The organism is Arthrobacter sp. Ld5 (assembly GCF_051172775.1).
In the GTDB taxonomy this organism is placed as follows: Bacteria; Actinomycetota; Actinomycetes; order Actinomycetales; family Micrococcaceae; genus Arthrobacter_D.
The window spans coordinates 168,070-225,016 of record NZ_JBPKBO010000014.1 but is presented as its reverse complement, the minus strand read 5'-3'; the positions used below and the strand labels follow the sequence as shown (position 1 = coordinate 225,016).

General features: G+C 69.0%; 53 protein-coding genes and 1 tRNA gene (2 of these 54 running past the window's edge). 38 read left to right on the top strand and 16 right to left on the bottom strand.

Features of this window, described 5'->3' with window-relative positions; genetic code table 11:
- Positions 1–775 carry the 5' portion of a thymidylate synthase gene (locus tag ACSGDB_RS05390; RefSeq protein ID WP_434993565.1) on the bottom strand. It extends 5 nt beyond the left edge of the window, so 775 of the gene's 780 nt are visible here — the first part of the coding sequence; its start codon is at positions 773–775; the stop codon falls past the left edge of the window.
- Positions 776–957: 182 nt separating this feature from the next.
- Here ACSGDB_RS05390 and ACSGDB_RS05385 point away from each other — a divergent pair, with 182 nt between their 5' ends.
- Together ACSGDB_RS05385 and ACSGDB_RS05380 are read left to right on the top strand one after the other, a co-directional pair.
- A complete protein-coding gene (locus ACSGDB_RS05385; protein ID WP_434993564.1) occupies positions 958–4,872 on the top strand; it encodes a Pls/PosA family non-ribosomal peptide synthetase in 3,915 nt (1,304 codons plus the stop codon).
- Positions 4,869–6,236, top strand: coding sequence for a M1 family metallopeptidase (locus ACSGDB_RS05380; RefSeq protein WP_434993415.1), 1,368 nt, complete (start codon positions 4,869–4,871; stop codon positions 6,234–6,236). Before ACSGDB_RS05385 ends, ACSGDB_RS05380 begins: the two co-directional genes overlap by 4 nt.
- Positions 6,237–6,455: 219 nt before the next feature.
- On the opposite strand, the gene ACSGDB_RS05375 is transcribed toward ACSGDB_RS05380, so the two are convergent.
- The 5 genes from ACSGDB_RS05375 to ACSGDB_RS05355 all read right to left on the bottom strand — a co-directional run bounded on the left by ACSGDB_RS05375 (position 6,456) and on the right by ACSGDB_RS05355 (position 12,601).
- Positions 6,456–7,301, bottom strand: a complete 846-nt coding sequence (locus ACSGDB_RS05375) for a 4'-phosphopantetheinyl transferase family protein (protein ID WP_434993414.1) — start codon at positions 7,299–7,301, stop codon at positions 6,456–6,458.
- A gap of 159 nt (positions 7,302–7,460) precedes the next feature.
- Positions 7,461–8,426, bottom strand: a complete 966-nt coding sequence (locus ACSGDB_RS05370) for an NUDIX hydrolase (RefSeq protein ID WP_434993412.1) — start codon at positions 8,424–8,426, stop codon at positions 7,461–7,463.
- Complete coding sequence (locus ACSGDB_RS05365; protein WP_434993411.1) at positions 8,426–10,648, bottom strand: RNA degradosome polyphosphate kinase; 2,223 nt, start codon at positions 10,646–10,648, stop codon at positions 8,426–8,428. Before ACSGDB_RS05365 ends, ACSGDB_RS05370 begins: the two co-directional genes overlap by 1 nt.
- A 74-nt stretch (positions 10,649–10,722) precedes the next feature.
- Positions 10,723–11,694, bottom strand: coding sequence for a mycothiol synthase (gene mshD / locus ACSGDB_RS05360; protein WP_434993409.1), 972 nt, complete (start codon positions 11,692–11,694; stop codon positions 10,723–10,725).
- Between the two features lie 199 nt (positions 11,695–11,893).
- Complete coding sequence (locus ACSGDB_RS05355; protein WP_434993407.1) at positions 11,894–12,601, bottom strand: winged helix-turn-helix transcriptional regulator; 708 nt, start codon at positions 12,599–12,601, stop codon at positions 11,894–11,896.
- A gap of 181 nt (positions 12,602–12,782) precedes the next feature.
- On the opposite strand from ACSGDB_RS05355, the gene ACSGDB_RS05350 reads away from it, so the two are divergent.
- The 4 genes from ACSGDB_RS05350 (at position 12,783) to ACSGDB_RS05335 (ending at position 15,951) form a co-directional block, all read left to right on the top strand.
- The gene (locus ACSGDB_RS05350) at positions 12,783–13,535 is read left to right on the top strand and encodes a hypothetical protein (protein ID WP_434993405.1); all 753 of its coding nucleotides are present in this window, start codon (positions 12,783–12,785) and stop codon (positions 13,533–13,535) included.
- Between the two features lie 246 nt (positions 13,536–13,781).
- Positions 13,782–14,381: an FABP family protein gene (locus ACSGDB_RS05345; protein WP_434993403.1), complete on the top strand. Its 600-nt coding sequence runs from the start codon at positions 13,782–13,784 to the stop codon at positions 14,379–14,381.
- A gap of 62 nt (positions 14,382–14,443) precedes the next feature.
- A complete protein-coding gene (locus ACSGDB_RS05340; RefSeq protein ID WP_434993402.1) occupies positions 14,444–15,535 on the top strand; it encodes a YgfZ/GcvT domain-containing protein in 1,092 nt (363 codons plus the stop codon).
- Positions 15,532–15,951 (top strand): ankyrin repeat domain-containing protein, encoded by a 420-nt coding sequence (locus ACSGDB_RS05335; protein WP_434993401.1) that lies wholly within the window; start codon positions 15,532–15,534, stop codon positions 15,949–15,951. The genes ACSGDB_RS05340 and ACSGDB_RS05335 overlap by 4 nt, the downstream gene beginning before the upstream one ends.
- An 83-nt stretch (positions 15,952–16,034) precedes the next feature.
- On the opposite strand, the gene ACSGDB_RS05330 is transcribed toward ACSGDB_RS05335, so the two are convergent.
- Together ACSGDB_RS05330 and ACSGDB_RS05325 are read right to left on the bottom strand one after the other, a co-directional pair.
- A complete protein-coding gene (locus ACSGDB_RS05330; RefSeq protein WP_434993400.1) occupies positions 16,035–16,745 on the bottom strand; it encodes a GNAT family N-acetyltransferase in 711 nt (236 codons plus the stop codon).
- Positions 16,746–16,749: 4 nt separating this feature from the next.
- Positions 16,750–17,775: a 6-phosphofructokinase gene (locus ACSGDB_RS05325; protein WP_434993398.1), complete on the bottom strand. Its 1,026-nt coding sequence runs from the start codon at positions 17,773–17,775 to the stop codon at positions 16,750–16,752.
- A gap of 220 nt (positions 17,776–17,995) precedes the next feature.
- On the opposite strand from ACSGDB_RS05325, the gene ACSGDB_RS05320 reads away from it, so the two are divergent.
- Positions 17,996–18,862 (top strand): UbiA family prenyltransferase, encoded by an 867-nt coding sequence (locus tag ACSGDB_RS05320; RefSeq protein ID WP_434993397.1) that lies wholly within the window; start codon positions 17,996–17,998, stop codon positions 18,860–18,862.
- Complete coding sequence (locus ACSGDB_RS05315; protein WP_434993396.1) at positions 18,859–20,286, top strand: phytoene desaturase family protein; 1,428 nt, start codon at positions 18,859–18,861, stop codon at positions 20,284–20,286. The genes ACSGDB_RS05320 and ACSGDB_RS05315 overlap by 4 nt, the downstream gene beginning before the upstream one ends.
- Before the next feature lie 86 nt (positions 20,287–20,372).
- On the opposite strand, the gene ACSGDB_RS05310 is transcribed toward ACSGDB_RS05315, so the two are convergent.
- The 4 genes from ACSGDB_RS05310 to ACSGDB_RS05295 all read right to left on the bottom strand — a co-directional run bounded on the left by ACSGDB_RS05310 (position 20,373) and on the right by ACSGDB_RS05295 (position 23,541).
- Complete coding sequence (locus ACSGDB_RS05310) at positions 20,373–21,185, bottom strand: carotenoid biosynthesis protein (RefSeq protein ID WP_434993394.1); 813 nt, start codon at positions 21,183–21,185, stop codon at positions 20,373–20,375.
- Positions 21,186–21,287: 102 nt separating this feature from the next.
- Positions 21,288–21,530 (bottom strand): PspC domain-containing protein, encoded by a 243-nt coding sequence (locus ACSGDB_RS05305; RefSeq protein WP_434993393.1) that lies wholly within the window; start codon positions 21,528–21,530, stop codon positions 21,288–21,290.
- Between the two features lie 47 nt (positions 21,531–21,577).
- Positions 21,578–21,835 carry a hypothetical protein gene (locus ACSGDB_RS05300; protein ID WP_434993391.1) on the bottom strand — a complete coding sequence of 86 codons (258 nt, stop codon included), beginning with the start codon at positions 21,833–21,835 and terminating at the stop codon, positions 21,578–21,580.
- Positions 21,832–23,541, bottom strand: a complete 1,710-nt coding sequence (locus ACSGDB_RS05295; protein ID WP_434993390.1) for a PspC domain-containing protein — start codon at positions 23,539–23,541, stop codon at positions 21,832–21,834. The genes ACSGDB_RS05300 and ACSGDB_RS05295 overlap by 4 nt, the downstream gene beginning before the upstream one ends.
- Positions 23,542–23,665: 124 nt before the next feature.
- Between ACSGDB_RS05295 and ACSGDB_RS05290 the strand changes: the two genes are divergently transcribed.
- Complete coding sequence (locus ACSGDB_RS05290) at positions 23,666–24,904, top strand: ATP-binding protein (protein ID WP_434993388.1); 1,239 nt, start codon at positions 23,666–23,668, stop codon at positions 24,902–24,904.
- 199 nt (positions 24,905–25,103) lie between these two features.
- Complete coding sequence (locus tag ACSGDB_RS05285) at positions 25,104–25,775, top strand: LuxR C-terminal-related transcriptional regulator (RefSeq protein WP_434993563.1); 672 nt, start codon at positions 25,104–25,106, stop codon at positions 25,773–25,775.
- A 36-nt stretch (positions 25,776–25,811) separates the two neighbouring features.
- Here ACSGDB_RS05285 and ACSGDB_RS05280 read toward each other — a convergent pair whose 3' ends face one another.
- Positions 25,812–27,062 carry a pyridoxal phosphate-dependent aminotransferase gene (locus ACSGDB_RS05280; RefSeq protein WP_434993386.1) on the bottom strand — a complete coding sequence of 417 codons (1,251 nt, stop codon included), beginning with the start codon at positions 27,060–27,062 and terminating at the stop codon, positions 25,812–25,814.
- 276 nt (positions 27,063–27,338) lie between these two features.
- On the opposite strand from ACSGDB_RS05280, the gene ACSGDB_RS05275 reads away from it, so the two are divergent.
- From ACSGDB_RS05275 to rplL, 7 genes are all read left to right on the top strand, one after another.
- Positions 27,339–27,411: transfer RNA gene (locus ACSGDB_RS05275), tRNA-Trp, on the top strand.
- 153 nt (positions 27,412–27,564) lie between these two features.
- Positions 27,565–27,822 (top strand): preprotein translocase subunit SecE, encoded by a 258-nt coding sequence (secE, locus tag ACSGDB_RS05270; protein WP_434993385.1) that lies wholly within the window; start codon positions 27,565–27,567, stop codon positions 27,820–27,822.
- A 95-nt stretch (positions 27,823–27,917) separates the two neighbouring features.
- Positions 27,918–28,808: a transcription termination/antitermination protein NusG gene (gene nusG / locus ACSGDB_RS05265; RefSeq protein WP_434993383.1), complete on the top strand. Its 891-nt coding sequence runs from the start codon at positions 27,918–27,920 to the stop codon at positions 28,806–28,808.
- A 120-nt stretch (positions 28,809–28,928) separates the two neighbouring features.
- Positions 28,929–29,360, top strand: a complete 432-nt coding sequence (rplK, locus tag ACSGDB_RS05260) for a 50S ribosomal protein L11 (RefSeq protein ID WP_043440576.1) — start codon at positions 28,929–28,931, stop codon at positions 29,358–29,360.
- A 146-nt stretch (positions 29,361–29,506) separates the two neighbouring features.
- Positions 29,507–30,211, top strand: a complete 705-nt coding sequence (gene rplA, locus ACSGDB_RS05255; protein ID WP_434993382.1) for a 50S ribosomal protein L1 — start codon at positions 29,507–29,509, stop codon at positions 30,209–30,211.
- Between the two features lie 393 nt (positions 30,212–30,604).
- Positions 30,605–31,207 (top strand): 50S ribosomal protein L10, encoded by a 603-nt coding sequence (gene rplJ / locus ACSGDB_RS05250; protein ID WP_434993381.1) that lies wholly within the window; start codon positions 30,605–30,607, stop codon positions 31,205–31,207.
- 57 nt (positions 31,208–31,264) lie between these two features.
- The gene (gene rplL, locus ACSGDB_RS05245; RefSeq protein WP_434993380.1) at positions 31,265–31,642 is read left to right on the top strand and encodes a 50S ribosomal protein L7/L12; all 378 of its coding nucleotides are present in this window, start codon (positions 31,265–31,267) and stop codon (positions 31,640–31,642) included.
- 97 nt (positions 31,643–31,739) lie between these two features.
- On the opposite strand, the gene ACSGDB_RS05240 is transcribed toward rplL, so the two are convergent.
- Positions 31,740–32,939: an acetyl-CoA C-acetyltransferase gene (locus tag ACSGDB_RS05240; RefSeq protein WP_434993378.1), complete on the bottom strand. Its 1,200-nt coding sequence runs from the start codon at positions 32,937–32,939 to the stop codon at positions 31,740–31,742.
- A gap of 73 nt (positions 32,940–33,012) precedes the next feature.
- Positions 33,013–33,609 (bottom strand): isopentenyl-diphosphate Delta-isomerase, encoded by a 597-nt coding sequence (idi, locus tag ACSGDB_RS05235; protein ID WP_434993377.1) that lies wholly within the window; start codon positions 33,607–33,609, stop codon positions 33,013–33,015.
- A gap of 121 nt (positions 33,610–33,730) precedes the next feature.
- On the opposite strand from idi, the gene ACSGDB_RS05230 reads away from it, so the two are divergent.
- The 9 genes from ACSGDB_RS05230 (at position 33,731) to tuf (ending at position 50,054) form a co-directional block, all read left to right on the top strand.
- A complete protein-coding gene (locus ACSGDB_RS05230) occupies positions 33,731–34,798 on the top strand; it encodes a polyprenyl synthetase family protein (RefSeq protein ID WP_434993376.1) in 1,068 nt (355 codons plus the stop codon).
- On the top strand, positions 34,799–35,698 hold the full coding sequence (locus tag ACSGDB_RS05225) for a phytoene/squalene synthase family protein (protein ID WP_434993375.1): 900 nt from the start codon (positions 34,799–34,801) through the stop codon (positions 35,696–35,698).
- The gene (gene crtI / locus ACSGDB_RS05220; protein WP_434993374.1) at positions 35,695–37,317 is read left to right on the top strand and encodes a phytoene desaturase family protein; all 1,623 of its coding nucleotides are present in this window, start codon (positions 35,695–35,697) and stop codon (positions 37,315–37,317) included. Before ACSGDB_RS05225 ends, crtI begins: the two co-directional genes overlap by 4 nt.
- Positions 37,318–37,644: 327 nt before the next feature.
- Positions 37,645–41,154 carry a DNA-directed RNA polymerase subunit beta gene (gene rpoB, locus ACSGDB_RS05215; RefSeq protein WP_434993373.1) on the top strand — a complete coding sequence of 1,170 codons (3,510 nt, stop codon included), beginning with the start codon at positions 37,645–37,647 and terminating at the stop codon, positions 41,152–41,154.
- Between the two features lie 208 nt (positions 41,155–41,362).
- Entirely contained in the window at positions 41,363–45,256 is a 3,894-nt protein-coding gene (locus tag ACSGDB_RS05210; RefSeq protein ID WP_434993372.1) for a DNA-directed RNA polymerase subunit beta', read from the top strand.
- Positions 45,257–45,611: 355 nt separating this feature from the next.
- The gene (gene rpsL / locus ACSGDB_RS05205) at positions 45,612–45,986 is read left to right on the top strand and encodes a 30S ribosomal protein S12 (protein WP_043440593.1); all 375 of its coding nucleotides are present in this window, start codon (positions 45,612–45,614) and stop codon (positions 45,984–45,986) included.
- Position 45,987: 1 nt separating this feature from the next.
- Positions 45,988–46,458 carry a 30S ribosomal protein S7 gene (rpsG, locus tag ACSGDB_RS05200; protein ID WP_043440595.1) on the top strand — a complete coding sequence of 157 codons (471 nt, stop codon included), beginning with the start codon at positions 45,988–45,990 and terminating at the stop codon, positions 46,456–46,458.
- 87 nt (positions 46,459–46,545) lie between these two features.
- Positions 46,546–48,660 carry an elongation factor G gene (gene fusA, locus ACSGDB_RS05195; RefSeq protein WP_434993371.1) on the top strand — a complete coding sequence of 705 codons (2,115 nt, stop codon included), beginning with the start codon at positions 46,546–46,548 and terminating at the stop codon, positions 48,658–48,660.
- 203 nt (positions 48,661–48,863) lie between these two features.
- Complete coding sequence (gene tuf, locus ACSGDB_RS05190) at positions 48,864–50,054, top strand: elongation factor Tu (RefSeq protein WP_434993370.1); 1,191 nt, start codon at positions 48,864–48,866, stop codon at positions 50,052–50,054.
- Positions 50,055–50,169: 115 nt separating this feature from the next.
- On the opposite strand, the gene ACSGDB_RS05185 is transcribed toward tuf, so the two are convergent.
- On the bottom strand, positions 50,170–50,553 hold the full coding sequence (locus tag ACSGDB_RS05185; RefSeq protein ID WP_434993369.1) for a VOC family protein: 384 nt from the start codon (positions 50,551–50,553) through the stop codon (positions 50,170–50,172).
- Positions 50,554–51,029: 476 nt separating this feature from the next.
- Here ACSGDB_RS05185 and rpsJ point away from each other — a divergent pair, with 476 nt between their 5' ends.
- From rpsJ to rplN, 12 genes are all read left to right on the top strand, one after another.
- Positions 51,030–51,338 (top strand): 30S ribosomal protein S10, encoded by a 309-nt coding sequence (gene rpsJ, locus ACSGDB_RS05180; RefSeq protein ID WP_026531952.1) that lies wholly within the window; start codon positions 51,030–51,032, stop codon positions 51,336–51,338.
- 16 nt (positions 51,339–51,354) lie between these two features.
- Positions 51,355–52,011 (top strand): 50S ribosomal protein L3, encoded by a 657-nt coding sequence (gene rplC, locus ACSGDB_RS05175; protein WP_104121369.1) that lies wholly within the window; start codon positions 51,355–51,357, stop codon positions 52,009–52,011.
- Positions 52,012–52,015: 4 nt separating this feature from the next.
- Complete coding sequence (gene rplD, locus ACSGDB_RS05170; protein WP_434993368.1) at positions 52,016–52,639, top strand: 50S ribosomal protein L4; 624 nt, start codon at positions 52,016–52,018, stop codon at positions 52,637–52,639.
- The gene (gene rplW / locus ACSGDB_RS05165) at positions 52,636–52,941 is read left to right on the top strand and encodes a 50S ribosomal protein L23 (protein ID WP_026531955.1); all 306 of its coding nucleotides are present in this window, start codon (positions 52,636–52,638) and stop codon (positions 52,939–52,941) included. The genes rplD and rplW overlap by 4 nt, the downstream gene beginning before the upstream one ends.
- Before the next feature lie 31 nt (positions 52,942–52,972).
- Positions 52,973–53,812 (top strand): 50S ribosomal protein L2, encoded by an 840-nt coding sequence (gene rplB / locus ACSGDB_RS05160; protein WP_104050959.1) that lies wholly within the window; start codon positions 52,973–52,975, stop codon positions 53,810–53,812.
- Between the two features lie 12 nt (positions 53,813–53,824).
- Entirely contained in the window at positions 53,825–54,106 is a 282-nt protein-coding gene (gene rpsS, locus ACSGDB_RS05155) for a 30S ribosomal protein S19 (RefSeq protein ID WP_026549122.1), read from the top strand.
- A 30-nt stretch (positions 54,107–54,136) separates the two neighbouring features.
- A complete protein-coding gene (gene rplV / locus ACSGDB_RS05150; RefSeq protein WP_104121366.1) occupies positions 54,137–54,502 on the top strand; it encodes a 50S ribosomal protein L22 in 366 nt (121 codons plus the stop codon).
- Positions 54,503–55,336 (top strand): 30S ribosomal protein S3, encoded by an 834-nt coding sequence (gene rpsC, locus ACSGDB_RS05145; protein ID WP_434993367.1) that lies wholly within the window; start codon positions 54,503–54,505, stop codon positions 55,334–55,336.
- Entirely contained in the window at positions 55,337–55,753 is a 417-nt protein-coding gene (gene rplP / locus ACSGDB_RS05140; protein ID WP_043440626.1) for a 50S ribosomal protein L16, read from the top strand. It abuts the gene before it with no gap.
- A gap of 2 nt (positions 55,754–55,755) precedes the next feature.
- Entirely contained in the window at positions 55,756–56,100 is a 345-nt protein-coding gene (gene rpmC / locus ACSGDB_RS05135) for a 50S ribosomal protein L29 (protein ID WP_199278708.1), read from the top strand.
- Positions 56,097–56,408, top strand: a complete 312-nt coding sequence (gene rpsQ, locus ACSGDB_RS05130; RefSeq protein ID WP_434993366.1) for a 30S ribosomal protein S17 — start codon at positions 56,097–56,099, stop codon at positions 56,406–56,408. Before rpmC ends, rpsQ begins: the two co-directional genes overlap by 4 nt.
- A gap of 342 nt (positions 56,409–56,750) precedes the next feature.
- Positions 56,751–56,947 carry the 5' portion of a 50S ribosomal protein L14 gene (rplN, locus tag ACSGDB_RS05125; RefSeq protein ID WP_026549116.1) on the top strand. It continues 172 nt past the right edge of the window, so 197 of the gene's 369 nt are visible here — the first part of the coding sequence; the start codon lies at positions 56,751–56,753; its stop codon lies beyond the right edge, outside the window.

Genomic DNA, 56,947 nt, shown 5'->3' with positions numbered 1-56,947 from the left:
CCGCCACCGGTGCCTTGATGGTGGGGTGGTGCCGGTAGTCGATCACGTCGAAGTCCTCCAGGGCGTAGTCGAAGATGGTGTCCGGTTTCCGGTTCAGCTCGACGCGGGGGTACGGGTAGGGTTCCCGCGACAGTTGCTCGGCGACCTGCTCCACGTGATTGTCGTACACGTGGACGTCCCCGCCGGTCCAGATGAACTCGCCGGGTTCGAGGCCCGTCTGCTGGGCGACCATCAGCGTCAGCAGTGCGTAGGAGGCGATGTTGAACGGAACCCCGAGGAACGTGTCCGCGGACCGTTGGTAAAGCTGGCAGGAGAGCCGGCCCGGGCCACCGTCCACGCCCGGGGTCACATAGAACTGGAAGAACACATGGCACGGCGGCAGCGCCATGCTGTGCAGCTCGGAGACGTTCCAGGCCGAGACCAGATGGCGGCGGGAGTCGGGGTTCGTCCGGAGCGCCTCGACCACCTGGGCGATCTGGTCGATGTGGCCGCCGTCGGGCGTGGGCCACGACCGCCACTGGACACCGTAGACGGGGCCGAGCTCGCCGTCCTCGTCCGCCCACTCGTTCCAGATGGACACGCCGCGCTCCTGCAGCCAGCGCACGTTGGAGTCGCCGCGGAGGAACCACAGCAGCTCCAGCGCCACGGACTTGAAGTGCACACGCTTGGTGGTGACGAGCGGGAAGGACTCGCTGAGATCGAAACGCAGCTGCCGGCCGAACACGCTCCGGGTGCCGGTGCCCGTCCTGTCGCTCTTGGCCGCGCCGTTCGCCATGACGTCGCGCAGCAGGTCCTCGTAGGGGGTGGGGATGGGAGTGCTCACCCGGCCAGTCTAGGACGAACCCACCGCCCCGGACGGCTGCGACCGCCGCGGGTAGACTACCCCCGGGCCGTGCAGGCGACGGCGTCGCCGCTCACCTGCTGTTCACTTCGCACCGGAAGAATCCAGCCGTGACCATCCCCTCGCCCCAGACCAGCGCCGCACCCGCCGCCGCGCGGTTCACGGCGTCCGGCCGGGCGCCGGCGCCCCGCACGCTCCTCGACATCCTGCGGGCCACGGCCGGCGAACACCCCAGCGCGTCGGCGCTCGACGACGGCACCCGGGACCTCAGCTACACGGAGCTGGTGACCGCTGCCGAGCAGTTCGCCGCCACCCTGCGCGCCGTCGGCGTGGGCCGTGGCGACACCGTCGGGGTGCGCCTTCCCTCGGGCACCAACGAGCTGTACATCGCCATCCTCGGCGTCCTCGCGGCGGGAGCGGCCTACGTGCCGGTCGACGCCGACGACCCGGACGAACGCGCCCGTGTCGTGTTCGCGGAAGCCCGTGTCGGCGTCGTCGTCGGACACGGCCTGTCGGTGGTCGCCGGGCCGGGCGCACGCCGGGGACTCCCGGGTGACCCCACACCGGACGACGACGCCTGGATCATCTTCACCTCGGGGTCCACGGGCACACCGAAGGGCGTCGCCGTCTCCCACCGCTCCGCGGCCGCGTTCGTCGACGCGGAGGCGCGCCTGTTCCTGCAGGACGAACCACTCGGGCCCGCCGACCGCGTGCTCGCCGGCCTGTCCGTCGCCTTCGACGCCTCCTGCGAGGAGATGTGGCTGGCCTGGCGGCACGGCGCGTGCCTCGTGCCCGCGCCCCGCGCCCTCGTCCGGACGGGCGTCGACCTCGGTCCCTGGCTGATCACCCGCGGCATCACCGCCGTGTCCACCGTGCCCACGCTGGCGGCGCTGTGGCCGGCCGACTCGCTCGAGAACGTCCGCCTCCTCATCTTCGGCGGGGAGGCCTGCCCGCCGGACCTCGCGCAGCGCCTGGCCGTCGACGACCGCGAGGTCTGGAACACCTACGGGCCCACCGAGGCGACCGTCGTCGCCTGCGCCGCACGCCTGGGTGGGGAGGGCCCCATACGCATCGGACTGCCCCTGGACGGCTGGGATCTCGCCGTCGTCGACGAGTCCGGCACACCGGTCCCGGAGGGCGGCACCGGGGAGCTCATCATCGGGGGAGTGGGACTGGCCCGTTACCTGGATCCGGCCAAGGACGCCGAGAAGTACGCACCGATGCCCACGCTCGGCTGGCGGCGCGCGTACCGGTCGGGCGACCTGGTGCAGCTGCAGTCGGCCGGGCTGGTCTTCATGGGCCGGGCCGATGACCAGGTGAAGCTCGGCGGGCGCCGCATCGAGCTCGGTGAGGTGGATGCGGCCCTTCAGGCTTTGCCCGGGATCGCCGGTGCCGCCGCCGCCGTCCGGACGACGCCGTCGGGCAACCAGCTCCTCGTCGGCTACCTCGTCCCGGCCGACGGCGACCCCGACCTCCCGGCCCTGCGCGCGCTGCTCGCCGGGGAACTGCCCGCAGCGCTCGTCCCGCTGCTGACCGTGACCGACGCCCTGCCCACGAAGACCAGCGGGAAGGTGGACCGGAACGCCCTGCCCTGGCCGCTCTCCGGCATCGACGACCCGGGCGGCCCCGGCACCCTGGAGGACCTCGACCCCCGCGTCCGGTGGATCGCGGACCAGTGGGCCGCCGTCCTCGGCACCGTACCCGTCGACGAGGACGCCGACTTCTTCCTGCACGGCGGCGGATCCCTCGCGGCCGCCCGTCTCGTGTCGCTGATCCGCACCCGCTACCCGGTGGTCACCGTCGCCGACATCTACGCCCATCCTCGGCTCGGGGCGCTCGCCGCCTTCGCGGCAGGAACAGGCGACGGCGGCGAGCAGGCCGCCGCGCCCGAACGCGCCGTCCTGCGCACGGCGCGCAGGTCACAGGTCTTCCAGACCATCATGGGCATCCCGCTGCAGTTCCTCGCGGGCATGCGCTGGCTCACGTACGCGATGATCGCCGGCAACCTCCTCACCGGGCTCGGGGTCCTCACCTCGGACACCACCCTCCCGTGGTGGTGGGTGGCGCTGTCCTGGCTCGTGTTCGTCAGCCCGTTCGGCCGCATGGGTCTGTCCGTCCTCGCGGCCCGCCTCCTGCTGTCCGGCGTGGAGCCCGGTGTCTATCCGCGGTCGGGCAGGGTGCACCTGCGGCTCTGGCTGGCCGAGCAGATCTCGGACAGCGTCGGGGCGGTGAGCCTCGCGAGCGCACCCTGGGTGCAGTTCTACGCGCGGGCGCTGGGTGCGCGCATCGGGTCCGACGTCGACCTCCACTCCGTCCCGCCGGTGACGGGCCTGCTCACCCTCGGAGCCGGCGCGTCCGTGGAACCGGAGGTGGACCTCTCGGGCTGGTGGATCGACGGCGATCGCATCCACATCGGGGGGATCACCGTGGGTGCGGGAGCGGTGGTCGGTGCACGCAGCACGCTGATGCCGGGTGCAAGCATCGGGGACGGCGCAGAGGTGGCGCCCGGATCGGCGGTGCAGGGCGTCGTCCGGCCCGGACAGCTCGTCTCGGGTTCGCCCGCCACCCGCGCGGGCAGGGCCAGGCAGGACTGGCCGGATGCCCCGCCGACCCGCTCACGGCTGCGTTCCCGTCTGTCCTTCCTGGCATTCGCCGCCGCCTCGGGCGCACTCGCCCTCATCCCGTACGCGGCCGCCGTCGTCGCCGTGCTCCCCGTGGTGGCCGCCCTGGACGGCGCCCCGTCCCTGTCCTCGGCGTGGCCGTCCCTCGTGGGACCGGTGGCGCTCGCCGCCGTCCTCTGGCTCGTCGTCACCGCTGCGCTCGTCCTCGCCACGATCCGGCTGCTGGGCATCGGGCTGCGGGAGGGCCACTATCCCGCGCGCAGCCGGATCGGCTGGCAGATCTGGGCCACCGAGCGCACCCTCGACATGGCGCGGGATCTCCTGTTCCCGCTCTATGCGAGCCTGTTCACCCCCGTGTGGCTGCGGCTCCTCGGAGCACGGGTGGGGCGGAACGTCGAGGCCTCCACCGTGCTCCTCATCCCGAGGATGACCACGATCGGCGAGGGCGCCTTCCTCGCGGACGACACCATGGTGGCCTCCTACGAGCTCGGTGGCGGGTACCTGCGCATCGCCCCTGCGAAGATCGGCCGGCGTGCCTTCCTCGGGAACTCGGGCATGACGTCGGCGGGACGGCGCGTACCGAAGAACTCGCTCGTCGCGGTGCTGTCGGCCACGCCGCCGAAGGCCAAGGCCGGCAGCTCCTGGCTCGGCAGCCCGCCCTCCCGCCTGCGCCGGCTCGCCGTCACAGCGGATCAGAGCCGCACGTTCCGGCCTCCCGCGCGCCTGAAGGCGGCGCGTGCGTTCTGGGAGCTGTGTCGTGTGGTGCCGGTCATCCTCACCGGGATGATCGCCGCCGCGGCCCTCATGGCCTTCGACGCGCTCGCGCTGTGGGGTGGCTACCTCGTGGCGGCCCTGCTGAGCGGCGTCGTGTTCACGGTGCTGGGCGCCGTCGCCGCCGCGAGCGCCGTCGTCGCGAAGTGGCTGCTGGTCGGCCGGATCACGGCGGGGGAGCACCCGCTCTGGAGCTCCTTCATCTGGCGCAACGAGGTGGTGGACACGTTCATCGAGAGCGTCAGCGCCCCGTGGTTCGCGCGGGCCGCCAGCGGGACGCCGTCGCTGGTCTGGTGGCTGCGGGCGCTGGGCTCGAAGATCGGGGAGGGGGTGTGGTGCGAGAGCTACTGGCTGCCCGAAGCGGACCTGGTCAGCCTCGGCCCCGGATCCACTGTCAACCGCGGGTGCGTCGTGCAGACCCATCTCTTCCATGACAGGATCATGAGCATGGACACCGTGGAGCTCGCCGCCGGAGCAACCCTCGGCCCGCACAGTGTGATCCTGCCTGCAGCCCGGATCGACCGGAGCGGCACCGTGGGACCGGCGTCGCTCGTGATGCGCGGCGAGACCGTCCCCGCCGGCACCTACTGGATGGGAAACCCGGTCAGCTCCTGGGCGGGTCCGGGAGACGGTGCGTGAGCACCAGTTCCGAGAGCTTTTCACCTGACCCGTACACCCCGACCAACGGCAGCACCTCCTACCGGGTCGACCACTACGACCTCTCCCTCGACTATCGGCTCTCGACCAACCGGCTGACCGGTCGGGCCGTCCTGGCCGTCACCGCGCGCCGGGGACTCCACCATGTCGAACTCGACCTCCGGGGCCTCCGGACCACCCGGATCACCTCCGACACCGTCCGCATCCGGTCCTTCAAGGACCGTGCGGGCAAGCTCGTCATCGGATTCCGCGACCCGGTGCCGGCCGGTGCCACGTTCCGGCTGGACATCCGGTACGAGGGCAACCCCCGACCACTCACCGGGATCTGGGGCGAGATCGGGTGGGAGGAACTGACCGACGGCGCCCTCGTGGCCGGGCAGCCCACCGGGGCGCCGTCGTGGTTCCCGTGCAACGACCACCCCTCCCAGAAGGCGGCCTACCGCATCGCGGTGACCACCGATGCCGGTTACCGCGCCGTCTGCAACGGCGTCCTCGTCTCGCGGGTCGACCGCTCCAGCCGGACCACCTGGACCTACGAGCAGGCCGAACCGATGGCCACCTACCTCGCGACGGTGCAGATCGGTCGGTACGCGCTTGTGGCGCTGAACGACCCGGCGGAGCCCGTCGTCGGCCTGCCAGCCCTGGGAGCGCAGCGACCCGCGGGCACTCCCGTCCCGCTGTACGCCGCCGTGCCCCCGTCCCTCGCTCCCGCTGCCAAGGCGTCGCTGGGCCGCCAGCACCAGATGATGTCCGTGTTCGAAGAGTGCTTCGGGCCCTACCCCTACCCGCAGTACCTCGTGGTCGTCGCCGATGACGACCTCGAGATACCCCTCGAAGCGCAGACGCTCTCCATCATCGGGCGCAACCACCTCGACCGGGGCTGGGACGCGCAGCGGCTCATCGCCCATGAGCTCGCGCACCAGTGGTTCGGCAATTCCGTCACGGCCGCGCGCTGGCAGGACATCTGGCTGCACGAGGGCTTCGCCTGCTACGCCGAATGGATCTGGTCCGAGGCCAGCGGGGCGACGACGGCGGACGCCCACGCACGGTCCACGCACCAGCGCCTCAGCCGGGCACCCCAGGACCTCGTCCTCGCCGACCCCGGCGCCGTCGACATGTTCGACGACCGCGTCTACAAGCGCGGCGCCCTCACGCTCCATGCGCTCCGGAAGACCGCGGGCGACGACGCCTTCTTCGCACTGCTGCGCTCCTGGTCCGCGGAGCACCGCCACGGGACCGCCACCACGGCGGACTTCATCGCGTTCGCGGTGCGGACGCTTCCCGGCGCCGGTGTCGGGGACCTCCTGGTGCCATGGCTGCTCTCGAGGCCGCTGCCCGCCCTGTGACGGGCGTCCGGTGCCCGGGCCACGGACCTGGGCGGTCCGCTACCCGCCCTGTGCCGGGGGCGGGCCCGTGGCGGAGCTATGGACCTGGGCGGTCCGCTACCCGCCCTGTGCAGGTCCTGCGACGCTGGCCGACCGGTGCCCGGGCTGCGGATCCGCACCGTCCGGCCCCGGACGTGCTGGCGGCTTCGCCGGACTGGTCGCCGGAAGCCGATCCGGTCCTCAGGGGTCGACGGCGACGGCAGCCACGAGGCCCAGCGGCTCCAGCGCCTCGCCGCCGATCGAGGTGAGGTCGGTCACCCTTCGCTCCTGCAGCACCTGGACCGCGTCCGGACCGCGATCGGTGAAGCCCGTGCCCGACGCCTTCACGAGGGCTTCCTTGCGAGTCCACAGGCGCGCGCGGAGCGCCTTCCGGTCATCGGACCCGAGCCCATCGACCATGGTCCGCTCCCCGGGAGTCAGGGCGACGTCGTCGAAACCCTCGAAGTCCACCGCGGCGACTGCAGCGAGGTCCACGCCGAGCCCGGGTCGAGACGGTGACCGGGCGGTATGCGATGACGGTGTCCGGGCTCTCCGGGGCGTCCGGACTGCCCCGGAGAGCCCGGAGAGCCCGGAGAGCCCGGAGAGCCCGGCTGTCCCGGCTGGCCCTGAGGACCAGGCCGTCGTTGACGCTCCGAGCGCTCCGAGCAGCACGAAGCCGTCGGCGCGGGACAGGCTGAGGGCCAGCGGCACGCGTTCGCCGTCGAGCAGGTACGTCGGCCGGCCGTGATCCGGTACCCCGGTCGGTCCGCAGGCCGGGCATTCGAAGCAGGAAACAGGACGGCCTGCCCGGATTCCCAGCACGTCGGCGACGAGGCACCGCAGCAGGTATCGTCCCGCAATGAAGGAGGCGGCTTGCGCGGCATCGGCGGTCAGGCCCGCCCGTGCCCGTTCGACGTCGTCGAGGACCCGGAGCATGGCGGTAATGGACGGGAGGTCGGACGCCGGCCCGGTCCGCTGCAGGCGGAGGACGGTGCCCGGCGGTCCCGACGACGTACCGGGAGCCGGGGGCCCGGGAGGGGGTTTCACAGCACCATCGTCTCCGACACAGGACCTCGGGGCCATCCCGCCCGGGACTCAGGAGCGGAATCGAGGGATCGACGGTAGGCGCCCCGGGTGAACGGGGCGTGGACGCGAGCGATCGCTCTCCTGCCACGGACTGGACTGATCAGGGGCCGGGCCCTGTGGTCAGTCGTCGTAGGCGCGGAACTGTTCCATGGACACGATGCGCCCCTGGTTGGCGCTGCTCACCTGGCACACCACCGCCTCGCCCGGCGCGAGATGCGGGTCGTCGACGGGCAGGAGCTCGTGCAGGTGATCCGGCATGTGGCCGCGCAGCACCGAGAGGACGAGCGGGAGCACCGGGCGGTGGGTGCAGATCGCCACGGGCCTGCGCTTGTCCAGCAGTCGCTCGATCACGGCCCGCGTGCGTGCAGGCTTCCTCACGGCGTCATGCTCCGTCAGGGCGTCGACGAGTTTGAGCTTCGCACTGCGCTGGTTGACGTACGGCGAGATCGTCTGGACACACCGCACCCAGGGGCTGCTCACCACCCGCTCGGGCGTCCACGCCTGGAGCAGGCGGCTCACGGCGGTGGCCTGCCGCCGGCCGGTGGCTGCGAGGGGCCGCTCGCCCTCCGCCCTGCTCCAGGAGGAACGCGGCTTGGCCTTCGCATGGCGGACCACGATCAGGGGCCAGGTCTGGAGGTTCTTGGCGCGGTGCGCCTCGATGAGCGCGTCGAGGGGGACGACGTCGGTCGGGTTGCTCAGCGCGGTGCGCGCCTCCTCGGGTGACACCCAGCGCGCTTCGTCGACCTCACTGCCGTCCGGCACCGGGGTGGCCCGTTCGGTCCTCGCCGCCCAGTAGTGCACGGTCTTGTCGCCGGAGTTCACCAGGTAGGTGATCGTCGCCAGCGGGACGCCGAGGCTCACGCGCAGCCCCACTTCCTCGAAGGTCTCGCGGACGGCGCATTCGGGCGTCGTCTCGCCCGGATCGAGCTTGCCCTTCGGCCAGGACCAGTCGTGGTACCGGGGGCGGTGAATGATGAGGACCTCGAGCGAGCCCTTCTCGATCCGCCAGCACAGGGTTCCGGCAGCGACGACGGCAGGGCTGCCGGTCGCCGTGGTGGTCGCGGCCGACTTGGTGGATGGAGCCATCAGCGGCGGGACACTGCCCGCTGGCGGGCACGGGAGGCGAGCAGGGACGACTGGATGTCCTCGAGCAGCACGCCGTCGGCGTCCTTGTGGTGACGGGTCCAGCAGCCGGTCTCGTCGAGGTGCCAGCTGGAGACCGAGGGATCCATGTACCGGTCCATCAGGTTCATCAGGTAGGAGATGTCCTCCGCCGAACTCAGCTGCACGAGGGCTTCCACCCGGCGGTCGAGGTTGCGGTGCATCATGTCCGCCGACCCGATGAACACCGCAGGCGTCCCGCCGTTGGCGAAGGCGAAGACACGCGAATGTTCGAGGAACCGGCCGAGCACGGAGCGGACCGTCACGTTGTCGCTCAGCCCGGGGACTCCGGGACGCACGGAGCAGATGCCACGCACGATCACGTCCACCTGGACGCCCGCCTGCGAGGCGCGGTAGAGCGAGTCGATGATCGCTTCGTCGACCATCGAGTTCACCTTGATGACCACGCGTGCTGCGAGCCCCGCCTGCTTGTTCGCGATCTCCCGTTCGATGCGATCGATCAGGCCCGAGCGGACCGACCGGGGCGCCACGAGGAGGCGCTTGAAGGTGGACTTCGGGGCGTATCCGGACAGCTGGTTGAACAGGCGCGACAGGTCCTCGCCCACCTGCTCGTTGGAGGTGAGCAGGCCGAGGTCCTCGTAGTACCGGGCGGTCCGCGGATGGTAGTTGCCGGTGCCGATGTGGCAGTAGCGCCGGAGGCCGTCGATCTCCTGCCGCACCACGAGCGAGAGCTTGCAGTGGGTCTTGAGCCCCACGATGCCGTACACCACGTGCACGCCGGCCTGCTCCAGCTTGCGGGCCCAGGAGATGTTCGCCTGCTCGTCGAAGCGTGCCTTGATCTCCACGAGCGCCAGCACCTGCTTGCCGGCTTCGGCGGCGTCGATCAGGGCGTCGACGATGGGGGAGTCGCCCGACGTCCGGTACAGCGTCTGCTTGATGGCCTGGACCTTCGGGTCCGCGGCCGCCTGCTCCAGGAACGCCTGCACGGAGGTGGAGAAGGAGTCGTACGGGTGATGCAGCAGGATGTCCCGCCGACGCATCGCCGCGAAGACGTTCGCCGCCTTCGACGTCTCGCTCTCGTTGAGGTACCGGCTCGTGTGCGGGACGTGCTTGGGGAAGTGCAGGTCCCCGCGGTCGATGCCGGCGATCACGCTGAGGCCGCGCAGGTCCAGGGGGGCCGGGAGATTGAAGACCTCGTCCTCCTCCACGCCGAGCTCGCGCGAGAGCAGCGCCCTGATGCTCGGATTGATGTCCGTCGTGACCTCGAGGCGGACGGGCGGCCCGAACCGGCGGCGCAGCAGTTCCTTTTCGAGGGCCTGCAGCAGGTTCTCGGCGTCATCCTCCTCCACCTCGAGGTCCTCGTTGCGCGTGACGCGGAAGAGGTGATGCTCGAGCACCTCCATGCCGGGGAAGAGCTGGTCCAGGTGGACGGCGATCACTTCCTCGAGCGGGATGAAGCGCGCGATGCGTCCTGCGACGTTGCCCGCACGCGGTCCGTCCACCGACATGAGGCGCGGCAGCTGGTCGGGAACCTTCACACGGGCGAAGAGCTCCTTCTGGCTGACGGGGTTGCGGACCACGACCGCGAGGTTGAGGGACAGCCCCGAGATGTAGGGGAACGGGTGGGCGGGGTCGACGGCGAGCGGCGTGAGGATCGGGAAGACCTTCTCGGCGAAGACCGTGTGCAGTTCGGCGCGTGCGGCGTCGTCCAGTTCCTCCCACGTGGTGAGGTGGATCTGCTCCCGCGCGAGGGCGGGCCGGATGTGCTCGGCGAACACGGCCGCGTGGCGCTGCTGCAGCTGGTAGCCGTCATGCATGATCTTCTCGAGCTGCTCGATGGGGCTGAGGCCCGCCGCGGAGGGAACCGCCAGCCCCGTCGCGATCCGGCGCTTGAGGCCGGCCACCCGCACCATGAAGAATTCGTCGAGGTTGGACGCGAAGATCGACAGGAAGCCGACCCGCTCCAGGAGGAAGAGCTCCGGGTCCTCCGCGAGTTCGAGGACGCGCGCATTGAAGTCGAGCCAGCTGATCTCGCGGTCGAGGAAACGGTCCGCTCCGATGTCACCGGACGGCAGGAGGCTGGGAGCGAACTCCGGGATGTCGATGCGGTCCTGGGTGGCCCGGGCCGGAGCCGTCTCGGATGACCCGTACAGAGACGCACCCCGGCGTTTGGTTCGTGAATCCATTGCGTCTCCTGCAGCGTGGTGGTCATGGTGGCGGGAACCCCGCTCCGATCGGCCCGGGACGCCTCGAATCAACCTTACAAGGTGGGTTGCGTCACCTTGGCCGCGTACATGACGTCGACATCCCAGCGCGTGAAGCCCAGCCTGCGGTAGAGCGCGACGGCGGCCGTGTTGTCGGCGTCGACATAGAGCATGATGGCCTGCAGCCCCCGGCCGTGGAGGTGTTCGACGCCGGCGATCGTCAGCGCCTTGCCGAGACCCATGCCCTGCGACTCCGGCGTCACGCCGACCACGTACACCTCGCCGATCGCCGGGTGTCCCCCGGTCGCGGGATGGACCTTCGTCCAGTGGAAGCCGAGCAGCGCGTCGTCGCTCTCTCGCACGGCCAGCAGGAAGCCCTCGGCGTCGAACCAGTCCTCGGCCATCCGCGCCTCGAGGTCCGCGCGCGTCGTCGCGCCCTGTTCGGGGTGGTGCGCGAAGGCCGCCGCGTTGGCCGCGAGCCACGCCGCTTCGTCCTGCCCGCGGACGAACGGCCGCACGACGACGCCGTCGGGCAGTCGGAGCGGGGGGACGGTCTCGGTGACGGCCGCGCGGGTCAGGCGCATCCGCCAGAGTTCCCGTACGGGGGCGTAGCCGAAGCGTTCCGCCAGGTCCGCTGCCGCGGAGTGGTTGCCGTGGGACCAGCCGCGGAGGCCGGTGATCCCCTCGGCGAGGACCGCCTCGATCAGGGCCGTCCCGGCGCCCTCCCCGCGGCAGTCCGGCCGGACGACGAGTTCGAGGACCGCGCCGTCCTCGGATCCGCGCGTGACGACGGCGACCCCCGCGAGTTCGCTGTCGGGAGCTTCGGAGGTGCGCGCCGTGAAGACGAGCAGGCGGTCGCCGGCATCGTGGGCACGGAGGGTGAGGAGGGTCTGCTCGGACAGCGGCGGGTTGCCGTCCGCCTCGGCGGCGGACGCGGCGAGGCTGCGTATCTCCTCGACGACGTCCGTGGGCGGGCCACCGGCGATCCTGCCGACGGTCCAGGTGGGGGCGTGCTGAGCGGCGGTCATGAACCCAGCCTAGTCCTGCGACCGCCGCACGGTTTGGTGCTCGCCCGCCGGGTGCGGTAGTGTCGGGAACTGCTCGAGGGGGATGCGCCAGTGGGGCGCCCGCGATACGTTCGACCCGTATGTCCTCCACTTCGGCCCGGCCCGCCGGGACCACCGAAAGCCCCTTCCACCCGCGGGTGGAAGGGGCTTTCGCGTGGGGTCAGGCGTCCTGGTCGACCGACGACCGGTCCTCGGGCAGGCGGGTCAGTGTGAAGCGGTACCCGACGTTCCGGACGGTGCCGATCAGCTGCTCGTGGTCGGCGCCGAGTTTCGCCCGCAGCCGCCGTACATGGACGTCAACGGTGCGCGTGCCCCCGTAGTAGTCGTACCCCCACACCTCGTGCAGGAGCTGGTCGCGGGTGAACACCCGGCCGGGGTGCTGCGCGAGGTACTTCAGGAGCTCGAACTCCTTGTACGTCAGGTTCAGGGGCTCGCCGCCCACGCGCGCCGTGTAGCTGGCCTCGTCGATCACCACGCCGGACGCGTGGATCTCGGTACTCGCCTCCTGGCCCGCCGCCGCCGACCGGGCGATCACCAGTCGCAGCCGTGCCTCCACCTCCGCGGGACCCGCCGAGTCGAGCACGACGTCGTCCGCCAGCCAGTTCGCGGCGACCGCCGCCATGCCGCCCTCCGTGAGCACGAGGACGAGGGGCGCGCTTAGGCCGGTGGCCTTCAGCAGCTGGGTGAGGGACCGCGCACCGACGAGGTCCTTGCGCGCGTCGACGAGGACGACGTCGCAGGGTTCCGTCTCGAGGAGCGCCGTGGGTTCCGCCGCGAGGATGTGCACCTTGTGGTTGAGCAGTTCCAGGGCCGGCAGGATGTCGACGGACGAGCCGGTGGTATTGGTGAGCATCAGGATGTGCGGCATGGGTCCTCCACGGGTAGGGGGGTGCGCATCATCGGGCAGGGGCGCCGTCCTCCCGGGCTGGGAGGAGGGGACGTCCGAAATTTGGTCAAGTATAGCCGCCGCCTGTGACGAGCCACACGCGCGACGGCGCCCGGGGGTGCGCTTTTCGGCGCACCAGCACGGGTAGGGCAGTATTGCTGGGGTGAAGAGGACGAGTGTGGCCGCAGCGGCCGGAGCCGCGGCCATCGCGACCGGTGCGATCGTCGCGTCCTCCTACATCTCCGTAACGGCGGTCGCCGTGGCCGTCGGCGTCCTGTGCCTCCTGGCCGCCATCGGCTGGCCCCGCATCCTCCGCGTACCGGCCCGGAAGAGCCTGTCCGCGGCGATCGGCCTCGCCGCACTGCTCGCCGTCGTCCTCGCCGCCACCGTGCCCGGGCCGCTCCACCTGACCTGGTTCCCGGTCTCCGTGGCGCTCGGCGTCGGCGCGGTCTTCATGATCCAGCTCCTGCGCGGGACCGGTCAGAGCCTCCGGCTCGAATCGACCCTCGGGGCGAGCTCCGGCGTGGTGGTCGTGGGCATGGGCGCGGGCTGGGTCGCCACGGACCGGCTGGCTGTCAACGCCGCCGATTCCGGCATGACGCTCGTGACCGGCGTGAGCATCCTCATCGCGATCGCCGTGTGCCTGCTGCCCCTGCCGGACCGCCTCGTCGCCCCCGCCGCCGTCGTGCTCGCCGCACTCGCGGGACCGCTCGGTGCGCTGCTCTTCACCGATGTGCCGGCACTCGCCGCAGCGGCCGTGGGGATCGCCTGCGGTGCCGTGATCGCCGGCACGCGGAGGCTGCTCGTCGCCCGGGAGGCGCCGATCGACCGCATCGCTGCCATCGCCGCCGGCATCACGCCCGTCCTCGCCATCGGCGCCGTCGTGTACTTCCTCGACACGCTGTTCCTGGCCTGAGCCGGGCCGCCGGGCGCCATCGGCCCCCGGTGGGACAGGTCGAGGCAGGCCTGGGCGGATGCCCGCTGCGGGCGTTCCTCGGCCGTCCGTACCGGGCGTTAGGATGGGGGCATGTCCATCCTTGCCCTTGAAATCTTCTTCATCTCGCTGCTGGTCGTCGCCGGTCTCGGCATGGCCGGTTTCGCCGCCCTCGTCATCACGCGCCTGTACAAGGGCCAGAAGTAGCCGACCGACCCCGGAGGTCCCATGTCGATCGACCTGCCCACCGACCTGACACCCGAGCTCGTCCCACTGTCGTGGCTCCTCGGAACCTGGGAGGGGACGGGAATGCTCGGTGAGGGGACCGCCGAGTCGGAGCGTTTCTCCCAGCGCGTCGTCTTCTCGCAGAACGGTCTCCCGTACCTGCAGTACAGCGCCGAGTCGTGGCTCATCGACGAGCAGGGCGCGCAGCTGCGCCCGCTGTCCGCCGAGACCGGATTCTGGGCCCTCGACCGGAAACTGAACGACTCCGACGTGGGGCCCGGCCTGAGCCCCGCGGACATCGTCCCGGCCCTCAAGACCGCCGATGAGGTGGAGCAGTTCCGCAACGACTCCGGCGGCTTCGACATCACGGCCACCGTGGTGCATCCCGGCGGCATCGCCGAGCTCTACTACGGCAGCATCAAGGGCCCGCAGATCCAGCTCAGCACCGACCTCGTGATGCGCGGCCAGCATTCGAAGGAGTACGCGGCGGCTACCCGGCTGTTCGGCCTCGTGGACGGCAACCTCTACTGGCGCTGGGACGTCGCCGCCCAGGGCAACTCCCTCGAGGCGCACGCATCCGCGATCCTCACCAAGGTCTCTTGACGCGTCAGGAGCATCCTCACGAGCAACACCCGGAACAGACCCGCCCGGAAGGCGTTGTACCAATGACCCCACGAAGCCCACTCCTGGGCCGACCCGGCGCCGTCGAGGGCGGCGGTGCCGACGCCGGCGTCGCATCCCACTACGGTGACCCGTTCCGCGAGCAGCGCATCCTGGCCGCGGGGGAGGCCGTCGTCGACCTGTCCCAGCGCGGGGTCGTCACCGTCTCCGGCCCCGACCGCCTGAGCTGGCTGAACACGCTCTCCTCCCAGCTGCTCCTCGACCTCCGGCCGGGCCGGAGCTCCGAGACACTGCTCCTGACCGTCCAGGGCCGCATCGAGTACGCGGCCCACGTCGTCGACGACGGTGCCACGACGTGGCTCATCACCGAGGGGGGAGAGGCGGCACCGCTGGCCGCCTGGCTGGACCGCATGAAGTTCATGCTCCGCGTCGAGGTCACCGACGCCACGCAGGACTGGGCCGTACTCGGAACGACGAAGGCCCTGCCCGCACCGCCCGCCCACGCCGTCGTGTGGGAGGACCCCTGGCCCGCCGTCGCGCCCGGCGGATACTCCTACGCGGTCGTCGACGAGAACGCCCACCCGGGCCGGGAGCGGCCCTGGTTCGAGTACCTCGTGCCGCGCGCGGACCTCGAGGAGGCCGTCGCCGCCACGGGACTCGCGCTGTCCGGTTCGCTCGCCGCCGAGGCGCTGCGCATCGCAGCCTGGCGTCCGCGGCCCGGGTTCGAGACGGACGAGAAGACCATCCCGCACGAGCTCGACCTGATGCGCACCGCCGTCCACCTCGCGAAGGGGTGCTACAAGGGCCAGGAGACCATCGCCCGCGTGCACAACCTCGGGCACCCGCCGCGCCGGCTCGCCTTCCTGCACCTCGACGGCAGCCAGCACACGCTCCCCGCGCCCGGAAGCCCCGTCCTCAGCGACGGCCGCACGGTGGGCAGACTGACCTCCGTCGGTCACCACTACGAGATGGGGCCGATCGCCCTCGCCGTGCTGAAGCGGTCCGTCGACGCATCCGCGGACCTGCTGGTGCAGGACGGGGACGAGGTCTACGCCGCAGGCCAGGAAGTCATCGTGGCGCCGGATGCCGGGCAGGTCGTCGGCCGCGCGTCGGGCTTCCTGAAGGCCCCGCGATGAGCGCCGGGAACGACGGCGTCCAGGGCCCGTCGGACGGGAGCGACGCGGCCGCTGCCATCGCCCTCGCGCACTCCCTGTTCGACGCCGCGCGGTCGGGTGACAGCGCCACACTGGTGCGATACCTCGATGCCGGGGTGCCCTTCGGCCTGACGAACACCGCCGGGGACAGCCTGCTGATGCTGGCCGCGTACAACGGCCATCCCGCGATCGTCCGCGACCTGCTGGCCCGCGGAGCGGAAGCGGACCAGGTCAACGACCGCGGGCAGACGCCGCTCGCCGGGGCCGTCTTCAAGGGGCACACGGACGTCGTGCGGCTGCTCGTCGGAGCAGGGGCCGACGCCGACGCGGGCACGCCTTCCGCCCGTGCCGCGGCCGAGATGTTCGGGCGGACCGAGCTCCTAGAGCTGCTCGGCTGACGCCCGCGCGCGTCGGCCTCCGGACCGCCGGTCGGCGGGACCCATCGGCACGGCGTGCGCCGGTCCTTCGGGGTCGGCAGTGCTCAGGTGCCGAGGAGGACCGAGGTCTGCGTCCCCGCGTAGGCGAAGCCGGCCCGACGGGCCGTGCGCTGGGAGGCCGTGTTGTCCGTCCGTGCGCGCCACTGCGGTACGAGCCCGGCCGCCATTGCCTCCTCGACCGCCACGGCGGCCACCCGCCCGGCATAGCCCTTGCGTCGCTCCCCTGGAGGGGTGATGACGGCGACATGGGCGAGGATGCCCTGCCAGATGTCGTACCCGGCCCCGGCGAGGGGCGTGGCGGCGTCCGAGTCGTCGCCGTCGACCAGCACGAACGGGTGCTCCACCGTGGAGAGCCCCGCTTCGGCGACGTCGTCGGGCGGGCATCGGCGCTCGAGCTCGCGGACGAGCGAGGCCTCCCCGGACACCACCGCGGGCGGCCCGTCGAAGCGCGGCAGGTCGTCACAGAAGTACAGCTGCGCCTCGCCGAGTGCGCGTCCGCCGTGCTCCCGGCTGAGCGTGAGCAACGTCGAGTGGCTGCGCAGCTCCAGCGAGGACATCGAACGTCCCGCGTCCACCGCCCAGGCAGGCCCCCGGAGCACCTCGCGGCCGAAGAGGGTCACGAAGGTCAGCACCGGGGCGTCGTCGTCGACCGCGTAGAGGCGCTCGGAGCCGCTCGCGAGGGCGTCGTCGTCGAGCCCGAGCAGTCGCGACCAGGCGAGCTGGATGATCGAGACGGTGCCGGGATCGAGTTCCACCGGATCAGCCGAAGAGGATCGAGGCTTCGTCGTAGCGGTGCTGCGGCACCCGCTTGAGGTTGCCGAGCGCCGCCTCGAAGCCCACGTGGGCGATCTCGGTGCCGTTGAGGGCCACCATGGTGCCCCAGAGCTCGTCGCGCACGGAGTCGACGGCGGCCATGCCCAGGCGCGTGGCGAGTACGCGGTCGAACGAGCTGGGGACGCCGCCGCGCTGGATGTGGCCGAGGATCGTGGCGCGGGTCTCGATGCCCGTGCGTGCCTCGAGCTCGGGCGCGAGCTGATCCGCGATCCCGCCGAGCCGCGGACGGCCGAAGGTGTCGAGGCCGCGCTCGGAGTGCGCCTGCTCCAGGTGCGAGGGGACGAACCCCTCGGCGACGACCACGAGGGGCGCACGCCCGCGGGCATTGGCCGTGGACACCCACTCGGCGATCTGCTCCACGCTCGTCTGCTGCTCGGGGATCAGGATGGCGTGGGCACCGGAGGCCATGCCGGCGTGCAGGGCGATCCACCCGACGTGGCGGCCCATGACCTCGGCGATCATGCAGCGGCTGTGGGATTCGCCCGTGGTGCGCAGACGGTCGATGGCCTCGGTGGCGATCTGCACGGCGGTGTCGAAGCCGAACGTGTAGTCGGTGGCGTCGAGGTCGTTGTCGACCGTCTTGGGGACGCCGACGATCTTCAGGCCGAGGTCCGTGAGCCGCTTCGCGGCGGCGAGCGTGCCCTCGCCGCCGATCGCGATCATCGCGTCGATGCCGAGGCGCTCCATGTTCGCCTTGACGACCTCCGCGCCGCCGTTGCCCTCGAACGGATTGGTGCGGGAGGTCCCGAGGATCGTGCCGCCCTGCTTGGAGATGCCGCGTACCGCGTGCCGGGGGAGATCGATGACGTCGCCCTCGACGACGCCGCGCCAGCCGTCCCGGAATCCGACGAACTCCTGGTCGTGGACCTTGATGCCCTTGAGGACGGCACCGCGGATGACCGCGTTGAGCCCGGGGCAGTCGCCGCCGCTGGTGAGGATTCCGATCTTCATATGGCGTGGGGTTTCCTTCGGGGAGGGTGTGGTTGTCCATCAGGAGCACGCCGTCGGGCCCGCCTATGATTCTAGACACACACCGGCCGGCCTTCTTCACCGGCGGGAGCGGCCGATTCGCTGCACCGGGCCGGTCGACGACCACGTAGGCTGGGACCATCCAGCGCCCGGGACCCCGCGTCCCCGGCGCTCGCCCGTCCGTCCGAGGAGGACACCCGCAGTGCCCCAGGCAGGTTTTGCGCCAGCGGCGCTGCGCATGGTCCACATCTCCCGTCCGGTCCTGTGGATCAACACCCTCGGCACCGGCGTCGTCGGCATGTGGCTCGCGGGGACGTTCTGGGAGTGGGAGGCGCTCGCCCTCCTCGCCTGGCTGACGCTGCCGTTCAACCTGCTCATCTACGGCGTGAACGACATCTTCGACCAGGACACCGACGCCCTGAACCCGAGGAAGGGATCGCTCGAGGGTGCCAGGATCAGGGCCTCGGAGGTCCGCGCCATCTGGATCGCCGTGCTCGCCACGAACGTTCCGTTCCTCGCGTGGTTCGCCACCACCCTCCCGCCGGCGGCCCTCGCCTGGATCGCGCTGTACGCCCTCGTGTTCGTCTTCTACTCGGCGCCGCCGCTGCGCTTCAAGGCCCGGCCGTACCTCGACTCCCTCAGCAACGCGGCCTACGCGTTCCCGCTCGTCTTCGTCCCCTACGCCCTCGGGGACACCCCCGTCTGGGCCGCAGCCCTCGGTCTCATGGCCTGGAGCGCGGCCAAGCACACCTACGACGCCGTCCAGGACATCGACGAGGACCGCGGGGTGGGCATCCAGACCACGGCCGTGCGCCTGGGGCCCCGCGGCGTCGTCGCCTGGAGCGGCGCCTGGTGGGCGGTGTCGACGGTGTGCTTCGCCCTGGTCAACATCCCGGTCGCCGTCGTGAACCTCCTGATCGCGGGCTGGCTGCTGCTGGGCCTGTACCGGGATCCCCGGCCCGAGACGGGCCACCGGCTGTACCGGTACTCGATCGCCTTCCCCTACGTCGCCGGAACCGTCGCGGGCGTCCAGCTCGTCGTCGCCCTGACGCTGGGACTGTACCGATGAGCCGGGTCGTCGTCGTCGGCGGCGGGATCGGCGGCCTGACAGCCGCCGCCCTCCTCGGACGGGCGAGTCACAGCGTGACCCTGGTGGAGGCCTCGGACCACGTGGGGGGCAAGAGCCGCCGCGTGGAGGTCTCGGGGCAGCGCATGGACACGGGTCCGTCGCTCGTCACCTTCCCGAGCGTGTGGCAGGAGCTCCTGCGGCTCCTCGACGCCGTCGCCCCGGCCGGCGCCACGCCCGCCGCTGACATCGCCGGTCTGCGCCTCGAGCGGCTGCCGGAGGTCGGGACCTACTACTACCGCGGCGAGGCGTGCGCCCTGCCCGTCCCCGAGGGGCATCCGTGGCACCCGGCCTGGACGCGCTTCGCGGCCGAACACGGCATCCTCGGGGAGGACGTGTCGCGACTGCTGACCACGGGTCCGCTCGAGAAGTCCTCCTACCCCGCGCTGGCCAGGCTCGGCGCGCTGTACGGGCGCAGGCTGACCACGCGGAGCTACCTCGACAGCCTGCCGTGGCTGCCCGAGGGGCTGCGCGAGGTCATCGCGATCCACACGCTCAATGCCGGCGTCAGCCCTACCCGGACGCCTGCCCTCTACGCCAGCATGCCCGCCATCATGGCCCAGGACGGCGTCTGGATCCCGGAGGGCGGTGTCTACGAACTCGTCCTGGCGCTGCAGCGCGTCGCGGAGGACGCCGGCGTCGAGATCCGCACGGGCGAGCCCGCGCAGGGCATCGGACGACGGCGCGTCACCACGACCGCAGGCAGCTACCCGGCCGACGCCGTCGTGAGCGGCCTCGACGCGCACCGCCTGGCCGGGCTCCTCGGGGGCCGTGCCGCCCGCACGCCGCGGAAGCTCACCTGCTCCGCCGTCGGGATCTATGCCGTCCTGGACCGGCCGCTACCCGAGGGGACGGCCCGCCACGGCGTGGTCATGCCCGACGACCCGGCGGCGCTCTACCGGAGCCTCGAGGCCGGGCAGGAGCCCGACCAGACGATGGCGTTCGCGAACTACTATCCGGCGCACGGCGTCTACCCCAACCGGTCCGCGACGCTCGCGCTGCTGCTCACGGCGCCCGCCAACGGCAGGACGTACTCGCTCGAGGACCCGTTCGTGCGGCGTGAGCTGGACCGGACGACGCGCGTCCTCGGACTGCCCGAACCCCTCGAGGACTATTTCGGCAGCCACGAGATCCTCGACCCGGGCTACTTCGGCGAGCGCGGCTCCGCCGGCGGGGCGCTCTACGGGGCGGTACGTCCGGCGTGGATGAGCGGACCGTTCCACCTTCCGCCCTACTCGGATCCGCTGCGCCCGTGGCTGTGGCGCGTGGGTGCGTCCGTCCACCCCGGCGGCGGCCTGCCTGCCGTCCTCGGAGGCGCGATGATGTCCACCCAGAAGCTGCTGGCACGCCTGGGATCCACCGTCTGAGCCCTGAAGCCTGAGCCACTGGTCCCCTGAGCCGCTGACCGGTTCCGTCGCCCGGGCCGGGCCGAACCGGGCCGGGCCGGGCCGGCTCAGGCCTGCTGTGCGGCGTCCACCGGCGCGCTGCCCGCGGGCTCCGTGGCCGCCACCGCGACCCGGGTGAGCTGCAGCCGCCGTCGCACCAGGAGGACGATCAGGGCGACGGCGAGCACCGCCGGGAACCCGAGTCCCGAGAAGACGCAGACGCCGAGCCACAGGAACATCGAGACGAGCAGGCTGTCCAGCAGGCCCGGACGGAGCGGGATGTCGGTCAGGCGCCGCCCGCCGATCCAGGTCACCAGCGCGGACGCGACGAGCCCGGAGATGAGCCAGCCGCCGTAGTTCGAGAGCGGGACCCCGTAGTAGGGGCCACCACCGGGCCAGATCCAGAAGCCGAGGGACACCGCGCCGGGATCGAGGACGCCGTCGATGACCACGAGCAGGAGCCCGCCGAGCACGATCCTGCGCAGGGCCGTCCCGCCGCCCGACACGGCGGCGACCGCCCCGATGACCAGCGGCACGTAGGAGAGGGGCAGCAGGTAGGGGACGAGGCCGAGGATCGTGGGGCCGAGCGGTTCGCCGTAGTAGAACTCGCCGTACGGCATGCCGGTGGCGACGCCGAAGCCCTCGATGAGGTACCCGAAGACGGACACGGCCAGGAGGGCGGCGGCGCCCCGCGCGGCCCCGAGCTGGCGCACGAGCGCGATGAACGCGGGCAGGGCGATCAGGAGGTTGAAGCCGTAGGAGGCATAGCTCGCGCCCTCCACGTCGGGGAACCGCACCACGAAGTAGCCGGAGACGAACAGGAAGGCGCAGGACGCGATGAGCAGGCGCGGGAATCGACGGGGAGCGGGAGTCTTCGACACGTCTTCCATCCTTGCAGGTCACGCAGCAGGAAGGGGCACCCGCCCGGCGGCAGGTGCCCCTTGCTGGGAGCGGGCCCTCCTGCCCCCTCCGTGCGCCCGGTCCTAACCGCCGGCCAGCAGCTTCTCGAGGGCGATGGAGCCTTCCGTCGTCGGGAGCAGGAGCCAGAGGACGAGGTAGAGAGGGAGCCCGATGAAGGGGAGCAGGAAGCTCAGCAGGATCGCGATCCGGACGTAGGTGACGCGCCACCCGTACTGGAGCGCGATGCCCGCGGCGATCCCACCGAGGAGGCCTCCTGGGGCGCGCTTGATCGGTGAGGAGCGGAGGAAACGGTAGAGGGACTGCATGGTGTGCCTTTCGGTTCTCGGGTGGTCGAACAAGTATCCGGTGGCCTTCAGTATCCGGACAGGGGGCCCTCGTCGCGGTCGTCCCGCTGGTCCGGGACTGGCCTGGACCGCAGGGACAGGATGCCGCCCGCCACCAGTGCCAGCCCGACGCCCACGAGCAGGCCCAACGCCACGATCACGGGGTCGATGGACAGTTCCACGACCTGGCCGACGAGGAGGAGCGTCGCGATCGCGAGGATCACCGACCCCCAGACGACGGTCACGAGGCGGGTGCGGTGTTTCGTCCGGTTCGGTGTGGTGCTCATGGTGTGTCTCCGGTCGGGATGGGACTGCTGTTCGAGGGAAGGGAAGCGTCCTCGGAGTCGGTGACGACGCTGACGTCGCTCATCGCGCCACGCAGGTCGAGGATGATCGCGGATCCGGTGGCGTCGGGGTTCAGCGTCCCGTTCCGCAGCAGCAGGAGGCCGCCCTCGCTCCGGGGGGACATGGGGGAGCCGTCGGAGCCCTCCAGGGTTCCGCGCGGCCCGGCGTTGCCGAGCGCCATCCGGGTGCGGAACTCGACCGGTACGTCGTCGGGCACCACGACGGTCACGTCGCTGGCGAGCGAGTTGACGGGTACCACGACGTCACTGGACAGCGGCGGCAGGCCGGTGAGATCGATGGTGGCCTGTGCCGCCAGGGCGCTGTAGCCGCCGGCTGCGGACTGCAGCGACACCGGGGTGAGTCTCTCGTCCTGCGCGACGATCCAGGTGGCGCCGCCGATCGAGAACGAGGCCATGAGGGCGCCGACGACCGCGAAGGCCGCCGCGACTCCGACCATCCCCGACGTGCGTCCCCGCACGCCGAGCCCGATGATGCCGAGGGCGAGGACGACCGCTGCCGCCGCGAGGGCGACGACGACCGGCTCGACGAGATCCGGCGCGCCGAGGTAGTCCAGCGCGAGAACGGTCGCCGCGACGACGACGGCCCCACCGACCAGGACGGCCGTCACCGGCCCGGAAGGCCGCGGCGGCCGGTACCGGGTGGCCGGTGGGGGACCGGCGACGGGGCCCGGGTAGGTCACCGGAAAGGTGGACCCGGACCAGGACGACGAGCCGGGGTCGTAGGGCAGCGGCCCGGTCGGGTGCGTGTGCTGGGTCCATGGCTCCGTGACGGAGTAGGGGCGGGGCTGGTACGGCAGGGGGACGGTGCGGTGCACGGCATCGTCCTGGGCCGATCCGGGAGCGCCGTCGGTATCACCGTCGGGGGTGCCGTCTGGTCCTCCGGCAACCGGTCCTCCGTCAGTGACGCCGGTCGGCCCTTCATGGGGGGAGCCGTCGTCGGGCGTGCGCCCACCCGGGCCCGCCGCCGGTCCTGCCGTGGGCGCCTCGCCGTGCGGGGTCGTCGGGGGTGGTCCGTCAGGGCCCGGACGAGCCGGGGATCCCGGGTCCTTCGCCGGACCGGACGGCGGCACAGACCGGTCCGGCCCGCCGGTGACGTCGCTGGGCCCGCCACCCGGGCCGCCGTGGACGTCCCGGCGAGCCTGTCCTCCGGCCGACCGGTTGATGATCCAGTAGACGAACAGGACGACGGCGCCGATCCAGAACAGGGTCCACAGCAGCGCGCCCGTGCCGTCACCACCGAGGAACGGCAGGTTCGGGCGCCAGAAGCCGATCGCCACGAACGCCGCGGCCCCGGTCAGGCCGGAGGTCCAGGAGCCCCGGCCGGCCTGCTCCAGGTGGATGCGCCCGTCCGGTTCGGGAAGCAGCGCCCAGGCGAGCCCGTACAGCAGCACACCGATGCCGCCGAAGACCGCGAGGATCACGATCAGCCCACGGACGAGGGCGATGTCCATGCCCGTGCGGCGGGCCACGCCGCCTGCGACCCCGCCGACCCAGCGGTCGGGGGCCCGGGTGATGCCGAGTCCCCGCACCCAGCGGAAGAACGGCGAGGAGGCGGGAGGTCCCGCGGGATGCGATGCGGCCGGTTCTTGCTGCCAGGACGGCCCGCCTGGTGGTGGTTCCGAAGTCATGTCCCCATCCTTCCGCCCAGGCAGGGACGGGCACATCGGGGCCTACCCTGATCGAACCCTGAGTGCGCCCTGAATCTGCTCCGGGACCGTCCCGGAGCGGCGCGCAGCGTGCTTTGATGAGGGCATGAGACCCCCGCTGCTCCGCACGTCCGACGGCGTCATCGCCGGCGTCTGCGCGGGCCTCGCGACTCATCTGGGGATCCCCCGGTCCTGGGTGCGCGTCGGCATGGTGGTACTGACCCTGGCCTCCGGCGCGGGCGTCTTCCTGTACGCCTGGCTCTGGATCTTCGTCCCGACGGCGTCGGACCGGGCCGCTGCGGTGGGCCGTCGAGGGGGCCCTGCGGCCTTCATGCACGAGGACCCGCTCGTCACGGACGTCCGGCGCGACCGCACGGAAGGCGCCGGGCGGCGGGAGATCCTGTTCGGGACCGCCCTGCTGGTCGCCGCGGCCGTCCTCGTGGTGCAGCTGCTCGGCGTCCCGGTCGACTGGGGCCTCCTCGTCCCGATCGCGGTCGTCGCGACGGGCGCTGCCCTCGCCTGGTCGCAGCTCGACGACGTGCGCCGCGCGCGGATGATGGACCGGGCCGGCGCCGAACGGGCGGGCGGTGCCCTGCGCCTCTTCGCGGGCATCGTCCTCGTCATCGCCGGGGTCCTCGTCGCGCTCTCCAGCAGCGGGTCGTGGACCTTGACGATGGCCACTCTCGTCGCGGTCCTGGCGGTCCTCGCGGGTGTGGGACTGGTCCTCGCCCCCTGGGGGCTCAAGTTCTGGCGGGATCTGGAGAGCGAGCAGGCGGCCCGCGTGCGGGAGACCGAGCGCGCCGAGATCGCCGCCCACCTCCACGACTCGGTGCTGCAGACCCTGGCGCTCATCCAGAACCGGGCGGACTCGGAGACGGATGTGCTGCGGCTGGCCCGCGCCCAGGAGCGGGAGCTGCGCCAGTGGCTGTTCGCCGATCCCGGACGGGACCCCGTCAGCCTCGCCGAGCGGCTCCGGAGCATGGCCGGAGAGATCGAGGACCTCTACGGGCATCCGGTCGGGGTCGTCGCCGTGGGCGACGCCTCCCTGGGGCCCGCTGAGGACGCCCTCGCCCAGGCGGCACGGGAAGCCATGCTGAACGCGGCGAAGCACGCCGGGGTTGCCGTGTCGGTGTACCTCGAGGCCGGGCCGGAGAGCGTGGAGGTCTTCGTGCGGGACCGCGGCCCGGGCTTCGACCCGGCGGCGGTCCCTGCCGACCGCCTGGGCATCCGGGAGTCGATCCGCAGCAGGATGCAGCGCCACGGCGGGACGGCGGAGCTCCGCAGCGACGCCGACGGCACCGAGGTGAGGCTCCGCCTGCCCCGCGCCACCGGGATCCCGGCATGATGCCTCAGCCACGGGGCGCCACAGGGATTCCGGCATGATGCCGCAGCGACGGGGCGCCACAGGGATCCCGGCATGATGCCGCAGCCACGGGTCGGGGCCTGCGCGCCGGCCGGCATCCGGGCCGCCGGCACGGTCGGCGTCAGCGCAGGACGGGAAGACGACGGACGGCCGACGGCCGGAGGGGAGCGGCATGGACAGGATGGATGAAGCGGCGGAGGCGTCCGCGCCGGGGACGGTCTCCGTCGTGATCGTCGACGATCACGGGATCTTCCGCGCCGGGCTCCGCGGGGCGCTCGGGCCCGTGATCCACGTCCTCGGCGAGGCGGCGACGGTCGAGGAGGCGGAAGCGGTGATCGACGCGGCGCGGCCCGACGTCGTCCTCCTCGACGTGCATCTGCCCGGCGGTCGCGGCGGGGGAGGCGCGGAGGTCATCCACCGGTGCTCCCGGCTCGGCGTCCCGTCCCGCTTCCTGGCCCTGAGCGTGTCCGACTCCGCGGAGGACGTCGTCGCCGTCATCCGCGCGGGCGCCCGCGGATACGTCACCAAGACCGTCTCCGGTCCGGAAATCACGGACGCCGTGCAGCGCATCGCCTCGGGCGACGCCGTGTTCTCGCCGCGACTCGCCGGGTTCGTCCTCGATGCGTTCGGGACGGCGTCGGTGGCCGTCGACGACGAGCTCGATCGCCTCTCCGCCCGTGAACTGGAAGTCATGCGCCTGATCGCCCGCGGCTACAGCTACAAGGAGACGGCGAAGGAGCTGTTCATCTCCGTCAAGACCGTCGAGACGCATGTGTCCGCGGTCCTGCGGAAACTGCAGCTGTCCTCCCGGTATGAACTCACGCGCTGGGCCACGGAGCGCAGGCTGCTCTGACCTGCCCGCCCTCCGCGTGCCCGGGCGGAGGCCCCGTCAGCGGACCGAGCCCAGGAACTCCTGCAGCCGGCGTACGCCGGTCGCGAGGTCCTCGTCGCCCAGGGCGTAGGACAGCCGCAGGAAGCCGCTGGGACCGAAGGCCTCCCCGGGCACGACGGCCACCTCCACCTTCTCGAGGATCAGCGCGGCGAGTTCGGCCGACGTCGCGGGGGTGGCGCCGTCGATGTTCCTGCCGAGCAGGGCGCGGACATCCGCATAGGCGTAGAAGGCCCCGTGGGGGGTGGGGCATTCGACGCCCTCGATCGCGTTGAGCCCCGAGACCATGGCGCGGCGGCGCCGGTCGAACGCCACCTTCATCTCCTCGACCGCCGTCAGTGGACCCGCGACGGCCGCGAGGGCGGCCATCTGCGACACGTTGGAGACGTTCGACGTCGCATGGGACTGCAGGTTGGTGGCGGCCTTCACGAGATCGTTGGGGCCGATCATCCAGCCCACGCGCCACCCCGTCATGGCGTACGTCTTCGCGACGCCGTTGAGGACCACCACCTTGTCGCCGAGGGCCGGGGCCGCCGTCGCGATCGAGGTGAACCGGACGTCGTCGTACGTCAGGTGCTCGTAGATCTCGTCGGTGACCACCCACAGGCCGCGCGCCGCAGCCCACTCGCCGATCTCCCGCACGGCGTCCGGGCCGTAGACCGCCCCGGTGGGGTTGGACGGCGAGACGAAGAGGAGCACCTTGGTGCGCGGGGTCAGGGCGGCGGCCAGCTGGTCCACCGTCACCAGGTAGCCCTGCTCCGGTCCGGCGAACACCTCGACCGGTACCCCGCCGGCCAGGCGGATGGCCTCCGGATAGGTGGTCCAGAACGGGCTGGGAACGAGCACCTCGTCCCCGGGATCGAGGAGCGCGGCGAAGGATTCGTACACGGCCTGCTTGCCGCCGTTCGTCACCAGCACCTGGGAGGGGTCGACGCCGTAGCCGGAGTCACGCAGGGTCTTGGCGGCGATGGCCTGCTTGAGTTCTGGCAGGCCGCCGGCGGGGGAGTAGCGGTGGAACCGCGGCTGGCGCGCCGCCTCGATCGCGGCCTCGACGATGTAGTCCGGCGTGGGGAAGTCCGGCTCGCCCGCACCGAAACCGATGACGGGTCGTCCGGCCGCCTTCAGAGCCTTCGCCTTGGCGTCCACGGCCAGTGTCGCGGACTCCGCGATCGAGCCGATCCGCCGGGAGACCCGGGGGAGTGCTGCGCGGGTGGAATCGTCGGTCATCGCGTTCATCGGGTCCCGTTCCATGAGGGGCAAGTGTCTCGTCCAAGCTTAGGCGCTGGCCCGTGTCCGGGCCCGACGACGAGCACGGGGATGCGCCGCCGGGTCCGTCCACGATGCCCCGCCGGGCCCGCGCACGACCCGGCCGCGTGTCCGTGCGGGCGGGGCCCGGCAGTCCCGCTCAGGTCACCGGTTCGACGTTCCGGCGGTGAGTGCGTAGACTTGTTCCTCGGTGTTGAAACACCATGATGGTTCGTGCCCTCCCGGGCCGTCCGGAGTGGAGCAGTACCTGTTCAAGACCAAAGGGTAGTGGCGCAATTGGTAGCGCAGCGGTCTCCAAAACCGCAGGTTGCAGGTTCGAGTCCTGTCTGCCCTGCGCGTGGCCTTCGCGGATAGACGGCGAAGGCACGGCAGAAACAGATCACGAAGTCCCGCCGCAGGCATCGGTTCCGCCCGACGGTAAACATGATCAGCTGGGCGCGCCATTGGTGGTCCGGTTGGACCACCACACAGATTGATGAGGTTGACGGTGACCGATACGGCTGCGAGCAGCTCCAAGGGAAGCCCATCCGAGAAAGAGGCTCCCCGGCGCGGGTTCTTCGGACGCATCATGCTGTTCATCCGCCAGGTCTTCGCGGAGCTCGGGAAGGTCGTCACGCCGACCCGCCGGGAACTGGTCCGATTCACCATCACCGTCCTCGTCTTCGTGATCATCATGATGCTCATCGTGACGGGACTGGACCTCCTGTTCGGCGCCGGCGCGCTGTGGGTGTTCGGCGGCAGCTGACGCTGTCCCGGGGAACCCCCGACGGCGCACCGCAGTCGGAGCGGGTGCAGGAAAGCAGAACAACCTTCGAAGAATGTCAGAAAGCAGGCGGCTAGGTGTCCGAGCAAGAACTCGAACAGCAGATCACTCCCGAAGATGGTCTGGAGAACGAGGAGTACGGGACGGAGGCGGAGGTGGACTCCACCGACGTGCCTGCTGACGGCTCCGACGCGGTCGACGGCTCCACCGACTCCGACATCGAGGCCACGGCCGTCGACGCCGTCGACGAGGCCGCCGCCTCCGACGCCGATACCGATGTCGACACAGATGGCGCGGACGCCTCCGAGCAGACCGACGCGGACGGCTCGGAGCCGACCGACGAGGTTGCCGAGGAAGCTCCCGCCGAAGACCCCGTGGCCGCCTTCAAGGCGAAGCTCCGCCGCCAGGAGGGCGACTGGTTCGTCATCCACTCCTACGCCGGCTACGAGAACCGCGTGAAGGCGAACCTCGAGACCCGCATCCAGACGCTGGACATGGAAGATTACATCTTCGAGATCCAGGTCCCGATGGAAGAGGTCGTCGAGATCAAGAACACCACGCGGAAGATCGTGAACCGCGTGCGCATCCCGGGCTACGTACTGGTCCGCATGGAACTGACCGACGAGTCGTGGGGCGCCGTGCGCCACACTCCGGGCGTCACCGGCTTCGTGGGCAACGCCCACAACCCGGTCCCGCTGAGCCTCTCCGAGGTCTTCTCGATGCTCGAGCACACCATCGTCCACACCGATGCGGTGTCCGGGAAGCCCGTCCAGCCGCAGTTCACCCCGGCGACGGTCAACTTCGAGGTCGGGGAATCCGTCACCGTCAACGAGGGCCCCTTCGAGACGCTCCCGGCGACGATCTCCGAGATCAAGCACGAGTCGCAGCAGCTGGTCGTTCTCGTGTCGATCTTCGAGCGCGAGACCCCGGTCACGCTCTCCTACAACCAGGTCACCAAGATCCAGTAAAGCTTCGGTGCCCCCGGCGTGCTTGGCCGGGAGCACCGTCAGGCCGTCACGCCATGACGGCCACCACCCCGCAGGACGCTCCTGTCCCGCGGGAACGCAATGCAAGAGAAGGACCCTTTCATGGCCCCCAAGAAAAAGGTCACCGGCCTCATCAAGCTGCAGATCAATGCAGGCGCCGCCAACCCGGCTCCTCCCATCGGTCCCGCGCTTGGCCAGCACGGTGTCAACATCATGGAATTCTGCAAGGCATACAACGCCGCCACGGAATCCCAGCGCGGCAACGTCATCCCCGTGGAGATCACGGTGTACGAGGACCGCTCGTTCACCTTCGTCACGAAGACCCCGCCGGCAGCCGAGCTGATCAAGAAGGCAGCCGGCGTCGCCAAGGGCTCGGGCACACCCCACACGGTCAAGGTCGCCAAGCTGACCAACGCCCAGGTCGAGGAGATCGCCACCATGAAGATGGAAGACCTCAACGCCAACGACGTCCAGGCAGCCGCGAAGATCATCGCCGGCACCGCCCGCTCCATGGGCATCACGGTCGAGGGCTGACCGACCCACCCCCGCCCGGTCCGGCGTCGTCGGACAGGGCACACCACCATTTTCACGGCACGACGACGACGCTCCCGCGGACGTCGTCGTGAGTGGCAGGGCCGAGCGCGGTCCGCAGACCACGACTGCATAAGGAGAACAAGCAGATGGCACAGCGCAGCAAAGCATACAAGGGAGCTGCCGCGAAGATCGAGGCGGACAAGCAGTACGCCCCCCTCGAAGCGGTAGCCCTGGCGAAGGACACCAACCCTTCGACGTTCGACGCCACGGTGGAGGTGTCCTTCCGTCTCGGAGTGGACCCCCGCAAGGCGGACCAGATGGTCCGCGGCACCGTGAACCTCCCGCACGGCACCGGCAAGACCGCCCGCGTCCTGGTCTTCGCGACCGGCGAGAAGGCCGAGGCTGCCATTGCGGCCGGCGCCGACTTCGTCGGCTCCGACGACATGATCGAGAAGGTCTCTGGCGGCTGGACCGACTTCGACGCGGCCGTTGCCACCCCTGACCTCATGGGCAAGGTGGGACGCCTCGGGAAGATCCTCGGCCCCCGCAACCTGATGCCGAACCCGAAGACCGGTACGGTCACCGCCGACGTCGCGAAGGCCGTCACCGACATCAAGGGTGGCAAGATCGACTTCCGCGTCGACAAGCACTCGAACCTGCACTTCATCATCGGCAAGGTGTCCTTCGACGAGCAGAAGCTGGGCGAGAACTACGCCGCGGCGCTCGAGGAGATCCTCCGCCTGAAGCCCTCCGCATCGAAGGGCCGCTACATCCAGAAGGCGACAGTCTCGACCACCTTCGGTCCGGGCATCTCGGTCGACCCGAGCGTCACCAAGGTCTTCACCGTCTAGGTGTCGCTCCCTGAAGAAGCCCCGCGGCGTCGGCCGCGGGGCTTCTTCGTGTCCGGGGCGTGCTGACGAGGAGCCGACCCTCGGGCCCCCTGCTTCGGCCACGCGACGAACTCGCGGGAGGTGGTTCCGCCAGTCGATTTGGAGAGGTTCCCGACGTCACGTAGTCTTGAAGGACCAAAGACCGTCGGTCGATCCACCTCCGCTTCCCCACCGCGCGTATGCGGCGAGGAAGAAGGATCAGGATTCGAAAGTTCCCGCAAGGGACGGCCTACGCAGGTGAACGAAGCTCCTCTCCACGGACCTGGTCCGTGTCGAGCAAAGCCCCGTGCATCTGCGCGGGGCGTTTTTTATGGGAGCTGGAAAGCCGGCGCATATTCCCCCGGAAGGAGGGTTATGGCAACGCCAACAAAGGTTTCTGCAGTGGATGAGATCACCACCGATTTCAAGGATTCCACCGCCGCTGTCCTGACCGAATACCGCGGGCTCACCGTTGCTCAGCTGAAGGACCTGCGTCGTGCACTCGGCACCGACAACAAGTTCTCCGTCGTCAAGAACACCCTGACCGGCATCGCGGCGAAGGAGGCGGGCATCGACGCGTTCGACGGCCAGCTCTCCGGACCCACCGCGATCGCCTTCATCAAGGGTGACGCCGTCGCTGCAGCCAAGAGCCTCACGGATTTCGCGAAAGCCAACCCGAAGCTCGTCATCAAGACCGGAATCTTCGAGGGCAAGGCTCTGAACGCCTCCGAGGTCATCGCCCTGGCGGCCCTCGAGTCCCGTGAACTCCAGCTCGCCCGGGTGGCAGGTGTCCTCAAGGCACCGATGTCCGCTCTGGCACGCACCGTCGACGCCCTGCGCGTCAAGCTCGAGGAGGGAAGCGACGCTGCACCCGCAGCCGATGCCGACGCTCCTGCTGCAACCGAGGAAGCCGCTGCCCCCGCAGAAGCTCCCGCGGAGGCTCCCGTCGAGGAAGCCGCAGCACCCGAAGCGAACTAGTTTCCCTTCGCCCACACACTGAAGGTGCACTGCACCACTAAAGGAAGGACGCCTCCCATGGCGAAGCTCACCAACGAAGAGCTCATCGAAGCTTTCAAGGAACTGTCCATCATCGAACTCTCGGACTTCGTGAAGCTGTTCGAGGAGACCTTCGATGTCACCGCTGCAGCCGTTGCGGTCGCTGGCCCCGCCGGTGGCGGCGCCGAGGCCGAGGCCGAGGAGCAGACTGCGTTCGACGTCGTCCTCGAGTCCGCCGGCGACAAGAAGATCGCAGTGATCAAGGAAGTCCGCGCGCTCACCTCGCTGGGCCTGAAGGAAGCCAAGGACGTCGTCGACAGCGCGCCCAAGGCCGTCCTCGAAGGCGCCACGAAGGAAGCAGCAGAGAAGGCCAAGGAGGCCCTCGAGGCCGCCGGCGCCACCGTTACCCTCAAGTAACATCCCGGCCGGCCCACGCCGGCCTGCTGCACCACGAAAGAGCCCCGCTTCGCAGGAAGCGGGGCTCTTCTCGTTCGCCCTGGAGGGCCGGGGAAGCTCAGCGCCAGAGGAGCAGGGCCTCGCCCTGGCCGCCGCCGCCGCAGAGGCTGACGGCGGTTCGTCCCGTCCCACGACGGGCGAGCTCCATGGCCGCGTGCAGGGCCAGCCGGGCCCCCGATGCGCCGATGGGATGCCCGAGGGCGATGGCCCCGCCATGGATGTTGCACTGCTCGAGCGGGTAGTCGAGGTCCTTGAGCGACTGCACGGCGACCGACCCGAAGGCCTCGTTGATCTCGATGAAGTCCAGGTCCGCCGCGGACCAGCCGGCGCGGTCGAGGGCCTGCCGGATGGCGGCCGCGGGCTGCGAGTGGAGCGTGTTGTCCGGTCCCGCGACCTGGCCGGGGCGGCCGACGACGGCGAGCACCGGGAGTCCGTGCTCCTCGGCATACGCTCGGGTGGTGACGACGAGCGCGGCGGCGCCGTCGGACAGCGGGGAGGAGTTGCCCGCCGTGATCGCGCCGTCCGGGTTGAACGCCGGCCGGAGCTTCGCGAGGGACTCCACGGTCGTCGTGGGGCGGATGCCCTCGTCGGAGGTGAGGACGACGTCGTCGCCCCTGCGCTGCCGGACCGTCACCGGGACGATCTCCTCCGCGAGGACCCCGCTGTCCGTCGCGGCAGCGGCCCGCTGATGGGATGCCGCGGCCACGCCGTCCTGGGCCGTGCGGTCGATCTCGAGCCGCACGTTCCCACGCTCGGTCGAGGCTCCCATGGACTCGTCGTCGAACGCATCGGTCAGCCCGTCGTGCGCCACGGAGTCGAGGGCCTGGAGGGACCCGTAGGTCCACCCCTGGCGGGACCCGGGGAGCAGGTGCGGACCACGCGTCATGGACTCCTGCCCGCCGGCGACGACGACGCGCGCCTCGCCGCTGCGGATCAGCCGGGCGGCGTCGATCACGGCGGTGAGGCCCGAGAGGCACACCTTGTTGAGGGTGACGGCCGGGACGTTCCAGGGGATGCCGGCCTTGACGGCCGACTGGCGTGCGGGGTTCTGTCCGCATCCGGCCTGGACCACGTGGCCCATGATCACGGCGTCCACGGCGGAGGGGTCGACCCCGGCCCGCTCCAGCGCACCGGCGATGGCACGGGCGCCGAGGTCCACGGCGGTGAAGGATGCGAGCTGCCCGTTGAGGCGCCCGAGGGGTGTGCGGGCTCCGCCGACGAGCACGACGTCGTCGGGGGTTGGCGTGGGTGTCGCCATGGCGAGACTCTCTTTCGTCGTTGAAATGGTGCCGCTACCAGATTAGGCCCTGGCCCTGCCGCCCCCGACCGCTTCAGGCGCGCGGCCCCGGGCCGTCCGCACCCTGCGGGTAGAGCAGCGGGAGCTGGAGGGTGAGCCAGGGGCTGAACGCCCAGGGAGTCGCCGTCACGGCGTGCACCAGACCGGCGGGCTCAACCCACTGGAAGTCCATGACCTCCTCGGGCAGCGGAGCGACCGCGCTGTCGGCGACGGCGGTGTAGACGGGGCAGATCTCGTTCTCGACGATCCCCCCGGCGTCCACGGCCCGGTAGCGGAAGTCGGGCAGTGCCGCACGGACGTCCGTGACGGTGAAGCCGAGCTCCTGGGCGGCCCGTCGGTGGACGGCGTCCTCGAAGCCCTCGCCGGGCGCGGGATGCCCGCAGAAGGAGTTGGTCCACACGCCGGGCCAGGCCTTCTTGCCGAGCGCGCGCCGCGTCACGAGGATTCGACCCTCGCGGTCGAACACGTGGGTCGAGAAGGCCAGGTGGAGCGGCGTGTCGAGCGTGTGGACGGTCGCCTTCGCCTGCGTCCCGAGCGGCGTGCCGTCCTCCGCCAGCAGCACGACGAGTTCGGCGTCCCCGTGCGCCTCGCCTGCCGCGCCGTCCTGGATGGTTCCTGTCTCGCTCGCCATGGTGGCTCTCTTTTCGCTGGTTGTCGGCGCGCCCCGCGGGGCCCGGCGTCGCCGTGGGCCCGGGGCGCCGTCATCCGCCTCCGTGTCGTCAACGGCGCACTTTCCGTTGTTTACTTTACCTATGGACATGGACACTCTGCTGGTCGAGCCCGCCGGGCTGGAGCAGGTCGAGGACGCGCTGGGGCGGTTCTTCGAGGAGTCCAAGAACCGCGCCGCGAAGATCGGTCCCGGGTACCACGCCCTGTGGGAGACCCTGGAGCGCTGCACCACGGGCGGCAAGCGCTTCCGGCCCCGCCTGGTGATGTCCGCCTACCAGATGCTCGGGGGCAGCGACCTCGACAACGCGGCCGAACTCGGGGCGGCGTTCGAGCTCCTCCACACGGCACTGATCGTGCACGACGACGTCATCGACCGCGACTTCGTGCGCCGGGGTATCCCGAACGTGTCCGGACGCTACCGCAGCGTGGCCGAGGCCGCCGGCCTGTCCCCGGACGGTGCGCGCCACGTCGGGCTCTCCGCGGGCGTCATCGCCGGCGACCTCGCCCTGTCCAACGCATACCGCCTGCTCGAGCGGGTCGCCGCCGCGCCCGCCACGCGCCGCCGGCTGGGCGACATCCTCGACGAAGCGGTGTTCGCGTCCGCGGCGGGGGAGTTCCTCGACGTCGAGACCTCCCTCAGCGCCGTCATGCCCCCACTCGACGACATCGTCCAGATGGCGCGCCTCAAGACGTCGGTGTACTCCTTCGAGGGACCGCTCCAGGCGGGCGCGGTCCTCGCGGGCGCCGAGGACGACGTGGTCGAACGGCTCGGGGACTTCGGGCGCGACGCCGGGATCGCGTACCAGATCGCCGACGACCTGCTCGGCGTCTTCGGCAGCGAGACACGCACGGGGAAGACCAACTGGGGGGACCTGCGGGAGGGCAAGCGCACGGCGCTGCTGTCCTACGTGTCCGCCCGCCCCGAGTGGGAGAGCATCTCCTCGCTCGTCGGCAGCCCCGGCATGTCGGCGTCCGACGCCGACGTCGTCCGGCGCGTCCTCGTCGACAGCGGGGCGAAGGACTACTCCGCGGATCTCGCCGCCCAGTACGCCTCGCGTGCCCGCGCGCACCTCGACTCGGACGCGGTGCCCTCCGCACTGCGGGCCGCGCTCGAACCCGTGGTGACGGCCGTCGTGGACAGGGTGCGCTGAGTGGGTGTCGACGCTTCGCTCGCGCGCTACACCGATGCCGCGCTGAAGACCTCCGCCGAGGTCATCCGCTGCTACTCGACGTCCTTCGGCCTCGCCTCGCGGATCCTCGACCGCACCACGCGCAGCTCCATCGAGGCCGTGTACGCCCTCGTGCGGGTGGCGGACGAGATCGTCGACGGCGCCGCGGCCGGGGCGGGCCTCCCCGACGCGGACGTGGAGCGCCTGCTCGACGACCTCGAGCGGGACACGGAGACGGCGATGGCCACCGGTTACAGCGCCAACCTCGTGGTCCACGCGTTCGCGGTCACGGCGCGGAGCACCGGGATCGGCGTCGAGCTCACCCGGCCCTTCTTCGCCTCCATGCGCGCCGACATCACCCGGCACGAACACACCCAGGAGTCCTTCGACCTGTACGTGTACGGCTCGGCGGAGGTCGTGGGGCTGATGTGCCTGAAGGCGTTCCTCGTCGGCCGGGCCGTTCCGCCCGAGGAGGACGCCGTACTCGTGGACGGCGCACGGCACCTGGGTGCGGCCTTCCAGAAGATCAACTTCCTGCGTGACCTCGCCGAGGACTTCACCACCTTGGGCCGCAGCTACTTCCCCGGCGTCCGGCCCGGCAACTTCACCGAGGCCGACAAGAACCGGCTCCTGGACGACATCGACGAGGACCTGAGGATCTCGGCTGCCGCACTCCCGGGGTTGCCCCCGACGCCGCGCCGCGCCGTCGCCCTCGCGCAGGGCCTGTTCACGGACCTCGCGGCACGCCTCCGGCGCACACCCGCCGACGAGCTCCTCCAGGCGCGGATCCGGGTGCCCAACCCGGTGAAGCTCCGCATCATGGCGAAAGCCTTCACCGGTCGCGCGGTGCCGGAACCTGCCGCGCAGGAGAGGACGGCATGACCGCACAGCAGGGCAGGAGCGCACGCGTGGGGGCGAAGGACGTCGTCGTGATCGGCGGCGGGATCGGCGGACTGGCGACGTCGGCCCTGCTGGCCCGGGAGGGCCACCGCGTCACCCTGCTGGAGAAGCGGGACGCGGTCGGCGGCCGCGCCGGCTCCTGGGAGCAGGACGGGTTCCGCTTCGACACGGGCCCGTCCTGGTACCTGATGCCCGAGGTGATCGACCATTTCTTCAGGCTGATGGGGACGAGCGCCGCCGAGCAGCTCGAGCTGGTGAAACTCGATCCCGGGTACCGCGTCATCTTCGAGCAGGGCCTCGACACCGTGGACGTCCCCGCCGACCGCGAAGCCGTCACCAAGCTCTTCGAGTCGCTGGAGGCAGGGGCCGGTGAGCAGCTCTCGACGTACCTCGACTCCGCCGAGGACGCCTACGAGATGGCGAAGAAGCGCTTCCTCTACTCGACGTTCCAGTCCTTCCTCCCGTTCCTCCGGCCCGACGTCCTGAAGCGCCTGCCCCGCATCGGTGCACTCCTCGCGCAGCCGCTGCAGTCGTTCGTCGAGAAGCGGTTCAAGGATCCCCGCATCCAGCAGATCCTCGGGTACCCGGCCGTCTTCCTCGGCAGCTCGCCCTTCGAGGCGCCGAGCATGTACCACCTGATGAGCCACCTGGACCTCGACGACGGCGTGCTGTACCCGATGGGCGGCTTCACGACCCTCATCGGGGCGATGCGCCGCGTCGCGGAGGCCGCGGGCGTCGAGATCCGCACCGGGGCCGACGTCGTCGCGATCGACACGGACCCGCGTACGCCCGGCCGGTCGCCGCTGGACCGTCAGGCCGCGACGGTGCGGGCGGTCACGTACCGCACCGCCGGGACGACGGCGTCGATCGCCGCGGACATCGTCGTCTCCGCAGCGGACCTGCACCACACCGAGACGACCCTCCTGCCGGCGGAGCTCCGGACCTACCCCGAGAAGTACTGGCAGAAGCGCGTCCCCGGGCCGAGCGCGCTGCTCCTCTACCTGGGCGTGCGCGGCACCCTCCCGCAGCTGGAACACCACACGCTGCTGTTCAGCACCGACTGGCGGGACAACTTCGGGCGGATCTTCGGCAAGGAGACCTCGGTCCCCTCGCCGGCGTCGCTCTACGTCTGCCGTCCCAGCGCGACGGACGACTCCGTGGCGCCCGAGGGCCACGAGAACGTGTTCGTGCTCGTGCCCATCCCGGCGGACGTGGGGATCGGCAAGGGCGGGCTGGAGCGCGCGGGAGACCCGCGTGTGGAGGACCTCGCCGACGCCGTCATCGGCCAGATCTCCGAGTGGGCGGGCATCCCCGATCTCGCGGAGCGCATCGTCGTCCGTCGCAGCTACGGTCCGCAGGACTTCGCCGAGGACCTCAACGCCTGGCGGGGGACGTCCCTCGGGCCGGCGCACATCCTGAAGCAGAGTGCCTTCTTCCGCGGCTCGAACCGCAGCGCGAAGGTTCGGAACCTGTTCTACGCAGGCAGCTCCACCGTGCCGGGCATCGGCATCCCGATGTGCCTGATCAGCGCCGAACTGATCGTCAAGCGCCTGCGCGGGGACGTGAGCACGGGCCCCCTGGCGGAGCCCGCCGTGGGCTGACCGGACGGCGCGGGCCGGACGCCGTCGCCCCGACTTCCCGGGGGCGGACCCGGTGGGCTCGACGGCGGGTGAGCTTGACGGATACGGGGCAGAGGGGCTATTGGACTTTGTGCTGTCCGTGCCGTAAGGTAGGTCTTTGCGTCTTCCCTCTAACCTCAGCCTTCATATAGCGGTGGGCTTTGCTCTGCTCTCGTCGTTGAACCTGGCCACACGGTTGGGACGGATGGAAGCAGACTCGGGTGAGCACTGAGATCCCCGCAGCATCCTGCGGTGGCGGTGCAGAGGCGAAAGCGCTGACAAGCCTTACGGTCTGTGGAAGGATCCCTCTTGGTCGCCCCGAGCACCTCTAATAATGCAACCGCTACCAGCCAGGTCGACGCCGACGGCGCCGCCCCCCGGCTCTCATTCGCAAAGATTCACGAACCGCTTGACGTTCCCAATCTCCTCGCGCTCCAGACGGACAGCTTCGACTGGCTCGTCGGCAACGAGCGCTGGAAGGCCCGTGTAGAGGAAGCGCTGGAGAAAGGGCTGCAGGGCCTCGCCACCACGTCCGGCCTCGCGGACATCTTCGAGGAGATCTCCCCGATCGAGGACTTCCAGGGCACCATGTCCCTGAGCTTCTCCGAGCCCGAGTTCGCCGACCCCAAGTACACGATGGCCGAGTGCAAGGATCGCGACGCGACCTACTCCGCCCCGCTGTACGTCAAGGCCGAGTTCATGAACAACAACACGGGCGAGATCAAGCAGCAGACCGTGTTCATGGGTGACTTCCCCCTCATGACCGACAAGGGCACCTTCGTCATCAACGGCACCGAGCGTGTCGTCGTGTCGCAGCTCGTCCGTTCGCCGGGCGCCTACTTCGAGCGCACCGCGGACAAGACCAGCGACAAGGACATCTTCAGCGCGAAGATCATCCCCTCGCGCGGTGCCTGGTTCGAGCTCGAGATCGACAAGCGCGACCAGGTCGGCGTCCGCCTCGACCGCAAGCGCAAGCAGTCCGTCACCGTTCTCCTCAAGGCGCTCGGCTGGACCGAGGGCCAGATCCTCGAGGAGTTCGGCCAGTACGACTCCATCCGCGCCACCATGGAGAAGGACGCCACGGAGACCCGCGAGGACGCCCTCCTGGACATCTACCGCAAGCTGCGCCCGGGGGAGCCCCCCACGGTCGAGGCTGCCCAGACCCTCCTGGACAACCTGTACTTCAACCCCAAGCGCTACGACCTCGCGAAGGTCGGCCGGTACAAGATCAACCGGAAGCTCGGGATCGACAAGGACCTCACGGATTCCGACGCGTCGGTGCTGAACATCGACGACATCGTCGCGATGATCAAGTTCCTGGTCGCGCTGCACGCCGGCGAGAAGACCCTCGCGGGCAAGCGCGACGGCGGGGAGGTCGAACTCCGCGTCGAGGTCGACGACATCGACCACTTCGGCAACCGTCGTATCCGTGCGGTGGGCGAGCTCATCGAGAACCAGGTCCGCACCGGCCTGTCCCGCATGGAGCGCGTCGTCCGCGAGCGGATGACCACGCAGGACGTCGAGGCGATCACGCCGCAGACCCTGATCAACATCCGTCCCGTCGTCGCCGCGATCAAGGAGTTCTTCGGAACCTCCCAGCTCTCGCAGTTCATGGACCAGAACAACCCCCTCGCCGGCCTGACGCACAAGCGTCGCCTCTCCGCGCTGGGCCCCGGTGGTCTGTCCCGTGACCGTGCGGGCATGGAAGTCCGAGACGTCCACCCCTCGCACTACGGACGCATGTGCCCGATCGAGACCCCTGAAGGCCCGAACATCGGCCTCATCGGTTCGCTCGCCTCGTACGGCCGGATCAACGCGTTCGGCTTCATCGAGACCCCGTACCGCAAGGTCGTCGACGGCCTCGTCACCGAGCAGATCGACTACCTGACCGCGGACGACGAGGTGGAGCGCCTCATCGCCCAGGCGAACGCCCCCCTCGCCGCGGACAACACGTTCGTCGAGGACATGGTCCTCGTGCGGACCCGCGGTGGTTCCGGCGAGCCCGTGCTCGTCGAGCCCGGCGAGGTCGAGTACATGGACGTCTCCCCGCGCCAGATGGTGTCCGTCGCGACCGCGATGATCCCGTTCCTGGAGCACGACGACGCCAACCGCGCCCTCATGGGTGCGAACATGCAGCGCCAGGCCGTCCCCCTCCTCCGTTCCGAGCGTCCCCTCGTGGGCACCGGCATGGAGAAGAACGCTGCCGTCGACGCCGGTGACGCGGTCACCGCGACGAAGGCCGGCGTCGTCAAGGAGGTGTCGGCCGATCTGGTCAGCATCCTCAACGACGACGGCACCGAGACGAACTACCCGATCATGAAGTTCGCCCGCTCCAACCAGGGCAACGCGTACAACCAGCGCGTCCTGGTCGCCGAGGGCGACCGCGTCGAGTACAACACGATCATCGCCGACGGTCCCTCCACGGACCAGGGTGAGCTCGCGCTCGGCAAGAACATGCTCGTCGCGTTCATGTCCTGGGAGGGTCACAACTTCGAGGACGCGATCATCCTGTCGCAGCGCATCGTCTCCGACGACGTCCTGACGTCCATCCACATCGAGGAGCACGAAGTCGATGCCCGCGACACCAAACTCGGTGCCGAGGAGATCACGCGTGACATCCCGAACGTCTCCGAGGAGGTCCTCGGGGCCCTCGACGAGCGCGGCATCATCCACATCGGTGCCGAGGTCGAGGCCGGGGACATCCTCGTCGGCCGTGTCACCCCCAAGGGCGAGACGGAACTGACCCCCGAGGAGCGCCTGCTGCGCGCGATCTTCGGCGAGAAGAGCCGCGAGGTCCGTGACACCTCCCTGAAGGTCCCCCACGGCGAGTCCGGCACGGTCATCGGCGTGCGCATCTTCGACCGCGACAACGACGACGAGCTGCCCCCGGGCGTCAACCAGCTGGTCCGCGTGTACGTGGCGCAGAAGCGCAAGATCACCGACGGTGACAAGCTCGCGGGCCGTCACGGCAACAAGGGTGTCATCTCCAAGATCCTGCCGATCGAGGACATGCCGTTCCTGGAGGACGGCACGCCCGTCGACATCGTCCTGAACCCGCTGGGTGTCCCGGGCCGCATGAACGTGGGACAGGTTCTCGAGATCCACCTCGGCTGGGCAGCCAAGCAGGGCTGGAAGATCGAGGGCGAGCCCGAATGGCTGAAGAACCTCCCCAACCTTCCCCGGGAGATCTCCTCGACCACCGTCGCGACCCCCGTGTTCGACGGCGCCACCGAGGACGAGATCGTGGGCCTGCTCGGTTCGACGAACGTCACCCGCGACGGACAGCGCCTCATCGGCGAATCCGGCAAGGCGCGGCTGTTCGACGGCCGCTCCGGCGAGCCGTTCCCGGACCCGATCTCGGTCGGCTACATGTACATCCTGAAGCTCCACCACCTGGTGGACGACAAGATCCACGCGCGCTCCACGGGCCCGTACTCGATGATCACGCAGCAGCCGCTGGGTGGTAAGGCGCAGTTCGGCGGCCAGCGCTTCGGTGAGATGGAAGTCTGGGCCCTCGAGGCCTACGGCGCGGCGTACACGCTGCAGGAACTCCTGACCATCAAGTCGGACGACATCCACGGACGCGTCAAGGTGTACGAGGCCATCGTCAAGGGCGAGAACATCCCCGAGCCGGGTGTCCCCGAGTCCTTCAAGGTCCTGATCAAGGAAATGCAGTCGCTGTGCCTGAACGTGGAAGTCCTCTCCACCGACGGCACGACGATCGAGATGCGTGACTCGGATGAAGAAGTCTTCCGGGCCGCGGAGGAGCTGGGCATCGACCTGTCACGGGCCGAGCCGAGTTCTGTCGAAGAGGTTTAGGCGCCGAACCGGTGTTCGAACGCGGCCAACGAAATTTCTGCGGCCGCGGGCGGCCTTGAAATATTAAAGGCCGCTTCCTCGAACACCGGCCCGGCCCGGCGAGGTGGAAGACCCCGCCGGGCCGGGCACCCGGGCATCAGCCGGCACCTCATCGCCGCACCCCATAAGACTTCAAGAATTTAGAGAACAAAGAGAGAACAGGGACCCTATGTCCAGCGAATCCTCCTTCGGCCTCATGCGAATCGGACTTGCCACCGCGGACGAAATCCGCGGCTGGTCCTACGGCGAGGTCAAGAAGCCGGAAACCATCAACTACCGCACGCTCAAGCCCGAGAAGGACGGCCTCTTCTGCGAGAAGATCTTCGGCCCTTCCCGTGACTGGGAGTGCTACTGCGGCAAGTACAAGCGCGTGCGCTTCAAGGGCATCATCTGTGAGCGCTGCGGCGTCGAGGTGACGCGTGCCAAGGTGCGCCGCGAGCGCATGGGGCACATCGAGCTCGCCGCTCCCGTGACGCACATCTGGTACTTCAAGGGCGTTCCCTCGCGCCTCGGCTACCTCCTCGACCTGGCACCGAAGGACCTCGAGAAGGTCATCTACTTCGCCGCCTACATGATCACCTCGGTCGACGAGGAGAACCGCCACGCCGAGCTGCCGAACCTCCAGGCCGAGCACGACCTCGAGAAGAAGCAGATGACGGACCAGCGCGACGCGGACATCGCCGCGATCGCCAAGGACCTCGAGGACGAGCTCGCCCGCCTCGAGGGCGAGGGCGCCAAGGCCGCCGACAAGAAGAAGGCCCGGGACTCCGCCGACCGCCAGATGGCGAACGTCCGCAAGCGCGCCGACGCCGACATCGAGCGCCTGGTCCAGGTCTGGGAGCGGTTCAAGACCCTGAAGGTCGCCGACCTCGAGGGTGACGAAGGCCTGTACCGCGAACTGCGCGACCGCTACGGCCTGTACTTCGAGGGCTCCATGGGTGCCGAGGCGATCAAGAAGCGCCTCGAGAACTTCGACATGCAGGCCGAGGCCGAGCTGCTGCGCGACATCATCCAGAACGGCAAGGGGCAGCGGAAGACGCGAGCCCTGAAGCGCCTCAAGGTGGTCAACGCGTTCCTGACGACGACCAACAGCCCGCTGGGCATGGTCCTCGACGCCGTCCCGGTGATCCCGCCGGAACTGCGCCCGATGGTCCAGCTCGACGGCGGCCGTTTCGCGACGTCCGACCTCAACGACCTGTACCGCCGCGTCATCAACCGCAACAACCGTCTGAAGCGCCTGCTCGACCTCGGGGCTCCCGAGATCATCGTGAACAACGAGAAGCGCATGCTCCAGGAAGCGGTCGACTCGCTGTTCGACAACGGCCGGCGCGGCCGTCCGGTCACCGGACCGGGCAACCGTCCCCTGAAGTCCCTCTCGGACATGCTCAAGGGCAAGCAGGGTCGTTTCCGCCAGAACCTCCTCGGCAAGCGTGTCGACTACTCGGGCCGTTCGGTCATCGTCGTCGGCCCGCAGCTGAAGCTGCACCAGTGCGGTCTGCCCAAGCAGATGGCCCTGGAGCTGTTCAAGCCGTTCGTGATGAAGCGCCTGGTGGACCTCAACCACGCGCAGAACATCAAGAGCGCCAAGCGCATGGTCGAGCGGTACCGCCCCCAGGTCTGGGACGTCCTCGAAGAGATCATCACCGAGCACCCGGTGCTGCTCAACCGTGCACCGACCCTGCACCGGCTCGGCATCCAGGCGTTCGAGCCGCAGCTCGTCGAAGGCAAGGCACTCCAGCTCCACCCGCTGGTCTGCGGTGCGTTCAACGCGGACTTCGACGGCGACCAGATGGCAGTGCACCTGCCGCTGAGCCCCGAGGCCCAGGCCGAGGCGCGCATCCTGATGCTCTCCTCGAACAACATCCTGAAGCCGTCCGACGGCCGCCCGGTCACCCTGCCCTCGCAGGACATGATCATCGGTCTGCACCACCTCACCACCAAGCGTGAGGGAAGCGCCGGCGAAGGCCGGGTCTTCACGAGCATGGCCGAGGCCATCATGGCGTTCGACATGGGCTCGCTCCACCTCAACTCGGTGGTCCGGATCCGCGTCGACAACTTCGTGCCCAGCGCGGACATCGCCGCACCCGAGGGCTGGGAGCCGGGTACGCCCGCGCTCATCGAGACCTCGCTCGGACAGGTCCTGTTCAACGAGACGCTTCCCCTGGACTACCCCTGGGTGGACAAGGTCGCGGACAAGGGCCAGCTCTCGACGATCGTCAACGACCTCGCCGAGCGGTATCCGAAGGTCGTCACCGCGGCGACGCTGGACAACCTGAAGGACGCCGGTTTCTACTGGGCCACCCGTTCGGGTGTCACGGTCGCGATCTCCGACATCTCCGCGCCGATCAACAAGGCCGGCATCATGGAGGGCTACGAGACGCAGGCCGCCAAGGTGCAGTCGCAGTTCGACAAGGGGCTCATCGCCGACGAGGAGCGCCGCCAGGAGCTCATCGACATCTGGAACAAGGCCACCAACGAGGTCGCCGCATCCATGCGCACCGCGATGCCGAAGGACAACACCATCAACCGCATGGTGTCCTCCGGCGCACGAGGCAACTGGCTGCAGGTCCGCCAGATCGCCGGTATCCGTGGCCTGGTGGCCAACCCCAAGGGCGAGATCATCCCGCGTCCGATCAAGTCCTCGTACCGCGAGGGCCTGTCGGTCCTGGAGTACTTCATCGCCACGCACGGTGCCCGTAAGGGCCTGGCCGACACCGCCCTGCGTACCGCCAACTCGGGGTACCTGACCCGTCGCCTCGTCGACGTGTCGCAGGACGTCATCGTCCGCGAGGACGACTGCGGTACCGAGCGCGGGCTCAAGGTCACCATCGCCGTACCGAACGCGGACGGCGAGCTGGTCCTGCACGAGGAGGTCGAGAACTCGGCGTACGCACGTACGCTGGCCACCGACGTCCTCGACTCCAAGGGCAAGGTGCTCGCACCTGCGGGCTCCGACGTCGGTGACGTGCTCATCGGTGAACTCTTCGAGGCCGGCATCTCCGACATCAAGGTCCGCTCCGTACTCACCTGTGAGTCCAGTGTCGGAACCTGTGCCCTCTGCTACGGCCGCTCGCTCGCGACCGGCAAGACCGTGGACATCGGAGAGGCCGTCGGCATCATCGCCGCGCAGTCGATCGGTGAGCCAGGCACGCAGCTGACCATGCGTACGTTCCACACCGGTGGCGTCGCGTCGGCGGAGGACATCACCCAGGGTCTGCCCCGTATCCAGGAGCTCTTCGAGGCGCGTACCCCCAAGGGTGTCGCCCCGATCTCCGAGGTCGCAGGGCGCGTCACCATCGAGGATGCCGAGAAGCAGCTTCGCCTGGTGGTCACCCCCGACGACGGATCCGAGGAGATCGCGTACCCGGTCCTACGCCGTGCACGCCTCCTGGTGGCCGACGGCGAGCACGTCGAGGTCGGGCAGCAGCTCGTCTTCGGTGCGGTCGACCCGAAGCAGATCCTCAGGATCCTCGGCCCCCGCAAGGCCCAGGAATTCCTGGTCGACGAGGTCCAGCGCGTGTACCGCAGCCAGGGTGTGGGCATCCACGACAAGCACGTCGAGGTCATCGTCCGCCAGATGCTGCGCCGCGTCACCGTGATCGAGTCCGGCGAATCGGACCTGCTCCCCGGTGAGCTGGCCGAGCGTCGCCGCTTCGAGGACGAGAACCGCCGCGTGGTGTCCGAGGGCAAGAAGCCGGCCTCCGGCCGGCCCGAGCTCATGGGTATCACCAAGGCGTCGCTCGCCACCGAGTCGTGGCTGTCGGCCGCTTCCTTCCAGGAGACCACGCGTGTCCTCACGCAGGCCGCCATGGAAGGCAAGAGCGACCCGCTGCTCGGCCTCAAGGAGAACGTCATCATCGGTAAGCTCATCCCGGCCGGCACCGGCCTGGACCGCTACACGAAGGTCACGGTCGAACCCACCGAGGAAGCCAAGGCGAACCTCTTCACCGGTCCGAGCGCGTTCAGCGACTTCGACTACGCCGGTGTCGAGGGCGGCCTGAGCCCCGAGTTCCACGCGATCCCGCTGGACGACTACGACATGGGCAACAGCGACTTCCGCTGAAGCACGTAGCCCAGGAGGAAGGCCCCGGACCTGCGGTCCGGGGCCTTCCCTGTCCCCCCTACCATGCGGGGGAGGGGTGCGCGTACGGGGCACGTGGCAACTCTGGTAGAGTAGGTACCAATTGTTTGTGTGGCAGTGGATCGGCGTTGAGAAACGTATCTCCGTGTTGTACGTAAGTTGTACAGCGAATGCCACATTTTCGCACGCCTACAGTCGTTCTGCGGCAGCAAATCCGTCGGTGGTGCGCCAAACGACCGATCAACCCGACCTCTGGACGGCGCGGCCCTCACGGGCCGCCGTGACCGCTGGGTAGGGCGACACAGATCTCATCTTAGACATTACGGAGAACACGAAAGTGCCTACGATTAACCAGCTGGTCCGCAAGGGCCGGACACCTAAGGTCTCCAAGACCAAGGCGCCCGCACTGAAGGGCAGCCCCATGAAGCGCGGCGTCTGCACCCGCGTCTACACCACCACCCCGAAGAAGCCGAACTCGGCGCTCCGCAAGGTGGCCCGCGTGCGCCTCAACGGCGGCATCGAAGTCACCGCCTACATCCCCGGCGTCGGACACAACCTCCAGGAACACTCCATCGTGCTCGTGCGCGGCGGTCGTGTGAAGGACCTTCCGGGTGTCCGCTACAAGATCGTCCGCGGCGCACTGGACACCCAGGGCGTGAAGAACCGCAAGCAGGCTCGCAGCCGCTACGGCGCGAAGATGGAGAAGAAGTAATATGCCTCGTAAGGGCCCGGCCCCGAAGCGGCCGCTCGTTGTAGATCCCGTCTACGGTTCACCCCTGGTCACGCAGCTGATCAACAAGGTGCTCGTCGACGGCAAGAAGTCCACCGCAGAGCGCATCGTCTACGGCGCACTCGAGGGTGCCCGTGCCAAGTCCGGCGGCGACCCCGTCGCAGCGCTGAAGAAGGCCATGGACAACGTCAAGCCGACCCTCGAGGTCCGCTCCCGCCGCGTCGGCGGCGCGACCTACCAGGTCCCCGTCGAGGTCAAGCCCGGTCGTTCGACCGCGCTGGCCCTCCGCTGGCTGGTCGGGTACTCCAAGGCCCGTCGCGAGAAGACGATGACCGAGCGCCTGCAGAACGAGATCCTGGACGCGTCCAACGGTCTCGGCGCAGCGGTCAAGCGCCGCGAGGACACGCACAAGATGGCCGAGTCGAACAAGGCCTTCGCACACTACCGCTGGTAACAGCTCCGCCGGCCGGACCAACACCCCTTCGGGGGCGGTCCGGCTTGCGGCCCAGCAGAACTCCATTTTCGTATTAAGGGAGACACCGTGGCACAGGACGTGCTTACCGACCTCAACAAGGTCCGCAACATCGGCATCATGGCCCACATCGATGCCGGCAAGACCACTACTACCGAGCGCATCCTGTTCTACACGGGTGTCAACCACAAGATCGGTGAGACGCACGACGGTGCCTCCACCACCGACTGGATGGAACAGGAGAAGGAGCGCGGCATCACCATCACGTCCGCCGCGGTCACCTGCTTCTGGGAGAACAACCAGATCAACATCATCGACACCCCCGGGCACGTCGACTTCACGGTCGAGGTAGAGCGCTCGCTGCGCGTCCTCGACGGTGCCGTCGCCGTGTTCGACGGCAAGGAGGGCGTCGAGCCCCAGTCGGAGACGGTCTGGCGCCAGGCCGACAAGTACGAAGTGCCCCGCATCTGCTTCGTCAACAAGATGGACAAGCTGGGTGCCGACTTCTACTTCACGGTCGACACCATCATCAGCCGCCTGGGCGCCAAGCCCCTCGTGCTGCAGCTCCCGATCGGTGCCGAGAACGATTTCGTCGGTGTCGTCGACCTGCTCTACATGCGTGCCCTCGTGTGGCCCGGCGACTCCAAGGGTGACGTCACCATGGGTGCGAAGTACGAGATCCAGGAGATCCCGGCCGACCTCAAGGAGAAGGCCGAGGAGTACCGCGCGACCCTCGTCGAGACCGTCGCCGAGTCCTCCGACGAGCTGATGAACAAGTACCTCGAGGGCGAAGAGATCTCGATCGACGAGCTCAAGGCCGGCATCCGCAAGATGACGATCAACTCCGAGCTCTACCCGATCCTCTGCGGTTCCGCGTTCAAGAACCGCGGTGTGCAGCCGATGCTCGACGCCGTCATCGACTACCTGCCCTCGCCCCTCGACGTCCCCGCGATGATCGGCCACGATCCCCGCAACGAAGAGGTCGAGCTCACGCGCAAGCCGAGCACCGAGGAGCCCTTCTCGGCCCTCGCGTTCAAGGTCGCCACGCACCCGTTCTTCGGTCAGCTGACGTTCATCCGCGTGTACTCCGGCCATGTCTCGGCGGGCACCCAGCTGGTGAACTCGACGAAGAGCAAGAAGGAGCGCGTCGGGAAGCTGTTCCAGATGCACGCCAACAAGGAGATCCCCGTCGAGGAGGCCTCGGCAGGGCACATCTACGCGGCGATCGGCCTGAAGGACACCACCACCGGTGACACCCTCTGTGACTCGGCGAACCAGATCGTGCTCGAGTCCATGAGCTTCCCGGCACCGGTCATCTCGGTGGCCATCGAGCCCAAGACCAAGGGCGACCAGGAGAAGCTCTCCACGGCCATCCAGAAGCTCTCCGCCGAGGACCCCACGTTCCAGGTCTCCCTGAACGAGGACACCGGCCAGACGATCATCGCCGGAATGGGCGAGCTCCACTTGGACATCCTGGTGGACCGCATGCGCCGCGAGTTCCGCGTGGAGGCGAACGTGGGCAAGCCCCAGGTCGCCTACCGCGAGACCATCCGCAGCACGGTCGCCAAGCACGACTACACCCACAAGAAGCAGACGGGTGGGTCCGGCCAGTTCGCAAAGGTCCAGATCGCGATCGAGCCGATGGAGGTCGAGGAAGGCGTCCTGTACGCCTTCGACAACAAGGTCACCGGCGGCCGCGTGCCCCGCGAGTACATCCCGAGTGTCGACGCCGGCATCCAGGATGCACTGAACGACGGCGTGCTCGCCGGCTACCCGGTGGTCGGCATCAAGGCCACCCTGCTGGACGGCGCCTACCACGACGTCGACTCCTCGGAGATGGCGTTCAAGATCGCCGGCCGGATGGCCTTCAAGGAAGCCGCACGCATGGCGAAGCCCGTCCTGCTCGAACCGCTCATGGAGGTGGAGGTCCGCACCCCTGAGGAATACATGGGTGAAGTGATCGGCGACCTCAACTCCCGCCGCGGCCAGATGCAGTCCATGGAGGACGCCAGCGGCGTGAAGGTCATCACGGCGCACGTGCCCCTCTCGGGCATGTTCGGCTACATCGGTGACCTCCGGTCGAAGACCCAGGGCCGTGCGGTCTACTCCATGAAGTTCGACAGCTACTCCGAGGTCCCGAAGGCAGTCGCCGACGAGATCATCCAGAAGACGCGCGGCGAGTAGCCCCCTCCCGGCAACGGGATCCCGGGGGAGCGGGGCGGCCTGCCGACGGCCGGCCGCCCCGCCCCCTCTGCCGCTGGACCACCCGGTCCGACGGTGCAGAGCAATTTCATCAAAACCAAAAGCCCCCAGTAGACTTGCATGAGTTTCAGCCGCGACAAGCGTGGCTGGGAAGCAATTCTTCTCAAACGTTCTAGGAGGAACCCGTGGCGAAGGCAAAGTTCGAGCGGACTAAGCCGCACGTTAACATCGGCACCATTGGTCACGTCGACCATGGCAAGACCACGTTGACGGCTGCCATTTCCAAGGTGCTGTACGACAAGTACCCCACTCTCAACGAGCAGCGCGATTTCGCGTCGATCGACTCGGCTCCCGAGGAGAAGCAGCGCGGCATCACGATCAACATCTCGCACGTCGAGTACCAGACCGAGAAGCGCCACTACGCGCACGTCGACGCCCCCGGTCACGCTGACTACATCAAGAACATGATCACCGGTGCGGCCCAGATGGACGGGGCCATCCTCGTCGTCGCAGCCACCGATGGTCCGATGGCCCAGACCCGCGAGCACGTCCTGCTCGCCCGCCAGGTCGGCGTTCCCTACCTGCTCGTCGCGCTGAACAAGTCCGACATGGTCGACGACGAAGAGCTCCTCGACCTCGTGGAGATGGAAGTCCGTGAGCTGCTCAGCTCGCAGGGCTTCGACGGCGACGACGCCCCTGTCGTCCGCGTCTCCGGCCTCAAGGCCCTCGAAGGTGATCCCGAGTGGGTCAAGTCCGTCGAGGACCTCATGGAAGCCGTCGACAACAACGTCCCGGACCCCGTCCGCGACAAGGACAAGCCGTTCCTCATGCCTGTGGAGGACGTCTTCACGATCACCGGTCGTGGAACCGTCGTCACGGGCCGCGCCGAGCGCGGAACCCTCGCCATCAACTCCGAGGTCGAGATCGTCGGCATCCGTCCGGTCCAGAAGACCACGGTCACCGGTATCGAGATGTTCCACAAGCAGCTCGACGAGGCCTGGGCCGGCGAGAACTGTGGTCTGCTGCTCCGCGGTATCAAGCGCGAAGACGTAGAGCGTGGACAGGTCATCGTGAAGCCGGGTTCGATCACCCCGCACACCGACTTCGAGGCCAACGTCTACATCCTGGCCAAGGACGAGGGCGGGCGTCACAACCCGTTCTACTCGAACTACCGCCCGCAGTTCTACTTCCGCACCACGGACGTGACCGGCGTCATCACCCTCCCCGAGGGCACCGAGATGGTCATGCCGGGCGACAACACCGAGATGACCGTCGAGCTCATCCAGCCCATCGCCATGGAGGACGGCCTCGGCTTCGCAATCCGCGAAGGCGGCCGCACCGTGGGTTCGGGACGTGTCACCAAGATCCTCAAGTAGTCCACGGACTGCCTGACTGATCGTCGGAAGGGCCCCGCTGCTACGGCAGCGGGGCCCTTCTGCGTTCCCGGTCCGATCAGGGAGAGGCCGGCCCGGCCCGCCCTCTGCCTTCGGGTCACGCGGTGACCTGGTGCAGGCAGAGGATGTTCCCCTCCGAGTCGGTGAACCACGCCGCCCGCAGATGATCGTTCTCGGCGATGTGGTCCACGGTCTTCAGTCCGGGCAGGTCGTAGTCCTCGAGTCGCACGCCGTGCTGTTCGAGGACCGCGATCTCGGCTTCGAGGTCCTCCACCTCGAAGCTGAGTTCGGTGTTGCCGGTCGGCACGCTGTCGGGTTTGAGCTGGAGCTCTATACCGTTGTGCCCGTCCTCACTGAAGAGGAAGCTGCCGTCCTGCCACGCACTGTCGGCGTGCAGCCCGAGGTTCGTCTCGTAGAAGTTCCGGGCCCGGTCCAGGTCCCGCACGGGCAGGATGGTCGTGGTCCTGTTGGCGCTGATCATGGCTGATCTCCTTCGCGTTGGTGGGCCAACAGTTTAGGACTTCGGCATCGTGTTTGACCGGTGCCCTGCGAAGGTCGAGTAGTGCACATCACCCGGCGGGCAGGGCGGCCGGTTCGCAATCGTGCAGGGGATCTGCGACACTAGATAAGTTGTTCAAGCGCTTGCGCGTGCGGTCAGAGACCTCATCCCGGTCAGGATAATGCCTGATGCGGGGATCGGGTCCGCCGACGCGTACGGCCCAAATATGATCCACCCCCTCCGGCTCGTCCGGGATCAGCGGAACGTGTGTGTCCGGCCTGTGTTCGTATGTCACGCAGTGCGACACGCCCGAGCGCGGGGGTCGGAGCCCGGCAGGGTGAGGAACCCGGAGTTTTCCGGATTCAGTCTGTTCGGGAGGCGTCGCACAACGGACGCAGGAAATGTACGTACGTACCGGAACTGCCCAGGCAGTTATGTAGAGAGAGAGTCGAGACGCCATGGCGGGACAAAAAATCCGCATCCGGCTGAAGTCATATGACCACGAGGTCATCGATGTTTCAGCCCGGAAGATCGTTGAGACGGTGACGCGCGCAGGCGCAACGGTTGTGGGCCCCGTGCCCCTGCCCACGGAGAAGAACGTTTTCGTTGTCATCCGGTCCCCGCACAAGTACAAGGACAGCCGTGAGCACTTTGAAATGCGTACTCACAAGCGTCTGATCGACATCATTGATCCCACGCCCAAGGCCGTTGATTCGCTGATGCGTCTCGACCTGCCCGCGGACGTGAACATCGAAATCAAGCTGTAAGGGAGAGCGGATACACATGTCTACTTCACTTACGCGCCAGGTCAAGGGCCTGCTGGGCATCAAGCTCGGCATGACCCAGGTCTGGGACGAGAACAACATCCTCATCCCCGTCACGGTCGTCCAGGCCGACTCCAACGTCATCACGCAGCTCCTCAGCGAGGACAAGGACGGCTACACCGCCGTCCAGATCGGCTTCGGCCAGATCGACCCCCGCAAGGTCACCAAGCCGCTCGCAGGCCACTTCGAGAAGGCCGGCGTCACGCCGCGCCGCCACGTCGTCGAGCTGCGTACCTCCGACGCCGACTCCTACTCGCTCGGCCAGGAACTCTCCGTCGAGATGTTCGAAGCCGGCCAGACGGTCGACGTCATCGGCACCACCAAGGGCAAGGGCTTCGCCGGCGTCATGAAGCGCCACGGGTTCCACGGTGTGGGCGCCTCGCACGGTGCACACAAGAACCACCGCAAGCCCGGGTCCATCGGTGGAGCATCCACCCCCAGCCGCGTCTTCCGTGGAATGAAAATGGCAGGCCGCATGGGCGCCGTTCGTCAGACCACGCTGAACCTCCGGGTTCACGCTGTCGACGCCGAGAAGTCGCTGCTGCTGATCAAGGGTGCCGTCCCCGGCGCCCGCGGCCAGGTCGTCCTCGTACGCACCGCCGTGAAGGGAGCATAGCCAAATGGCTGCCAACACAGTAAAGGTCGATCTCCCCGCGGAGATCTTCGACGCGCAGACCAACGTGCCGCTGCTGCACCAGGTCGTCGTCGCCCAGCTCGCTGCCGCCCGCCAGGGCACGCACAAGACCAAGACCCGCGCCGAGGTCAGTGGCGCAGGCCGCAAGCCGTTCAAGCAGAAGGGAACCGGTCGTGCCCGCCAGGGCTCGATCCGCGCCCCCCACATGACCGGCGGCGGCGTCGTCCACGGGCCCACGCCCCGCGACTACAGCCAGCGCACCCCCAAGAAGATGAAGGCCGCCGCCCTGCGCGGAGCCCTCTCCGACCGGGCACGCAACGGCCGTATCCACGTCCTCGAATCCCTGGTCGCCGGCGACAAGCCGTCCACCAAGGGCGCGATCGACACCCTGCGCGCGATCTCCGAGCGGCCCCGCCTGCTCGTGGTCATCGAGCGTGCCAACGACGTCGCAGCACTCTCGGTGCGCAACGTGCCCGAGGTACACGTCCTCTATGTGGACCAGCTCAACACGTACGACGTGCTGGTTTCCGACGACGTGATCTTCACCAAGGCCGCCTACGACCAGTTCGTCGGTTCGGCTGATGTCATCACCGAGGAGGATGCCAAGTGAGCGGCACCATCGCAAAGGATCCGCGCGACGTCGTCATTGCACCCGTCGTCTCGGAGAAGAGCTACGGACTGATCGACGAAGGCAAGTACACCTTCCTGGTCGACCCGCGCTCGAACAAGGAAGAAATCAAGCTGGCGGTCGAGAAGATCTTCTCCGTGAAGGTCGACTCGATCAACACCATCAACCGGGTTGGCAAGCGCAAGCGCACCAAGTTCGGCTGGGGCCAGCGCAAGGGCACCAAGCGTGCCATCGTGTCCCTCAAAGAGGGCTCGATCGACATCTTCGGCGGTCCGCTCTCCTAGAGCGGAGACCACTTTAACGAGGAATTGAGTTATGGGAATCCGTAAATACAAGCCGACAACCCCGGGCCGTCGCGGCTCGAGCGTTGCCGACTTCGCTGAAATCACACGGTCGACGCCGGAAAAGTCGTTGGTCCGCCCCCTTCCCAAGAAGGGTGGACGTAACAACACCGGTAAGATCACGACCCGCCACAAGGGCGGTGGACACAAGCGTCAGTACCGTCTGATCGACTTCCGCCGCCACGACAAGGACGGCGTCGACGCCCGCGTTGCCGAGATCGAGTACGATCCCAACCGCACCGCGCGCATCGCCCTCCTGCACTACGTTGACGGCACCAAGCGCTACATCATCGCGCCGAACAAGCTCAAGCAGGGCGACTTCGTCGAGGCCGGCGCCGGGGCTGACATCAAGCCCGGCAACAACCTGCCGCTGCGCAACATCCCCGTGGGTACCGTCATCCACGCTGTCGAGCTCCGCCCAGGCGGCGGCGCGAAGATGGCACGCTCCGCCGGTGCGTCGGTCCAGCTCGTCGCCAAGGAAGGCCGCTTCGCCCAGCTGCGACTGCCCTCCGGCGAGATCCGCAACGTCGACGTCCGCTGCCGCGCGACGATCGGCGAGGTCGGCAACGCCGAGCAGTCGAACATCAACTGGGGCAAGGCCGGCCGTAACCGCTGGAAGGGCATCCGCCCGACCGTCCGTGGTGTCGCCATGAACCCGGTCGACCACCCGCACGGTGGTGGCGAGGGCAAGACCTCCGGTGGACGCCACCCGGTCAACCCCAACGGCAAGGCCGAGGGCCGCACCCGTCGCCCCAACAAAGAGAGCGACTCACTCATCGTGCGTCGCCGTCGTTCCGGCAAGAACAAGCGATAGGAGCCTGGAGACATGCCACGCAGCCTGAAGAAAGGCCCCTTCGTCGATCAGCACCTTTACGTAAAGGTCGCTCGCGAGAACGAATCGGGCACGAAGAACGTCATCAAGACGTGGTCCCGCCGCTCCATGATCGTCCCCGACATGCTCGGGCACACGATCGCGGTGCACGACGGGCGCAAGCACATCCCGGTGTTTGTCACCGAGTCGATGGTCGGGCACAAGCTCGGCGAATTCGCTCCCACGCGGACTTTCCGCGGCCACGTTAAGGACGACCGCAAGGGCAAGCGCCGCTAGGCGCTGCTCTTCGACGAGAGAAGGAAAGCAATGGAAGCCAAGGCTATTGCGCGGCACATCCGCGTAACGCCCATGAAGGCCCGGCGCGTCGTCAACCTTGTTCGTGGGAAGCAGGCGAGCGAGGCCCTGGCCATTCTGAAGTTTGCCCCACAGGTTGCTTCGGAGCCGGTATTCAAGGTGGTCCAGTCAGCGATGGCCAACGCACGGGTCCTCGCGGACCGTGACGGCGTCGCCTTCGACGAGGACAACCTCATCATCAGCGAAGCATTCGTCGATGAAGGCCCCACGATGAAGCGGTTCCGTCCGCGTGCCCAGGGCCGCGCGTTCCGCATCAACAAGCGGACCAGCCACATCACGGTTGTCGTCGCTACCCCTGAGAAAGTGGAGGTCCGCTAAGTGGGACAGAAAGTAAACCCGCACGGGTTCCGACTCGGTATCACCACCGACCACCGGTCACACTGGTTCGCGGACAGCAACAAGCCCGGCCAGCGCTACCGTGACTTCGTCCGCGAAGACATCAAGATCCGCCAGCTGATGTCGACCGGCATGGACCGCGCCGGCATCGCCAAGGTCGAGATCGAGCGCACCCGGGACCGCGTCCGCGTGGACATCCACACGGCACGCCCCGGCATCGTCATCGGTCGTCGTGGAGCAGAAGCAGACCGCATCCGCGGCGAGCTCGAGAAGCTCACGGGCAAGCAGGTGCAGCTCAACATCCTCGAGGTCAAGAACCCCGAGATCGAGGCACAGCTGGTCGCTCAGGGCATCGCGGAGCAGCTCTCCTCCCGCGTGGCGTTCCGCCGCGCGATGAAGAAGGCCATGCAGTCCGCGCAGCGTGCCGGCGCCAAGGGCATCCGTGTCCAGTGCTCCGGTCGCCTGGGTGGCGCCGAGATGAGCCGCTCGGAGTTCTACCGCGAGGGACGCGTTCCCCTGCACACGCTCCGCGCCAACATCGATTACGGCTTCTTCGAAGCGAAGACCACCTTCGGCCGCATCGGCGTGAAGGTCTGGATCTACAAGGGTGACGTCACGGCGAAGGAACTCGCAGCCCAGGCTGCAGCAGCTCCCTCCCGCGGCCGTGGTGGAGACCGTCCGGGCCGTGGCCCCGCCGGCGCCGACCGCGGAGGCGACCGTCGTCGTCGTTCGCCTGAGCGCTCCGAGGGCCAGGGTGCGTCAGCACCCGCCGAGACCGCCGCAGCCCCCGCTGCGTCTGAAGGAGGACAGGCCTAAATGCTTATCCCACGTCGAGTCAGGTTCCGTAAGCAGCACCACCCGGGTCGCTCGGGCGCTGCCACGGGCGGCACCGAGGTCAGCTTCGGCGAGTGGGGTATCCAGGCTCTGAGCCCGGCATACGTCACCAACCGGCAGATCGAGTCCGCTCGTATCGCCATGACCCGCCACATCAAGCGTGGCGGCAAGGTCTGGATCAACATCTATCCGGACCGCCCGTTGACCAAGAAGCCCGCCGAGACCCGCATGGGTTCCGGTAAGGGTTCGCCCGAGTGGTGGGTGGCCAACGTCAAGCCGGGACGGGTTCTCTTCGAACTGTCCGGCGTTTCCGAAGAGGTAGCCCGCGAAGCCCTGCGCCTCGCGATCCACAAGCTGCCGTTGAAGGCACGCATCGTGCGTCGTGAGGGTGGTGAATAGTTATGGCTCTGGGTTCAAAGGAACTGGCAACAGACCAGCTGGACGGCTTCGATAAGGACCGTCTGGTGGAAGAACTGCGCAAGGCCAAGGAGGAGCTGTTCAACCTCCGTTTCCAGTCGGCCACCGGCCAGCTCGAAAGCCACGGTCGCCTTCGTTCGGTCAAGCGCGACATCGCACGCATCTACACGGTGCTGCGTGAGCGTGAACTGGGAATCCGTCCCGAGGTCGTCGCTCCCGTCGAGGAAGCGAAGCCCGCAAAGGCGGACAAGCCCAAGAAAGCCAAGAAGGCCTCCGCGAAGGACGCACCTTCCGCGGACACCGAGGCTTCTGAGGAGGACGCCAAATGAGTGAGCAGCAGAGCGAAACGACCGTAGGAACCGAGAAGGCCGTCCACGACGCGAACTCGCGCGGCTACCGCAAGGTACGCCGTGGCTACGTCGTCTCGGACAAGATGGAGAAGACCATCGTCGTCGAGGTCGAGGACCGCGTGAAGCACGCCCTGTACGGCAAGGTGCTTCGCCGCAGCTCCAAGGTCAAGGCGCACGACGAGGAGAACAGCGCCGGCATCGGCGACATGGTCCTCATCAGCGAGACCCGCCCGCTGTCCGCCACCAAGCGGTGGCGCCTGGTGGAGATCGTCGAGAAGGCCAAGTAACACCCGCCGTACGGCGGGGCCGGCCCGCCCGGCCCCGCCCTGGATGCCCCGGACGCGATTTCGCGTCCGGGGCATCTTCGCGATACGATGAGAATCTTGTCTGTCTGGTGGGCTGGCGCATGCCCTCACGAGGTCTCCTCACGGGATTACCCCCGGGGGTTGCCTTCACACCGGGCAAATAGGCAAAAGCCCGATAATCTTGTTCGCCACGATCCGCCATGCTGAAGCTGTGCATGGGAGCGCGCCCCCGGGCGCGCGTGGCGAGTACCAGTATTACGGGGCCCACCCATATCCGTTCCGCAAGGCTCGATGAGAGAACCGGCGCGACGACAGGAGTAATCAGTGATTCAGCAGGAATCGCGGCTAAAGATCGCCGACAACACGGGGGCCAAGGAAATCTTGACCATCCGCGTTCTCGGTGGGTCCGGGCGCCGCTACGCAGGCATCGGCGACGTCATCGTCGCCACCGTGAAGGACGCCATCCCCGGCGGCAACGTCAAGAAGGGCGACGTCGTCAAGGCGGTCATCGTCCGCACGAA

Bases quoted from the DNA above. Each gene is read 5' to 3' on its own strand.
- rplJ (WP_434993381.1), top strand. From the start codon at position 30,605: ATGGCAACGCCAACAAAGGTTTCTGCAGTGGATGAGATCACCACCGAT.
- rpmC (WP_199278708.1), top strand. From the start codon at position 55,756: ATGGCTCTGGGTTCAAAGGAACTGGCAACAGACCAGCTGGACGGCTTC.
- ACSGDB_RS05365 (WP_434993411.1), bottom strand. From the start codon at position 10,648: ATGGATTCACGAACCAAACGCCGGGGTGCGTCTCTGTACGGGTCATCC.
- ACSGDB_RS05230 (WP_434993376.1), top strand. From the start codon at position 33,731: ATGGACATGGACACTCTGCTGGTCGAGCCCGCCGGGCTGGAGCAGGTC.
- ACSGDB_RS05370 (WP_434993412.1), bottom strand. From the start codon at position 8,426: ATGGCTCCATCCACCAAGTCGGCCGCGACCACCACGGCGACCGGCAGC.
- idi (WP_434993377.1), bottom strand. From the start codon at position 33,609: ATGGCGAGCGAGACAGGAACCATCCAGGACGGCGCGGCAGGCGAGGCG.
- ACSGDB_RS05240 (WP_434993378.1), bottom strand. From the start codon at position 32,939: ATGGCGACACCCACGCCAACCCCCGACGACGTCGTGCTCGTCGGCGGA.
- ACSGDB_RS05295 (WP_434993390.1), bottom strand. From the start codon at position 23,541: ATGACTTCGGAACCACCACCAGGCGGGCCGTCCTGGCAGCAAGAACCG.
- ACSGDB_RS05345 (WP_434993403.1), top strand. From the start codon at position 13,782: ATGTCGATCGACCTGCCCACCGACCTGACACCCGAGCTCGTCCCACTG.
- rplD (WP_434993368.1), top strand. From the start codon at position 52,016: ATGGCTGCCAACACAGTAAAGGTCGATCTCCCCGCGGAGATCTTCGAC.
- mshD (WP_434993409.1), bottom strand. From the start codon at position 11,694: ATGACCGCCGCTCAGCACGCCCCCACCTGGACCGTCGGCAGGATCGCC.
- ACSGDB_RS05305 (WP_434993393.1), bottom strand. From the start codon at position 21,530: ATGCAGTCCCTCTACCGTTTCCTCCGCTCCTCACCGATCAAGCGCGCC.
- rplK (WP_043440576.1), top strand. From the start codon at position 28,929: ATGGCCCCCAAGAAAAAGGTCACCGGCCTCATCAAGCTGCAGATCAAT.
- ACSGDB_RS05210 (WP_434993372.1), top strand. From the start codon at position 41,363: ATGTCCAGCGAATCCTCCTTCGGCCTCATGCGAATCGGACTTGCCACC.
- ACSGDB_RS05185 (WP_434993369.1), bottom strand. From the start codon at position 50,553: ATGATCAGCGCCAACAGGACCACGACCATCCTGCCCGTGCGGGACCTG.
- ACSGDB_RS05285 (WP_434993563.1), top strand. From the start codon at position 25,104: ATGGATGAAGCGGCGGAGGCGTCCGCGCCGGGGACGGTCTCCGTCGTG.
- ACSGDB_RS05315 (WP_434993396.1), top strand. From the start codon at position 18,859: ATGAGCCGGGTCGTCGTCGTCGGCGGCGGGATCGGCGGCCTGACAGCC.
- rpsG (WP_043440595.1), top strand. From the start codon at position 45,988: ATGCCTCGTAAGGGCCCGGCCCCGAAGCGGCCGCTCGTTGTAGATCCC.
- rplL (WP_434993380.1), top strand. From the start codon at position 31,265: ATGGCGAAGCTCACCAACGAAGAGCTCATCGAAGCTTTCAAGGAACTG.
- ACSGDB_RS05280 (WP_434993386.1), bottom strand. From the start codon at position 27,062: ATGGAACGGGACCCGATGAACGCGATGACCGACGATTCCACCCGCGCA.
- rpsS (WP_026549122.1), top strand. From the start codon at position 53,825: ATGCCACGCAGCCTGAAGAAAGGCCCCTTCGTCGATCAGCACCTTTAC.
- rpsJ (WP_026531952.1), top strand. From the start codon at position 51,030: ATGGCGGGACAAAAAATCCGCATCCGGCTGAAGTCATATGACCACGAG.
- rplB (WP_104050959.1), top strand. From the start codon at position 52,973: ATGGGAATCCGTAAATACAAGCCGACAACCCCGGGCCGTCGCGGCTCG.
- ACSGDB_RS05300 (WP_434993391.1), bottom strand. From the start codon at position 21,835: ATGAGCACCACACCGAACCGGACGAAACACCGCACCCGCCTCGTGACC.
- ACSGDB_RS05325 (WP_434993398.1), bottom strand. From the start codon at position 17,775: ATGAAGATCGGAATCCTCACCAGCGGCGGCGACTGCCCCGGGCTCAAC.
- rplA (WP_434993382.1), top strand. From the start codon at position 29,507: ATGGCACAGCGCAGCAAAGCATACAAGGGAGCTGCCGCGAAGATCGAG.
- rplP (WP_043440626.1), top strand. From the start codon at position 55,337: ATGCTTATCCCACGTCGAGTCAGGTTCCGTAAGCAGCACCACCCGGGT.
- ACSGDB_RS05335 (WP_434993401.1), top strand. From the start codon at position 15,532: ATGAGCGCCGGGAACGACGGCGTCCAGGGCCCGTCGGACGGGAGCGAC.
- rplC (WP_104121369.1), top strand. From the start codon at position 51,355: ATGTCTACTTCACTTACGCGCCAGGTCAAGGGCCTGCTGGGCATCAAG.
- ACSGDB_RS05355 (WP_434993407.1), bottom strand. From the start codon at position 12,601: ATGCCGCACATCCTGATGCTCACCAATACCACCGGCTCGTCCGTCGAC.
- rpsQ (WP_434993366.1), top strand. From the start codon at position 56,097: ATGAGTGAGCAGCAGAGCGAAACGACCGTAGGAACCGAGAAGGCCGTC.
- crtI (WP_434993374.1), top strand. From the start codon at position 35,695: ATGACCGCACAGCAGGGCAGGAGCGCACGCGTGGGGGCGAAGGACGTC.
- ACSGDB_RS05290 (WP_434993388.1), top strand. From the start codon at position 23,666: ATGAGACCCCCGCTGCTCCGCACGTCCGACGGCGTCATCGCCGGCGTC.
- rplV (WP_104121366.1), top strand. From the start codon at position 54,137: ATGGAAGCCAAGGCTATTGCGCGGCACATCCGCGTAACGCCCATGAAG.
- ACSGDB_RS05340 (WP_434993402.1), top strand. From the start codon at position 14,444: ATGACCCCACGAAGCCCACTCCTGGGCCGACCCGGCGCCGTCGAGGGC.